The sequence below is a fragment of the Streptomyces sp. NPDC006551 genome (assembly GCF_040611675.1).
Taxonomy (GTDB): Bacteria; Actinomycetota; Actinomycetes; order Streptomycetales; family Streptomycetaceae; genus Streptomyces.
This window is the reverse complement of sequence record NZ_JBEXOT010000023.1, coordinates 1-56623: the sequence shown is the minus strand read 5'-3', so window position 1 is coordinate 56623 and position 56623 is coordinate 1. Positions and strand designations below refer to the sequence as shown.

Genomic DNA, 56623 nt, shown 5'->3' with positions numbered 1-56623 from the left:
GAAACGGACCTTGTCGGTGCCGTAGTTGAGGCCCATCTTCATGCCCTCGACGCGCATGATCTGCGGGACGAGCGTCGGCAGCAGCGACAGCGTCAGATAACCGTGTGCGATGGTCCTCCCGAACGGACCGGCGGCGGCCCGCTCCGGGTCCACGTGGATCCACTGGTGGTCACCGGTCGCCTCGGCGAAGAGGTCGATCCGCTTCTGCTCGATCTCCAGCCAGTCGCTGTGGCCCAGCTGCTCGCCGACGGCGGCGCGCAGCTCCTCGGCGGAGGTGAAGATCCTCGGCTCTGCCATGTTCCCGCTCCCTGCCTCTCACCCGATGTCGCTCTACATCTAAGCGACTGCTTAGTTTGGCCGGGGTGGAGGGCTGTGTCAATGGGCCGGTGAGGCCGCGCAGTAGGGTTCGAGGGGTGCCACAGATTCCGGAGAAGATCCACGAGCTCACTGTCGGACAGCTCTCCGCGCGTAGCGGAGCGGCCGTGTCCGCCCTGCACTTCTACGAGTCCAAGGGGCTGATCACCAGCCGCCGCACCAGCGGGAACCAGCGCCGTTACGGCCGCGACACCCTGCGCCGGGTCGCCTTCATCCGGGCCGCCCAGCGCGTCGGCATCCCGCTGGCGACCGTCCGCGACGCGCTCGCCCAGCTCCCCGAGGAGCGCACGCCCACCAACGAGGACTGGGCGCGGCTCTCGGCGACCTGGCGCACCGAGCTGGACGAGCGGATCAAGCAGCTCGGGCGGCTGCGGGACCACCTGACCGACTGCATCGGCTGTGGGTGCCTGTCCCTGCAGAACTGTGTGCTGTCCAACCCGGACGATGTGATCGGCGAACGGATGACGGGCTCGCGGCTGCTGTCGGAGCGGCGCGCCGCGAAGGAGTAGCCCGGCGCCACGCCGGGACGGCCCGGGCATGGGGCAGGGGCCCGCCACCCCCGTGGGCGGGCCCCTGCGGTTCCCGGTGCGCGGCGGCTCTACTCGTACTCGGTGCCGCCCTTGCGGGTCAGATACGCCGGGCTGACCGCCTTGGCGATGGCACGGCCGCCCACGACGGGGCTGTACCGCTCGGTCGCCGGACGGATCACGACGCCCTCGCGCAGATGCAGCGCCCGCCCGGACACGGTCTCCCGGCCGCTCGCCAGGTCGAGCACCGTGGCGGGGTCGTACGGTCCCGCGTACAGCCGCGGTACGAGGGGCAGTTCGCCCGGCTCCAGGACGGCGGCCGCGTCCAGCCACCGCACTTCGCCGTCGATCTCGGCCGAGACGTCGAAGACGGCGTAACCGAGGCCCTGGGTGCGGGCGTCGGCGCCGTACCCGAGATCCTGCACGCCGGAGCCGTAGACCTCGCCGAACAGGCCGACCCGGCGCGCGCCGAGCCGCTCGGCCAGGCGCGCGGCGACGGCCGGGGCGTCATGGCCCAGGATCGCGCGCCAGTACAGATTCCGCGGATCCTCCTTGAGCGCCAGGCCCTTAGCGCCGAACCCCTTCGAGGAGACCTGGACCCGGCCGTCCTCGGCGAAGTACGTCATCAGACAGGCCGAACCGTGCAGCTTCTCCGTCAGGACCACCGGCTCGCCGGGCTCGAAGATGCCCGGATACCGCTGGAGGTTCTCGATGTCGACCCAGGGCAGGAGATCGGGCGCCGCCTCCACGTCCCCGCTCATCGTCGGCGGGATCGGCGGCGCCCATTTGGTGATCCCCAGCACCTCCGCGAAGTCGGTCCCCTCCGCGGCCGCCTGCACCAGGTCCACGTCCGCGAGCGCCTTGGGCCGGCACACCAGTCCCTGCGACAACTCGCCCCGCAGCCGTACCGCCTTGACCCGGTCCGAGGACTTTCCGGCGAGCCGCCCCGTCAGGCCCAGCTCGTCGACGAGCGCGGCGGGCAGCACGGCCTGCTCCGGGATGTAGAGCGCGGCGTCACCACTGCGATACGCACCCTTGGCGACGACGGCCCGATAGAGGCCCACCTGGGCCAGCTCGAGGGCGTCGGCGTTCGGGTGTGCGTGGACGGTCAGCAGTTCGGCGGTGACGCGCAGCGTCGACATGTCAGTTCTCCGGTCCCTCAGGTGTCGTTCTCATCGCCGGACACTCTGCCCGTGCCGAATTCCCCTGGGCGAACCGTTTTTCGCTCTGTTATAGGGAGCGTGCCGCCCCCGCCACGGCGGCCGTGACCAGCTCGGCGTTGGAGCCCGCCGGGCGCCCGTCCGGCAGGAACAACGTGTCCTCCAGACCGATGCGGGTCGCCAGGCCGAGGCGGCGGGCCAGGCGCAGGACCGGCCAGGCACCGGCGTCCTCGCCGTGAAGGAGGACAGGGGCGCGGCCCGGTGCGGAGCCCTGTTCGGTGCGGTGGCCGGGAGCGGAGGCCCGTTCGGCGAGGCGGCCGGAAGCAGGCCCCAGTTCGGCGAGAAGGGATTGCGCGGTCGCCTCCGCGGTCACCGGGTCCGGGTCCGTGACCTCCGCCAGGATCCGCAGGACCCGGGGAGCGAGGGGCGAACGAAGGAACCGCGCCGGGCCGTCCGTACCCGACCAGAGGCCCGCCTCCACCCCCACACCACGCTCCAGGAGCGTCGCCGCCAGCTCCTCCGCGCCCGGCTCGTGCCAGTTCACCGAGGCGTGGTCGGGGAGCACCGTCCAGGAGCGGACGCGCTCGACCCTCCGTACCGGATCGGGCTCCGCCCACGCACCGGTCGTCACTCCCACCGGGACGTCGACCGCCGCGCGGATCGCCGTCAGGGTCTCCGCCAGCACCCGGGGCGAGAGCGTGTCGCCGCCGCACGGCGTCTTCGGATGGACATGGACGTCCCGCGCCCCGGCGGCGACCGCTCGCGCCGCCTCCTCGGCCATGGCCGCCGGCGACATCGGCACGGCCGCCGAGTCCCCGGGCCCGCGGCCCCCGTTGAGACAGACCTGGATCAGCACGTCATTCGTGCCTCAGGCCGCCGACACCAGCCGGGGCAGGGACCTCTCCCGCGCCCGCGCCAGCGCCCGCGAGGTGAGGACCGCTCGGGGCACGACCACACCGCAGTCCCCGCACACCGGCCCGAACCACGGCTCGTCGGCCAGGTCGGGACGCCACTCGATCCGCTGCCCCGCGCACACCGGGCAGTGCTCGCCCGGGTCCGACTCCAGGGCGGCGATCAGCCGCCGCAGCACCTCGGCCAGCGGCTCCGACGGGTGGACGGCCGGATCGTCGCACCGCGCCACCCCGTTGCCGCCCCAGGTCCGCCGGTGCCAGTCGTCGAGCGCGCCGGGCCGGCGCAGCCCGTCGTGCTTCTCCCGCCGTCGACGCTCGGCGAACTCCCTCTCGTACGCGAGCCACACCGCCCGCGCCTCCTCCAGCTCCTCCAGCGCGGCCACCAGCCGCCCAGGATCGAGTTCGCGGTCCTCGGGCCCGAACCTGTGCCTGCGGCACAGGTGGTCCCAGGTCGCACGGTGCCCGTAAGGGGCGAACCGCTCCAGGCACTTGCGCAGGGAGTACCTGCGCAGCGCCGTGTCGCACCCCGGATCGCGCACCTGTCTCGCAAGACTCCGGAAACCGGCCATCGCTCCGCACCTCCGTCGCTCGTACTTCGGCGTCAAGGACGTTATGGGATGGACGAACGAGTGCCCCGTCCTGTTCCATTCAAAATTCGATGGGCCCCATCAGAAGACCGGAAACGACCGTTGTGGGGATTCGGAAAAAGTGACGGTTGCTCACCTTACCGACCGGTCCTACCGCCAGTAACCTCCGGCGCATCGGCCTCCCCGAGGAGCAACCATGCGACGACGCACCGGACGACTCAGAATCACCCTCGCCGCCGTACTCGCGCTCGGCGCGGGCCTGTCGGCGCCCCTCCCGAACGCCTCGGCCACCGCCGGGACACCCGTGCCCGACCTCTGCGGAAGCCAGTGCGCGGACATCCTGCCGCCCGGGCAGAACGGCAACGCCACCCTCGCCGACATCCTCGCGCACCGGACGCTGGGGACCCGCCCCGCCCACTCCTCCGACCAGCTCGGGCGTTACGACGCGCTCGTCGGCGGATACGGCACGCTCACCGACGCCAAGCTGGCCGAATTCTTCAACGACTCCTCCTTCGGCGTACCGGCCGACCAGGTCGAGTCGGTCACCCGGCCCCGCGAGGACGTGACCATCACCCGGGACAAGAAGACAGGCGTCCCGCACATCAAGGGCACCACCCGCTACGGAACCGAGTTCGGCGCCGGGTTCGCCGCCGCGCAGGACCGGCTCTGGATGATGGACCTCTTCCGGCACATCGGCCGCGGCGAACTCACCTCCTTCGCCGGCGGCGCCCTCGCCAACCAGGGACTTGAGCAGCAGTTCTGGCCCCAGGCCCCGTACACCGAGGCCGACTACGAAGCCCAGATCGCCCACATCAAGGCCAACGAGGGCGAGCGCGGCGCGCTCGCCATGGCCGACGCGCAGGCGTACGTCGACGGCATCAACGCCTACCGGAAGGCGGCGAAGGACGGGCGCTACTTCCCTGGCGAGTACGTCCTCACCGGCAAGGTCGACGCGATCACCAACATCGGCGAGATCCAGCCCTTCAAGGTCACCGATCTGATCTCCATCGCCTCCGTCGTCGGCGGCCAGTTCGGCGGCGGAGGCGGTGGCGAGGTCCAGGCCGCGCTCTCCCTGCTCGCCGCGCAGAAGAAGTACGGCGTGGTGGAGGGCACCCGGGTGTGGGAGTCGTTCCGCCAGCGTAACGACGCCGAGGCCGTCCTCACCGTGCACGACGGCACCTCCTTCCCGTACGCCGAGAAGCCCGCGCGGCCGCGCGGCACCGCCCTGCCCGACCCCGGATCGGTCCGTCCCGAACAGCTCGTGTACGACCGCACCGGGTCGGCCGGCACGGACACCAAGTCCCCGCTGAAGGCACCGAAGCAGCTCAGGCCCGCCCAGGGGATGTACGACGACGGTGTCATCGACCCGCGTTCGCTCGACCCGAAGAAGGGCATGTCCAACGCCCTGCTGGTCTCCGGCGCCCACACCGCTAGCGGCAACCCGGTCGCCGTCTTCGGCCCGCAGACCGGCTACTTCGCCCCGCAGCTGCTGATGCTCCAGGAGCTCCAGGGGCCCGGCATCTCCGCCCGCGGCGCCGCCTTCGCCGGTGTCGGCATGTACGTCCAGATGGGCCGGGGCCAGGACTACGCCTGGTCCGCCACCTCCGCCGCCCAGGACATCACCGACACCTACGCGATCGAGCTCTGCCAGGACGACGTCCACTACCTCCACCACGGCGTCTGCGTCCCCATGGAGAAGCTGGAGAAGCACAACGCCTGGCAGCCGACCGTCGCCGACTCCACCGCCGCCGGCTCCTACCGGATGCGGGTCTGGCGCACCAGGTACGGCATCGTCACCCACCGCGCCACGGTCGGCGGCAAGCCCGTCGCCTACACGACCCTGCGCACCACCTACCGCCACGAGGCCGACTCCATCATCGGCTTCCAAATGCTCAACGACCCGTCGTACGTCAAGGACGCCCGCTCCTTCCAGCAGGCCGTGTCCCACATCGACTACGCCTTCAACTGGTTCTACGCGGACTCCCGGGAGGCCGCCTACTTCAACAGCGGCATGAACCCGGTCCGGGCCGCCGGCGTCGACCCGGCTCTCCCCGTCAGGGCCGAAGCCGCCTACGAATGGCGCAACTTCGACCCCACCGACAACACCGCCGCGTACACCCCCTTCGCCGCGCACCCGCAGTCGATCGGCCAGGACTACTACATCTCCTGGAACAACCGGCAGGCGAAGGACTACAACACCGCGGGCTTCGGCTTCGGCGCCGTCCACCGCGGCGACCTGCTCGACCAGCGGGTCCGGCGCCTCGTCGAACAGGGCGGGGTCACGCGTGCCTCCCTCACCCGGGCCATGGCCGAGGCCGGGGTCACCGATCTGCGCGGTGAGCAGCTGCTGCCCGAACTGCTGAAGGTGGTCCGCACCGCGCCCGTCACCGACCCGGCGCTCGCGACCGCGCTCCAGCAGCTCGACTCCTGGCGCGCCGCCGGAGCACCGCGCAAGGAGACCGCGCCCGGCTCGCGCACGTACGGTCACCCCGACGCCGTACGGATCATGGACGCGTGGTGGCCGCTGCTGATCGAGGCCGAGTTCCGGCCCGGCCTCGGCGACGAGCTGTACACCGCGCTGACGGCGAGCCTGGCGACGGACGAGTCACCGGGCGCGAGCCACGGCCCCACCGGCGCGCACGGCGGCTCCGCCTTCCAGTACGGCTGGTGGGGCTTCGCCGACAAGGACCTGCGCCAGGTCCTCGGCCGGCCGGTCCAGTCCCCGCTGGCGCGGACGTACTGCGGCGGCGGCGACCCGGCCGCCTGCCGTGGCGCCCTGCTCGCCACGCTGAAGCAGGCGGTCGCGAAGTCCCCGGCCCAGGTCTACCCCGGCGACGACAGCTGTGCCGCGGGCGACCAGTGGTGCGCGGACTCCCTCCAGCACCGGGCACTCGGCGGTATCACCCACCCGGGCGTGAACTGGCAGAACCGGCCCACCTACCAGCAGGTGGTCGAGTTCCCGGCCCACCGCTGAGGGGCGAACGCCCGGGCCGGGCCGGATCGGACGGCACTACCGTCCGATCCGGCCCGCCCGGGCCACCACCCGCGCCAGCTCCGGATGGCAGATGTCACTGTGCTCGCCGACCACCTCGGCCGCGTCCACGCTGACGCACCCCGACGCCGGCATCCCGCCGTTCAGCGCGGCGGTCAGCGTGAGTGCGACCGTGCCCCGCACGGCCTGGATGCCGTCGTGGCCGATCGCCCACCAGCGTTTGTCGCTGCCGAGGAGCGAATCGGCGTCCCGGGCCAGCCGGGAGGCCAGCGGATAGATCACCCCGAGCGCGGTGTCGTGACGTGAGTAGCAGGCGATCACGGGCCCGTCGACCCGTCCCTGGAGATCGCGCAACGCCCCGCCCTTGCCCGGCTCGTGCGGCAGACTCGCCGCGAACGCGTAGTGCGAGAAGGCCCCTTGGAGCAGCGTCACCGACTTCACGTTCTCCGCGCCGGCGGGCAGCCCGCGCAGCGCGTACGCGACGAGCCGGGCGCCCATGCTGTGTCCGACGAGATGGATCCGCAGACCGGGGGAGGAGCGGGCGAGAGCGCCGAGAAGGGGGCCGAGCCCGCGCTCGCCGACGGTGCCGGCCCGCCGCTTCATCGTGTAGTACGTGGCCTGGCGCAGCGCCTCACGCGCTCCTTTCCAGTAGCGCCCGAGCCGGCCGCCGAACGCCTCGCGCGGGGTGGGCACGGTGCCCGGTCCCGCCGCCTCCTCCAGGCCCTCGGCGAACATCGCGCAGACCGCGACGGGATCACCGAGGAGGAAGTCGGGCACCTCCGGCGCTCCGGGGTCTCCCGCGAAGCCGGCCGATGCCGAGCCGGTGTCGGTCAACTCCCTCAGGAGGTCGCCGAATTCGGTGAACGCGGCCTCGTCGTCCGGCTGGTCCCGCAGCAGGACGGCGAGCCGCTCCACCACCGGCTCCTTGCCGGGATGCGCCGCCGCTACGGCCTCGAAGTCGGGGATCGGCTCGTCCGAGAACATGATCGAGGGCCACACCACCCCCACGTACCCGACCCGTGTCCCGGGCCGCAGCACCTGAGGGAAGGGGGCGAAGAACGCCGCGTACAGACGGTTGGCCACGGACGGTGTGTTGTTCCACCCGTGGGCGAACATCACCAGATCCGTGACGCCCTGCGCGGCGAGGGCCGAGAGCGCCTCGCGCTGCCCGGCCGCGCCGTCGCCGTCCTTGTCGAAGGTGATCTCCCGGTACGGCTCCACACTCATCCCGGCCATGGTCTGCCCCGTCCCTCCACGTCGAGGTGCGCTGCTCCACGGGCATTGTGCCCGCGCGGAGGTGCGGCCAGACGTTCGGCACGGGCGCGCCGCCGAGACTCATCTGGCCGTCAGGGGGTGCACCCCACCCGTTCAGCGGTAGAGCAGATACTCCTCGCGCACGGCGCGGAAGGCGGCCAGATCCGTCGCCCACGCGCCCACCACCTCGTCCGCGTCCGCGCCCGCGTCGATCAGGGTGCGTACGCGGGTCGAACCCGTCAGCTTGTCGATCCAGTTGTCGGGGCGCCAGGCGAAGCCGCTCCACGACCGCTTGGCGCTGATCAGCAACCCGATTCCGGTGCGTACGGGGTCGAAGGCCGCCCGATCGTGCACTTGGACCTGCACCCCGCCGACCGTCCTGCCCTGGAACTTGGAGAAGGTCGGGGCGAAGTACGCCTCACGGAACCGCACGCCCGGCAGCTCCAGGGCGTTCGCCGCCTCCGCCCACCGCCGGTCGACGCCCTCGGCGCCGAGGAGTTCGAAGGGGCGGGTCGTGCCCCGTCCCTCGGAGAGGTTGGTGCCTTCGAAGAGGCAGGTGCCGGGGTAGACGAGCGCGGTGTCGGGCGTCGGCATGTTGGGGCTTGGCGGCACCCACGGCAGCCCGGTCGCGTCGAAGAACTCCGCGCGCCGCCAGCCCGACATCCGCACGGTCTCCAGCTCCACCGGCCTCGTCAGGAACTCCCCGTTGAACAGCCGGGCCAGCTCCGCCACCGTCATCCCGTGCGCCTGCGCGATCGGCTCCCGCCCCACGAAGGTCGCGAACGCCCGGTCGAGGACGGGGCCGAGCGCCGCCCGCCCGGTCACCGGGTTCGGCCTGTCCAGGACGACGAACCGTTTCCCCGCCAGCGAGGCGGCCACCATGCAGTCGTACAGCGTCCAGATGTACGTGTAGAAACGCGCGCCCACGTCCTGGATGTCGAAGACGACCGTGTCCACGCCGGAGGCGGTGAAGACGTCCGCGAGCGGCTGACCGCTCTTGAGGTACGTGTCGTAGACGGGCAGCCCGGTCGCCGGGTCGTCGTAACGGCCCTCCGAGCCACCCGCCTGAGCGGTGCCCCGGAAACCGTGCTCGGGGCCGAAGACCGCCACCAGGTCGACGCGGTCGTCGGCGTGCATGACGTCGACGATGTGGCGGACGTCGGAGGTGACCCCGGTCGGGTTGGTGACGACGCCGACCCGCTCCCCGGCGAGCGGGGCGTAACCATCGGCGGCCAGCCGTGCGAAACCGGTGCGGATCCGGTGGGGCCGGTCGTGCGCGACGGCGGCGGGGGCCCCGACGGCCGTCGCGCCCAGCCCCAGCGCGCCACCGGCGGCCAGCAGACCGCGTCTCGACAGGTTCGACGGGCTCATACGGAGACCTCCTTGATCGCCTTCCCTGACATGGGCACGCACGCTAGCGCGCGGACCGCCCGCGGGGAACGAGGCGTGCGCGGCGAGCCCCCGGCGAAGAGGGCTTCCCAGGCAACATACCGACTGGTTAGTCTGCTGACACTGTCGCAACGGAGAGGCGGATCCCGATGAGTACGGTGCAGGGCGCTGGAGTGGTCGTCACGGGTGCGGGAGGCGGAATCGGGGCCACGCTGGCCCGGCGCTTCGCCGCCGAGGGGGCCCGGGTCGTCGTCAACGACCTCGACCCCGGCCGTACCAAGGCCGTCGCCGAGGAGATCGGCGGCACCGCCGTTCCCGGCGACGCCTCCGCGATCGTCGAGGAGGCCCGCGAGGCTCTCGGCGGCACCGTCGACGTGTGGTGCGCCAACGCCGGACTCGCCTCGCCGGGCGACGCCTTCGCCGACGAGGCCGTCTGGGCCGCCGCCTGGGACGTGAACGTCATGGCGCATGTCCGCGCGGCCCGCGCCCTGCTGCCCGACTGGCTGGAACGCGGCAGCGGCCGCTTCGTCTCCACCGTCTCCGCCGCCGGCCTGCTCACCATGGTCGGCGCCGCGCCCTACAGCGTCTCCAAGCACGGCGCGTACGCCTTCGCCGAATGGCTCTCCCTCACCTACCGCCACCGCGGCGTCAAGGTCCACGCCATCTGCCCCCAGGGCGTGCGTACGGACATGCTCACCGCCGCCGGATCGGCCGGCGAACTCGTCCTCGCCCCCACCGCGATCGAACCCGAGGACGTCGCCGACTCGCTCTTCGACGCCATCGAGGCCGACCGCTTCCTCGTGCTCCCGCACCCCGAGGTCGCCGACTACTACCGGGCCCGCGCCGCCGACCCGGAGCGCTGGCTGGGCAACATGAACCACATCCAGCGGAAGTGGGAAGGGGCGGGCCGATGACCACGAAGGAGTCGATCTACGCCGCGATGCCCTGGCTGGCGCAGCTCAGCGAGGCCCAGCGGGCGCCCATCTCCCCGCCGCCCACCGTGCTCCACGCCTTCCGGGCCGCCGTGGCCCGCACCCCCGAGCACCCGGCCCTCGCCTACTTCGACGCCCGTCTGAGCTACCGCGAGACCGACGCCCTGTCCGACTCCGTCGCCGGTCACCTCGCCGCCCGCGGGGTGGAGCGGGGCGACCGGGTCGCCCTCATGCTCCAGAACAGCCCGCACTTCGTCCTCGCCCTGCTCGGCGCCTGGAAGGCGGGCGCCACCGTCGTCCCGCTCAACCCGATGTACAAGTCGGGCGAGGTCGGCCACGCCCTGCGGGACTCCGGGGCCACCGCGCTGATCTGCTCCGACCGCGCGTGGGTGAGCCATCTGCGGGAGACCGCCGCCGACTCTTCCGTACGGATCGCGCTCACCGCCTGCGAACGCGACCTGCAGACCCGCGACGACCCCCGGGTCCTCGGCTTCGACCGCGTCGCCACCGACGTCGACGACCTGCTCGCCGTCGCCCGCGCCGGACACCCGGCCCCCGCGAACCGCGAGCTCGACGGCGACGACGTGGCCCTGATCAGCTACACCTCCGGCACCAGCGGCACCCCCAAGGGCGCCCTCAACCTGCACCGAGGGGTGATCCACAACGCCGAACGCCAGCGCACCGGGCACCCCGTCCCGCCGGGCGCCGGCTACTTCGCGCTCGCCCCGCTCTTCCACATCACCGGCCTCGTCTGCGAACTCTCCGCCTGCTTCGCCAACGCCGGTACCCTCGTCCTCGCCTACCGCTTCGACGCCGGCGTGGTCCTGGACGCCTTCCTGGAGCACCGGCCCGCCTACACCGTCGGCCCCTCCACCGCCTTCATGGCGCTCGGCGCCCACCCCGAGGCCACCCGCGACCACTTCTCCTCCTTCGTGGTCGTCTCCTCGGGCGGTGCCCCGCTGCCGCCCGCCCTCGTCGAGAAGTTCCGCGCCGGATTCGGCCCGTACATCCGCAACGGCTACGGCCTCACCGAGTGCACCGCGCCCTGCGCCTCCGTACCGCCCGAGAAGGAGGCGCCCGTCGATCCGGCCTCCGGAACCCTCTCCGTCGGCGTCCCCGGGCCCGACACCGTTGTCCGCGTCCTCGACGAGACCGGCGCCGAGGTCCCCTTCGGCGAACAGGGCGAGATAGCCGTCCGCGGCCCCCAGGTCGTCCCCGGTTACTGGGGGCTGCCCGAGGCCACCGCCGCCACCTTCCCCGACGGCGAGCTGCGCACCGGAGACATCGGCTTCATGGACGCGGACGGCTGGCTCTACGTCGTCGACCGGAAGAAGGACATGATCAACGCCTCCGGATTCAAGGTCTGGCCACGGGAGGTGGAGGATGTCCTCTACACCCACCCGGCGGTCCGCGAGGCAGCCGTCGTCGGCATCCCCGACGCCTACCGCGGGGAGACGGTCAAGGCGTACGTGAGCCTGCGCCCGGGGGCGAGCGCCGAGCCCGCCGACCTCTCCGCCTACTGCGAGCAGCGGCTCGCCGCGTACAAGTATCCGCGCGAGGTCGAGATCCTGGCGGAGCTGCCCAAGACGACAAGTGGGAAGATCCTCCGAAGGGAACTGCGTTCCCCCCGATGACCCCCGAATGATGACGAGCACGACGGAAAGGCGGCGGCGCATGGCCAGGACGACGGACGGGAGCGGCACCCCCGTCCCCCAGAGGCTGCTGGCCGCCGCCACCCGGCTCTTCGCGGAGCGGGGGTACGACCGCACCTCCGTCCAGGAGATCGTGGAGGCGGCGGGCGTCACCAAGGGTGCGCTCTACCACTACTTCGGCTCCAAGGAGGACCTCCTCCAGGAGGTCTACTCCCGGGTGCTGCGGCTCCAGCAGGAGCGGCTCGACGCCTTCGCGGACGCCGACGCCCCCGTGGAGCGGCGGCTGCGCGACGCCGCCGCCGACGTCGTCGTCACCACGATCGACAACCTCGACGACGCGTCGATCTTCTTCCGCTCCATGCACCACCTCAGCCCGGAGAAGAACAAGCAGGTACGGTCCGAGCGCCGCCGCTACCACGAGCGCTTCCGCGCCCTGATCGAGGAGGGGCAGCAGGCCGGGGTGTTCTCCACCGCGACCCCGGCCGACCTGGTCGTGGACTACCACTTCGGCTCGGTGCACCACCTGTCGACCTGGTACCGCCCGGACGGCCCGATGACGCCGCAGCAGGTCGCCGACCACCTCGCCGACCTGCTGCTGCGCGCCCTGCGCCCGTAGATTCGCGCTAGAGGTACTTCTTCAGCTCCCGGCGCGCCAGCGAGCGCTGGTGCACCTCGTCGGGGCCGTCCGCCAGCTTCAGCGTCCGCGCCCCGGCCCAGAGCTCGGCCAGCGGGAAGTCCTGCGAGACACCGCCCGCGCCGTGGACCTGGACCGCCTTGTCGAGGATGTCGACCACCGCGCGCGGGGTCGCGATCTTGATGGCCTGGATCTCCGTGTGCGCGCCGCGGTTGCCGACGGTGTCCATCAGCCAGGCGGTCTTGAGGACGAGGAGCCGCAGCTGCTCGACCGTCACCCGGGCGTCGGCGATCCAGTTCTGCACGACCCCCTGCTGGGCGATCGGCTTGCCGAAGGCCGTACGGGATACGGCCCGGCGGCACATCAACTCGATGGCCCGCTCCGCCATGCCGATCAGCCGCATGCAGTGGTGGATGCGGCCCGGGCCGAGGCGCGCCTGGGCGATCGCGAAGCCGCCGCCCTCCTCGCCGATCAGGTTCGAGGCCGGCACGCGGACGTCGTGGAAGAGGACCTCCGCGTGACCGCCGTGGGAGTGGTCCTCGTAGCCGTACACCTGCATCGCACGGCGCACCTCCACGCCCGGGGTGTCGCGCGGCACCAGGATCATCGACTGCTGGCGGCGGACGTCCGCGCCGTCTGGGTCCGTCTTGCCCATCACGATGAAGATCTTGCAGTCGGGGTTCATCGCACCGGAGATGTACCACTTCCGGCCGTTGACGACGTAGTCCCCCCCGTCGCGCTCGATCCGGGTCTCGATGTTCGTCGCGTCCGACGAGGCCACCTCGGGCTCGGTCATCGCGAACGCCGAGCGGATCTCCCCGGCCAGCAGCGGCTCCAGCCACTGCTTCTTCTGCGCCTCGTCGCCGAACTGGGCGAGCACCTCCATGTTCCCGGTGTCCGGGGCGGCGCAGTTGAGCGCCGTGGGCGCCAACTGCGGGCTGCGGCCGGTGATCTCGGCCAGCGGCGCGTACTGGAGGTTGGTCAGTCCCGCCCCGTGCTCCTCGTCGGGAAGGAAGAGGTTCCACAGGCCCTGCCCGCGGGCCTCGGCCTTGAGCTCCTCGACCACGGCCGGGGTGTCCCACGGCGAGGCGAGCCGCGCCCGCTGCTCGTGGGCGACCTGCTCGGCGGGGTAGACGTACTCGTCCATGAAGGCGAGCAGCTTCGCCCGCAGCTCCTCGGTGCGCGCGTCGAATGCGAAGTCCATGGCTGATCAGCCTTCCTGGAGGGTGGTGAGGCCGTGCTCGATGAAGACGGGGACGAGTTCGCCGATGCGGTCGAAGCCGGCGCCGACGGTCTGGCCGAGGGTGTAGCGGTAGTGGATGCCCTCGAGGATCACGGCGAGCTTGAACCAGGCGAAGGCCGTGTACCAGGAGATGGCCGAGGTGTCGCGGCCCGAGCGGGCGGCGTACCGCTCGATCAGCTCGTCGGGCGCGGGGTGTCCGGCGGCGGCCGCGGTCGTGCTGACGGGGGAGTGGGGGATGTCCAGCTTCGCGCTGTACATCACCAGCAGGCCGAGGTCGGTCAGCGGGTCGCCGAGGGTGGACATCTCCCAGTCCAGGACGGCCTTGATGCGGTCGTCCTCGCCGATCAGGACGTTGTCGAGGCGGTAGTCGCCGTGCACGACGGTCGCGGCGGGGGAGGCGGGCAGGTCACGGCCGAGGGTGGCGTGCAGCTCGTCGATGCCGGGCAGGTCGCGGTTGCGCGAGGCGTCGAGCTGCTTGCCCCAGCGGCGCAGCTGCCGGTCGAGGAACCCTTCCGGGCGCCCGAAGTCGCCGAGGCCGACTTCGGCGGGGTCGACGGCGTGCAGATCGACGAGGGTGTCGACCAGTCCGAGGACGGCGGCCCGGGTCCGCTCGGGCCCGAGCGGGGCGAGCTGGCCGGCCGAGCGGTACGGCGTTCCGTCGACGAACTCCATGACGTAGAACGGCGCTCCGAGGACGCTGTCGTCCTCGCAGAGCAGCACCGTCTCCGGGACCGGCACGGCCGTCGGGTGCAGGGCGCTGATCACCCGGTGCTCGCGCTTCATGTCGTGGGCGGTGGCCAGGACATGGCCGAGCGGGGGCCGGCGCACCACCCACCGGCCGGTGCCGTCGGTGACGACGTAGGTGAGGTTGGACCGGCCGCCCTCGATCAGCCGAGCGGTGAGCGGGCCGGCCACCAGTCCGGGCCGCTCGCGGTCGAGGAACCCGCGCAGCTGCTCGGGGTCGAGACCCGGTGGGGGTACCTCCCGCGTCGCGGACTGCGGGGGAGGGGCTGAGCTCATCGTGCGTACCTCCGGAAGCGGTCGTGGGGTCGGCGCCCATGATGACCGACCAGTCGGTATGTCGTCCAGGGCGGGACCTGAAATGCTCTTCCGGGGGCTGGCCCCTGGATCTGGTCCATGAATAGGGTTCACATATGAATTCAGAGCTGCTCGTCGAGGAAGTCCGGCTGACCCCGATCCTCATCTCCGACCCCCCGCTGCTCAACACCCAGGGAGTGCACCAGCCCTACACGCCCCGGCTCATCGTCGAAGTGGTCACGCGCGGCGGTGTCGTCGGTCTGGGCGAGACCTACGGCGACGGCGGGTATCTGGAGCTCGCCCGGCCCCTCGCCGTGGCGCTGCCCGGCCGCTCGGTCACGGACGTGAACGGTTTGTTCGCGCTCGCCGGGGAGGTGTGCGGGGACTCGACGGCCACGGACGGGCGGGTCGACGCGGGCGGGCTGCGAGGCGTGCAGACGGTGGACAAGCTCCGCCTCTCCGTCGTCTCCGCCTTCGAGGTGGCCTGCCTGGACGCCCTCGGCAAGACGCTCGGCCTCCCGGTCCACGCCCTGCTCGGCGGCAAGGTCCGCGACTCCGTCGAGTACAGCGCCTATCTCTTCTACCGCTGGGCCGCCCACCCCGACGGCGGCGAGGCGGACGACTGGGGCGCGGCGCTCGACCACGCCGGCGTCGTCGCCCAGGCCCGCCGCTTCGACCGTAGGTACGGCTTCCGCTCGTTCAAGCTCAAAGGGGGCGTCTTCCCGCCGGAGCGGGAGATCGCCGCGATCCGGGCCCTGGCGGAGGCGTTCCCCGGCCGCCCGCTCCGTCTCGACCCCAACGGCGCCTGGTCCGTGGAGACGTCCCTGGCCGTCGCGCGGGAGCTGAAGGACGTCCTCGAGTACCTGGAGGACCCGGCGAGCGGCACGGAGCCGATGGCCGAGGTGGCGGCCCGTACGGACGTACCGCTCGCGACCAACATGTGCGTCACCACCTTCGAGGAGGTGCCGACGGCCTTCGCCCGTGACGCGGTACGGATCGTGCTCTGCGACCACCACTACTGGGGCGGCCTGCACCGCACCCGCGAACTCGCCGCGCTCTGCCGCACGTACGGGGTCGGCCTGTCGATGCACTCCAACACCCACCTCGGCATCAGCCTCGCCGCCATGACGCAGGTCGCCGCCACCCTCCCCGACCTCCACCACGCCTGCGACACCCACTACCCGTGGCAGACCGAGGACGTCGTCACCGTCCGGCCCGTCTTCCGCGACGGCCGGCTCGCGGTCTCCGACGCCCCGGGCCTCGGCGTCGAACTGGACCGGGACCGCCTGGCGGCCCTGCACCGCCGCTGGCGCGACGACGACGGCACGATGCGCGACCGCGACGACGCGGCGGCGATGCGGGTGGCGGACCCGGCGTGGACGACGCCGGAAGTCCCGCGCTGGTGATGAGTCGAGGGTGTCGAGGCCGCGGGTGATGAGTCGAGCGATGCGGGGACGGACTCGGCTCGGTGGTCGTCCCCGTGCCCGTCGTGCTTCTACCCCTGGGCCTCGGCGAACGCGTCGCCGTACTCCGCCGACGGGATGACGTCCGACCGGGGGAGTCCCGCTTGCGAGGTGGGGGCACCGCCTCGATGGTTCGGGGTATGAAGGCGATCAGCTACAGCCGTTACGGCGGACCCGAGGTGCTCGAGTACGGCGAGCGGCCCGATCCGAAGGTCGGACCGGACGACGTGCTCGTGAAGGTGCGTGCGGCGGCCGTGAATCCCGTCGACTGGAAGGCGCAGGCCGGACACCTCGACGGGATGATGGACGCCGTCTTCCCCGTCATCCCCGGCTGGGACGTCTCCGGAGTCGTCGTGCAGCCCGGAGTCTCCGTCACGGAGTTCGCCGTCGGTGACGAGGTCATGGGCTATGTCCGCGAGGACTTCCTCTCCCGTGGCACCTTCGCCGAGTACGTCGCCGCCCCCGTCCGCACCCTGGCCCGCAAGCCCCGCACCATGGGCTTCGAGGAGTCCGCGGCCCTGCCGCTGGCCGGACTCACCGCCTATCAGGTGTTGCGCCAGGCGCTGGCCGTGCGCTCGGGCGAGACCGTCCTCGTGCACGCGGCGGCCGGCGGCGTCGGCTCCATGGCCGTCCAGATCGCCCGTCACCTCGGCTGCCGGGTCATCGGCGCGGCCCGCGAATCGGGCCAGGACCGGATCAGGGAGCTCGGCGCCGAGCCGGTCCTCTACGACGAGCACACCTTCGCCAAGCAGGTCCGCGCCCTCGCCCCGGCGGGCGTCGACGCCGTCCTGGACACCATCGGTGGCCCGTTCCTCAAGGTCACCCCCGAGGTGCTCGCACCCGAGGGGCGGCTGGCCTCGGTCGCCGACGGCGAGGTCATCGGCCTCGGCGGCCGCTACTTCTGGGTCCGCCCGGACCCCGACGACCTCGCCGCGCTCGCCGTCCTGGCCGAGGAGGGCGTCCTGACGGTACGGGTCGCGAAGACGTACCCGCTGGAACAGGCGGCCGACGCCCAGCGCGCCAACGCGGAGGGCGGCCTGAACGGAAAGGTCGTGGTCACGGTGGAGTGGCCCGACTGACGTCACCCGGTCCGCTCAGACCACGACGGCGACGGCGAACCCGGCCAGCGCGATCGTGCACACGGCAGCCAGCAGCGCGCCACGGTGCGAGAGCGGCCGTGGCCGAGCCGCGTCCAGGGACTGGATACGGCGGTGGGCGACGGCCAGGAACGCGACCCAGACCAGCGCCGACAGCGCGGCCCCCGCCACTCCCGCCGCGGTGATGTCGTCATGGATCGCCTGTTTCGCGGCCAGCACCGCCACGACCGTGCAGGTCAGCGTCGTACGCCGCCAGGCCAGGCGCGTCCGCTCGGGCTGCAGCCCCGGATCCCGTGCCTCCGTCACCGCCCGGCCCAGCCGAAGACGACGACCACGACCATCGTCAGCGCCACCACGGCCACCGCGAGACTCAGCACCGTCGGGAACCGCGACACCGGCAGATCCTCACCCCGGCGCATCGCCCGCTCGCACCGCACCCAGTGGTTCACCGCCCGCAGCGCGCACAGCGCCCCCGCGCCCAGCAGGGCCAGCGCGAGCCCGACCCGTACCCCCCAGCGCAGATCCGGCAGGAACTGGTCGACGGCGAAACCGCCGCCGACGAGCGCGAGCGCGGTCCGGATCCAGGCGAGGAAGGTGCGCTCGTTGGCCAGTGAGAAGCGATAGTCGGGGGTCTCGCCCTCGTCGCGGATCCGCCGCGGCGCGAACCACGACCGCAGGCTCTGTACGAAGTCGCTCACCGGGGCACCCTATCCGTCGGCACCCTCGTCGCCCGTACCCAGCTCGGCGGCGCCCTTTCCGCCCGCGCGGCCTCCACTCGCGCGGCTTCCGCCCGCGCGGCCTCCACTCGCGCGGCTTCCGCCCGCGCGGCCTCCACTCGCGCGGCTTCCGCCGGCGCCGCTTCCACTCGCGCGCTGCCGGCCGGCCGGGCGGCCCGCCCGGAGCGCCGACATCCGCTCGTACGCCGCCAGACCGTCCGGCACCCACTCCCAGGTGCCGAGCCGGGCGGTCAGCTCCTCCTCCGGCATGAAGGCGTGCCAGGCGACCTCCGTCGCCTGCGGGTTCACCGGCAGCTCGCAACGCACCTCGTACACGGCCGACCACCACTTCCCGGCGACGCCCCCGGAGTCGTGGAGGAAGCGGAACAGGGGGGCGGGGCGGGGCAGTCCGCTCACGCCGAGCTCCTCCTCGGCCTCGCGCAGCGCCGCCGCGTCGTACGACTCGCCCGCGCCGAGGACCCCGCCGACGAACATGTCGTACAGCGAGGGGAAGAGCAGCTTCGTGGGGGTGCGGCGGTGCACGAAGATCCGGTCCTGGGCATCCCGTACCAGGACGAAGGCGCAGCGGTGGATCAGGCCCCGCGCGTACACCTCGCCGCGCGGGGCCTGCCCGATCACCTCGTCGTTCTCGTCGACGACGTCCAGGATCTCTTCAGCGGGGTCGGTCATGCCGCCATGAAATCACCGCCCCGCCGCACCTACCGCCCCCGTGCGCGACGGCTCACCGCCCCATGACGTACTTCACCGTCGGACCGGTCGTCCAGCCGCCGTCCACCGCGAGCTCCGCGCCGGTCACGTACGAGGCCGCGTCCGACAGCAGGAAGACGACGGCACCGGCGATCTCCGGAGCCTCGCCGACCCGGCCCATCGGGGTGTTGGGGTACTTGCCCTCGCCCCGCTCGATGCCGACGGAGGCGGTCATCGGCGTGTACGTCATGCCCGGGTGGACCGAGTTGACCCGGATCCGCGCGGTGCCCAGCTCCACCGCGCCGATCTTCGTCAGACCGCGCACACCCCACTTGGAGGCGCCGTAGCCCGCCGTCAGCGCCAGACCCATCAGCCCGGCCGCCGACGAGATGTTGACGATCGAGCCGCCACCGGCCTCCTTCATCGCCGGGATCGCGGTCTTCATACCGATGAAGACCCCGGTCAGATTGGTGTCGAGAACCCTGCGGAAGTGCTCCACCGACTCCGACTCCAGGAAGGACCCGGCCGCTATGCCGGCGTTGTTCACCAGACCGTGCAGCCCGCCGAACTCGGCGACCGCGTAAGCGACGGCGGCGGCCCACTCCTCCTCGGAGGTCACGTCGTGGTGCAGGAAGCGCGCCCGCTCGCCGAGCTCGGCCGCGACCGCCTCGCCCGCGTCGTCCAGGACGTCGGTGAGCACGACGTGCGCGCCGGCGGCGACGGCCTGCCGGGCCGCCTCCGCACCCAGCCCGCGGGCGCCGCCGGTGATCAGCACGGTCTTGCCGGTGAGGTCGTTCATGCGTGGTCCTTTCGGGGATGGCCGGTGATCCGGCGCTGTGCGGCCTGGAGCAGCGCCGTGGAGTCATGTTCAGCTCGGCATGAGAAACGCGAGGCGTTTTCGTCGGGTCGGAACGGTTGACTCGATACATTCATGTATCCAATAGTCGGTCCATGTCGTACGACGCTGATGTGATCGTGATCGGGGCCGGCCTCGCGGGGCTCGTCGCCACCGCCGAACTCGTGGACGCCGGGCGGAGCGTGATCCTGCTCGACCAGGAGCCCGAGCAGTCCATCGGCGGCCAGGCGCACTGGTCCTTCGGCGGGCTCTTCCTCGTCGACTCACCCGAACAGCGCCGCATGCGGATCAAGGACAGCCACGCGCTCGCCCTCCAGGACTGGCTCGGCACCGCCGGGTTCGACCGCGACGAGGACCGGTGGCCGAGGAAGTGGGCCGAGGCGTACGTCGACTTCGCGGCGGGCGAGAAACGCTCCTGGCTCCACGCGCGCGGGGTGCGCTTCTTCCCCGTGGTGGGCTGGGCCGAGCGCGGCGGGTACGACGCCGGCGGTCATGGCAACTCGGTACCGCGTTTCCACATCACCTGGGGTACGGGACCGGGCCTCGTCGCCCCCTTCGAGCGCCGTGTCCGCGAGGGCGTCGCCGCGGGCCGCGTCCAGTTCCGCTTCCGCCACCGGGTGACCGCCCTCGGCCGTACGGCGGGAGCCGTCGACACCGTCAGCGGCGAGATCCTGGAGCCGTCCGCCGCCGCACGCGGCACCGCCAGCAGCCGCGAGGCGACGGGCGCCTTCGCCTACCGGGCCCAGGCGGTGATCGTCACCTCGGGCGGCATCGGCGGCAACCACGACCTCGTACGCCGGCAGTGGCCGGATCGGCTCGGCACCCCGCCCGCGAAGCTGCTCTCCGGCGTGCCCGCCCATGTCGACGGGCTGATGCTCGGCATCGCGGAGGACGCGGGCGCGCACCACATCAACCGCGACCGGATGTGGCACTACACCGAGGGCATCGAGAACTGGAACCCGATCTGGGCCCGGCACGGCATCCGCATCCTGCCCGGCCCGTCCTCGCTCTGGCTCGACGCGCGCGGCCGACGGCTGCCCGTCCCCCTCTTCCCCGGCTTCGACACCCTCGGCACGCTCGAACACATCATGCGCACCGGGTACGACCACACCTGGTTCGTGCTCGACCGGCGGATCATCGGCAAGGAGTTCGCGCTCTCCGGCTCCGAGCAGAACCCCGATCTGACCGGCAAGTCGATCCGTGACGTCATCGGCCGCGCGCGGGAGGACGTGCCCGGCCCGGTGAAGGCGTTCATGGACAAGGGCGTGGACTTCGTCGTCGAGAACGACCTGTCCGCGCTCGTCCGGGGCATGAACGCGCTCACCGACGAGCCGCTCCTCGACGAGGCGGAACTCCGCCGCGAGATCACCGCCCGCGACCGCGAGATCGCCAACCCCTTCACCAAGGACCTCCAGGTGATGGCGGTCCGGGGGGCCCGCAAGTACCTGGGCGACAAGCTGATCCGCACGGCGGCCCCGCACCGGATCCTCGACCCCAAGGCCGGCCCCCTGATCGCCGTACGCCTGAACATCCTCACCCGCAAGTCGCTCGGCGGTCTGGAGACGGATCTGTCGTCGCGGGTGCTGACGGAGGGCGGAGACGTACTGGAAGGGGTGTACGCGGCAGGCGAGGCGGCCGGCTTCGGCGGCGGCGGTGTCCACGGCTACCGCTCCCTGGAGGGCACCTTCCTCGGCGGCTGCATCTTCTCCGGCCGCGCGGCGGGCCGCGCCGCCGCGAAGGCGGTGGGCTAGGGCCCGACAGCCCCCGGCCGGTGAGCCGCACGGAGCCAGGTCGCGTGCCGCCGCGCATGCCTGCCGCGGTGGCGGGTACGACCACTCCCGTACCGGGCGTCGCGGAAGCGGCCGAAGAGACAGGGGTGTCGGAAGTGATTCGAAAGCTGCAGGCGGTCGCGCTGGACTGCGCTGATCCGCTACGGCTCGCCGAGTTCTACGCGGAACTGCTCGGCGGCCGGGTCGTCGCGGATGCCGACGATGCCGACTGGGTCGAGGTGCACGGGTTCGAGGGGACACCGCTGGCCTGCCAGCGGGTGGACGGCTACCGACCGCCCGAATGGCCCGGCCAGGAGCGCCCGCAGCAGCTCCACCTGGACTTCGACGTGGACGATCTCGAAGGAGAGGAGAAGCGGGCGCTCGCGCTCGGTGCGACCGTGCTGGAGCGGACGGACCAGCACCGCCCGGGGGCCAACTGGCGGGTCTACGCGGACCCGGCCGGCCATCCGTTCTGCCTCTGCCTCCACTGAATCCATCGGGCCCACCGTCCTGGCTCAATGGCCTCCGCCTGCACAGGCGCTACGAGCGCGAGGCAGGGCACTTCCGCTACCGCCGCTATGCCGACCGAGGCGACGGCTTATTGGATTGCCGCAGGCCGGCCCGGTCGGATAGGAAGCTCGCATGCTAAGGGGCGACAAGGTCGGGCTGAGGGCCCGGCACGAGGACGACATCCCGATCCTGCGGGCCGAGCTCTACGACGACGTGGTCAACTCCGCGCGGGCCGAAGGCGGTCCGTGGCGGCCGATCACGCCCGGCTCGAAGGATCCGCGGCTCGTGGTGGACGACAAGGAGCAGGGGCACGTCCCGTTCTCCGTGGTGGAGCTGGACGGCGGCACGCTGGTCGGCACCGCGACGCTGTGGGGTATCGACAACCACAACCGGTCCGCGCACATCGGCCTTGGACTGCTGCCGTCCTCGCGCGGCAAGGGCTACGGCACCGACGTGGTCGCGGTGCTGTGTCACTACGGTTTCGTCGTGCGCGGCCTGCAGCGGCTGCAGATCGAGACGTTGTCGGACAACTTCGCGATGCTGCGCTCCGCCGAGCGCAACGGCTTCGTCCGCGAGGGCGTGCTGCGCTCCTCGGCCTGGGTCATGGGCGAGTTCCTGGACGAGGTGCTGCTCGGTCTTCTCGCCCAGGAGTGGAAGCCGGACACCCCCTAGGGCCGTTCCCCCGAGTCCTCGGAGGTACGGGGCAGCAGCTCCACCACCCGGAAGCGCTCCGCCACCACCATCGTCGAGTCGTCGACCGTGAACGCCGGGTCGCCCATCGCCTCGCGCATCTCGTCGCTGTGCCAGAAACGCTCGTGATCGGCCCGCCACTCGGCCACCGACGTGTGTCCCTCGCCCTCGTCGAGCGCGTGCTGGAGATCGAGGTCGCCCAACGGCAGGACCCGTACCTCCGTCACCTCCACGACCGCCACCTCGCGCCCGTCGGAGTCGATGAGCGCCGAGCGTTCGCCCACCTCGGGCAGCTCCTCCTTCTCCGCCTCCCACTCGGCGAACAGTCCGGTCGTCGAGGTCTTCTCGCCGGAGAGCACCGCGGCGACGAGTTGGTCCCGCAGCGGTCCGGGGAAGGCGAGCAGGAACGGTTTGAGCGCGTGAGGGCCGGTCATGACCGACAGTGTGTCAGCCACGACCGGCCCGCGCCGCCCGGTTTCCGTACGGCTACAACACCAGGGAGAGCAGCAGCACGAAGACGATGCCGACCACCGAGATGATCGTCTCCATCACCGACCAGGTCTTGATCGTCTGGCCGACGTTCATGCCGAAGTACTCCTTCACCAGCCAGAACCCCGCGTCGTTCACATGGCTGAAGAAGAGTGAACCGGCACCGATCGCCAGGACCAGCAGCGCGCTCTCGCTCGCCGACATGCCCTCGGCGAGCGGGGCCACCAGACCGGCGGCCGAGATCGTCGCCACCGTCGCCGAGCCCGTCGCGAGCCGGATCGCCACCGCGATCAGCCAGGCGAGGAGCAGCGCGGGGATCGACCAGTCCTTGGAGAAGTCCAGGATCATCTGGCCCACGCCGACGTCGATCAGGGTCTGCTTGAAGCCGCCGCCCGCGCCCACGATCATCAGCACGCCCGCGATCGGGGCGAGGGACTTCTCCACGGTCGACGAGAGCCGCTGCCGGGTGAAGCCGGCCGCGCGTCCCAGCGTGAACAGGCCCACGATCACGGCCGCGAGCAGCGCGATCAGCGGCGAGCCGATGACGTCGGTGACCTTCTGCAGACCGTTGGCCGGGTCGTCCACGACGATGTCGACCAGCGCCTTGACCAGCATCAGGACGACGGGCAGCAGCACGGTGGCGACGGTGGCGCCGAAACCGGGGCGCTTCTCCAGGTCCTCCGACGGCCGGGCCGGGATCATGTTCTCCGGTGCCGGGATGTCCACCCAGCGCGCGGCGTACCGGGCGAAGAGCGGACCAGCGATGATCACGGTCGGGATGGCGACCAGGACGCCCAGCGCGAGGGTGATGCCGAGGTTGGCGCCGAGCGCGTCGATGGCGACCAGCGGTCCGGGGTGCGGCGGGATCAGTCCGTGCATCACGGACAGACCGGCGAGGGCCGGGACACCGATCCGCATCAGGGAGTAATTGCCGCGCTTGGCGACCAGCAGCACCACCGGGATCAGCAGCACGATGCCGACCTCGAAGAACAGCGGCAGACCGATGACGGAGGCGATCAGCACCATCGCCCACGGCATGGCCCGGCCGCCCGCCTTGGCGAGGATCGTGTCGACGATCTGATCGGCGCCCCCGGAGTCCGCGAGCAGCTTGCCCAGGATCGCGCCGAGCGCGATCAGCACGCCCACACCCGCGACGGTGTTGCCGAGCCCGGTGGTGAAGGAGCTGATGGTCGCCGCGAGCGGGGCCCCGGCGAAGGCGCCCAGGCCCAGCGACCCGATGGTCAGCGCCAGGAAGGCGTGCAGCTTGAACTTGGTGATGAGCAGGACGATGACGGCGATGCCCGCGAGCACGGCTATGCCCAGCTGGGCGTTGCCGGCCGAGGTGATCGGCTCGGCGGCGCCCGCTGCCAGCATCTCGACGCTGAGACTGGTCACGGTGGGTTCCTTAGGGGACGGGTGTGGCAGAGGGGGAACGGGGGCTACGGGAGGTAGGGGGGCGTATTGAGGTGCGGTTGACGGACCTCAGCCGGCGAGCGCGCGCAACGCGGCGACGGCCCGGTCGGTGATCTCCTCGGGGGATCCGGACACATCGACGGCGACACCGGCCTCGTCGTCCTGGAGGGGCTGCAGGGCGGCGAACTGCGAGTCCAGCAGCGCGGTCGGCATGAAGTGGCCCTTGCGGGCCGTCATCCGCCGCTCGATCAGCTCGCGGTCACCTGTCAGATGGAGGAAGACCGCCCCCGGGGCGGCGGCCCGGAGCCGGTCCCGGTAGATCCGCTTGAGCGCGGAGCTGCTCACCACTCCGCCGAGCCCCGCCCTGCCGTGCGCCCACTGTCCGATCGCGTCGAGCCAGGGGCCGCGGTCCTCGTCGTCCAGCGGGACGCCGGCCGACATCTTGGCGACGTTCGCGGCCGGATGGAAGTCGTCGCCCTCGGCGTAGGGGACGCCGAGCGCGTCGGCGACCAGCGGACCGATGGTGGTCTTGCCGGTGCCGGCGACGCCCATCACGACGACGACCGGGGGTGCCGGGGGTGCCGTCTGGGGGGTGGTGCTCATGGGTGGTGCCTCGCTGTCTTCTTCGACATCGATTCCGTCGCGCTCATGAAACCTATTGGGTACGACTTATTCAAGAGCCTGTGACTTAAAAGTCATACTTTTCGTTCGGAGATCGGGTCGCCGCATAGGCTGACCCCATGACGACACCGGCCCAGGGGCTCCACACGCACGTCCTCGCCACCCTGGGCCTCGCGATCACCGCGGGGGAGTACCCGCCCGGCAGCGTGCTGCGCACCGACGAGCTCGCCCAGCGCTTCGATGTGTCCCGGACGGTGGTGCGCGAGGTCGTGCGCGTCCTGGAATCCATGCACCTCGTCGAGTCCCGGCGCCGCGTCGGCGTGACCGTGCGGCCGACGGAGCAGTGGAACGTGTACGACCCGCAGGTCATCCGGTGGCGCCTGGCCGGCGCCGACCGTCCCCGTCAGCTGCGCTCGCTCACCGTGCTGCGCTCGGCGGTCGAACCGGTCGCGGCCGGCCTCGCCGCCGTCCACGCCACCCCCGGGCAGTGCCGTGAGCTGACCGAGCAGGCGCTCGGCATGGTCGCCACCTCGCGCGGCCGGCAGCTGGAGGCGTACCTCGTCCACGACATCGCCTTCCACCGGGTCGTGCTCAACGCCTCCGGCAACGAGATGTTCGCCAGACTCGGCGACGTGGTGGCCGAGGTGCTCACCGGCCGCACGCACCACCAGGTCATGTTCGAGGACCCGGACCCGGCTGCCGTCACCCTTCATGTCCAGGTCGCCGAGGCGGTACGGGAGAAGGACGCGGCCCGCGCCGAGGAGCTGACCCGCCAGATCGCGGTCGGCGCCCTCAAGGAGCTGGACGTCCTCGCGCCGTAGGCCGCGCGTAAACGCCCGTAAACCGCCCGTACCCGCGCCTGCAACCCCAGCGCAAGCTCAGAAGTAGCTCAAATATGGGCGTTCAGTGACATTGGCCACTGCCAGAAACCCGCCGTGCCGTGACGATGTCCGCTGGCCGTGTTCTGGACGACCTCCGCGCGCGGCCGGGTACCGCACAGACCCTCCCCCCTCACGAAGGCGAACAACTCCATGAGTGACCGCATCTCCCCTGCGGCCGACACGCTGTCCGCCACGCCACCGGCACCGGCGGGCTCCCCCCACGTCGACGCCGGTGACGCCGGGTACCGCAAGGACCTGAAGTCCCGGCACATCAACATGATCGCCATCGGTGGCGCCATCGGCACCGGCCTGTTCCTCGGTGCCGGCGGCCGCATGGCCAACGCCGGACCGTCCCTCTTCATCGCCTACGCGGTCTGCGGCGTCTTCGCCTTCTTCGTGGTCCGGGCGCTCGGCGAGCTGGTCCTGTACCGCCCCTCCTCCGGCGCCTTCGTCTCGTACGCCCGTGAGTTCATGGGCGAGAAGGGCGCCTACACCGCCGGCTGGCTCTACTTCCTGAACTGGTCGACGACCGCGATCGCCGACATCACCGCGGCCGCCACCTACGCCCACTTCTGGGCGATGTTCAGCGACGTCCCGCAGTGGATCCTGGCCCTGATCGCCCTCGCGGTCGTCCTCGCCGCCAACCTCATCTCGGTGAAGTACTTCGGCGAGATGGAGTTCTGGTTCGCGATCATCAAGGTCGGCGCGCTCGTCGCCTTCATGCTGATCGGCATCTTCCTGATCGTGACGTCGCACGACGTCGGCGGCCACACCCCGGGCCTGTCCACCATCACGGACAACGGCGGCATCTTCCCCAGCGGTGTCATGCCGATGCTGCTGCTGATCCAGGGTGTCGTCTTCGCGTACGCCTCCGTCGAGCTGTGCGGCGTCGCCGCCGGTGAGACCGAGAACCCCGAGAAGATCATGCCGAAGGCGATCAACTCGATCATGTGGCGGGTGGGCCTCTTCTACGTCGGTTCCGTCGTCCTGCTCGCGCTGCTGCTCCCGTACACCGCGTACTCCGGCGACCAGAGCCCCTTCGTCACGGTCTTCGACAAGCTCGGCATCCCCGGCGCCGCCGGCGTGATGAACCTGGTCGTCCTCACCGCCGCGCTCTCCAGCCTCAACTCGGGTCTCTACTCGACCGGCCGGATCCTGCGCTCCATGTCGCTGTCGGGCTCCGCCCCCAAGTTCACCGGCGTCATGAACAAGGGCGGCGTCCCCTACGGCGGCATCCTGCTGACCGCCGCCTTCGGTGTCGTCGGTGTCGGGCTGAACTACGTCATGCCCGGCGAGGCCTTCGAGCTCGTGCTGAACTTCGCCTCCATCGGCATCATCGGCACCTGGGCCATGATCATGGTCTGCTCGCTGCTGTTCGTGAACCGCTCGAAGGAAGGACTGGTCACCCGGCCCGGCTACCGGCTGCCCTGGGCGCCCTACACCCAGCTCGTCACGCTGGTCTTCCTCGGCTCGGTCCTGGTCCTGATGTGGATGGACGGCGGCATCAGCCGCACCACCGTGAACTGCCTCCCGCTCATCGCCCTGATGCTGGTCGGCGGCTGGTTCCTGGTCCGCAAGCGGGTCCGCGCCACCGCGGCCACGGACTAGGGCCGATCCGGCACCGATCCGCCGGACACGACCTGGGGCCGAATCCGCTTCCGCCCCCACAGGTGACGAGACCCCCGCAGGCGCGCTCTGCGGGGGTCTCGCGTCGCGTCAGGAGATAGTGGTACCCAAGAGCCTTACAGCGAAGGGGTGTCTGCCATGCCGCAGCGAGTCCAGGGGGTCGTCGCCCCCGGCAGGAACGAGCCCGTGCGGGTCGAGACGATCGTGATCCCCGATCCCGGGCCGGGTGAGGCCGTGGTGAGGATCCAGGCCTGCGGTGTCTGCCACACCGACCTCCACTACAAACAGGGCGGCATCAACGACGACTTTCCCTTCCTCCTCGGCCACGAGGCCGCGGGCGTCGTCGAGTCGGTGGGCGCCGGAGTCACCGACGTGGCCCCCGGCGACTTCGTCATCCTCAACTGGCGGGCGGTGTGCGGCGCCTGCCGGGCCTGTCTGCGCGGCCGCCCCCAGTACTGCTTCGACACACACAACGCGCGGCAGAAGATGACGCTGGCCTCCACCGGCCAGGAACTCTCCCCGGCCCTCGGCATCGGGGCCTTCGCCGAGAAGACCCTCGTCGCCGCCGGCCAGTGCACCAAGGTCGACCCCTCCGTCGCCCCCGAGGTCGCCGGTCTCCTCGGCTGCGGCGTCATGGCCGGCATCGGCGCCGCCCTCAACACCGGCGACGTCGGCCGCGGTGACACCGTCGCCGTCATCGGCTGCGGCGGCGTCGGCGACGCGGCCGTCGTCGGCTCCCGGCTCGCCGGAGCGGCGAAGATCATCGCCGTCGACATCGACGACCGCAAACTGGAGACGGCACGGTCGATGGGCGCCACCCACACCGTCAACTCCCGCTCCGCCGACCCCGTCGAGGCCATCCGCGACCTCACCGGCGGTTTCGGCGCCGACGTCGTCATCGAGGCCGTCGGCCGCCCGGAGACGTACAAGCAGGCGTTCTACGCCCGCGACCTCGCCGGCACCGTCGTCCTCGTCGGCGTCCCCACCCCCGAGATGACGCTGGAACTCCCGCTCCTCGACGTCTTCGGCCGCGGCGGCGCGCTCAAGTCGTCCTGGTACGGCGACTGCCTGCCGTCCCGGGACTTCCCCATGCTCATCGACCTGCACCAGCAGGGTCGCATCGACCTCGGCGCCTTCGTCACCGAGACCATCGGCCTCGGCGACGTGGAGAAGGCCTTCGCCCGTATGCACGACGGTGACGTCCTGCGCTCGGTGGTGGTCCTCTGATGGCCGCCCGCATCGACCACCTGGTCACCTCCGGCACCTTCTCGCTCGACGGCGGCACCTGGGACGTCGACAACAACGTCTGGATCGTGGGCGACGACTCGGAGGCGATCGTCATCGACGCCGCCCACGACGCCCCCGCCATCCTCGCGGCGCTCGACGGCCGCATCCTGCGCGCCATCGTCTGCACCCACGCGCACAACGACCACATCGACGCCGCACCGGCCCTCGCCGCCGCCACCGGCGCCCGGATCCTGCTCCACCCCGACGACCAGCCGCTGTGGAAGCAGACCCACCCCGACCACACCCCGGACGGCGACCTCACCGACGGTCAGACCCTGACCATCGCGGGCACGGACCTCAAGGTCCTCCACACCCCCGGTCACGCCCCCGGAGCGGTCTGCCTGTACGCCCCCGACCTGGCCACGGTCTTCACCGGCGACACCCTCTTCCAGGGTGGCCCCGGCGCGACGGGCCGGTCCTTCTCCGACTTCCCGACCATCGTCGGCTCGATCCGGGACCGCCTCCTGACCCTCCCGCCGGAGACGGTCGTACGCACCGGACACGGCGACCCCACGACGATCGGCGCCGAGGCCCCGCACCTGGAGGAGTGGATCAGCCGAGGCCACTGAACGCGTCGAGGGCCAGCCGGCTCTCGAACCGCCTCTCCACGCCCGAGAACGGGTCGGTGAACTCCAGCGCCCGCGCGAGCAGCTGCAGCGGACGCGTGAAGTCCTCCGGCCCGTCCGGGCACACCACGGGATAGACCGGATCGTGCAGGATCGGCAGCCCCAGGGCGTTCATGTGCACCCGCAGCTGGTGGGTCCGCCCGGTGGCCGGCAGCAGCCGGTAACGCCCCAGGGTCCGGCTGCCGGCCCCCGCCCCGCCCCGCCGCTCCACCAGCTCGATCCGGCTCTCGCTGTTCGGCTCGCCCGGCTCCTCCCGGGCGGCCATCACCCCGCGCTCCTTCACGATCCGGCTCCGCACCGTCACCGGCAGCGCGACCGCGGGATCGTACGGTGCCACCGCCTCGTACTCCTTGCGCACCAGCCGGTCCCGGAAGAGGGTCTGGTACGCGCCCCGGTCCTCCGGCCGTACGACGAAGACGACGAGGCCCGCCGTCAGCCGGTCGAGCCGGTGCGCGGGCTGGAGCTCCCTGAGCCCCAGCTCCCGGCGCAGCCGCGCCATCGCCGTCTCGGTCACATGCCGCCCGCGGGGCATCGTCGCCAGGAAGTGCGGCTTGTCGACGACCACGATCCGCTCGTCCCGGTGCACGACCCCGATCTCGAACGGCACCCGCTCCTCGGGCGGGAAGTCCCGGTGGAACCACACGTGCAGTCCCGCCGTGTACGGCTCCGCGCCGCCCACCGGGCCGTCCGTCCCGACGAAGCGCCCGTCGCGGAGCATCTCCTCGACCCGACCGACCCCGATCGCACCCCCGAAGCGCGCCACGAGGTGGTCCCGCACGGTTCCCCAGACACCCTCGGGATCCTCCGGCAGCCGCACGCGCACGGGGTCGACGCCGTCGCGCTGGGGCAGCGGCGCCACGGGAGCCTTCGTTCTGCGTCTCACCGGTCCCACCGCCGTAACGAACCGCTGCGACCGACCGCCGCAACGAGAAAGACCCCACATCGTGTGGGGTCTTTCGCTGGTGTCCGAGGGGGGACTTGAACCCCCACGCCCGATAAAGGGCACTAGCACCTCAAGCTAGCGCGTCTGCCATTCCGCCACCCGGACAAGGTGTCTGTCTTTCCGGCCGCTGGGCCGTTCCGACGTGGAAAACCATAGCAAACAATCGAGGCGGCCGATCACCACCCCGTGCCCACCCGCGCCCCGGCCCAAACACGCGTGACGTGTGACGGCCGTATGTCGGCCGGTGACCGCCCTTGGGCGGGGCGCTCGGGCGGGGGAGGATGAGGGGGACCACCAGCAATCACGTGGGGCACGTAGTGGGAGGAAGCAGCGTGAGCGAGTCGAACACGGCCCGGAGCGTCACCGGCGAGGATGAGGTCGTCGACCTCTGTCGCGACCTCATCCGCATCGACACCAGCAACTACGGCGACCACTCGGGCCCGGGAGAGCGGGCGGCGGCGGAGTACATCGCCGAGAAGCTCGCCGAGGTCGGTCTCGAGCCGAAGATCATCGAGTCGCACAAGGGGCGGGCCTCCACCGTCGCCCGTATCGAGGGTGAGGACCCGTCCCGGCCGGCGCTGCTCATCCACGGTCACACCGACGTCGTGCCGGCCAACGCGGACGACTGGACGCACCACCCGTTCTCCGGTGAGGTCGCCGACGGCTGCGTCTGGGGTCGCGGCGCCGTCGACATGAAGGACATGGACGCGATGACCCTCGCGGTCGTACGGGACCGGCTGCGCAGCGGTCGCAAGCCCCCGCGCGACATCGTCCTCGCCTTCCTCGCCGACGAGGAGGCCGGTGGCACCTACGGCGCCCGCCACCTGGTCGACCACCACCGGGACCTCTTCGACGGGGTGACCGAGGCCATCGGCGAGGTCGGCGGCTTCTCCTTCACCGTCAACGAGAACCTGCGGCTCTACCTGGTCGAGACGGCCCAGAAGGGCATGCACTGGATGCGGCTGACCGTCGAGGGTACGGCCGGTCACGGCTCGATGACCAACAACGACAACGCCATCACCGAGCTCTGCGAGGCCGTGGGGCGCCTGGGCCGCCACCAGTGGCCGGTCAGGGTGACCAAGACCGTACGGTCCTTCCTCGACGAGCTCTCCGACGCGCTGGGCACCCCGCTCGACCCCGAGGACATGGAGGCCACGCTCGCCAAGCTGGGCGGCATCGCCAAGATGGTCGGCGCCACCCTGCGCAACTCCGCCGCCCCGACCATGCTCGGCGCCGGCTACAAGGTCAACGTGATCCCGGGGCAGGCCACGGCGCACGTCGACGGGCGGTTCCTGCCGGGGTACGAGGACGAGTTCCTGGCCGACCTCGACCGGATCCTGGGGCCGCGGGTCAAGCGCGAGGACGTGCACGGGGACAAGGCCCTGGAGACCAGCTTCGACGGCGACCTCGTCGACGCCATGCAGCTGGCCCTCAAGGCCGAGGACCCGATCGCCCGGGCCGTGCCGTACATGCTCTCGGGCGGCACCGACGCCAAGTCGTTCGACGACCTCGGGATCCGCTGCTTCGGTTTCGCGCCGCTCCAGCTGCCGCCGGAGCTGGACTTCGCCGGCATGTTCCACGGCGTGGACGAGCGGGTGCCGGTAGACGGCCTCACGTTCGGTGTCCGAGTCCTTGACCGTTTCATCGACGCGTCCTGATCGACTGATCTTCATATTCGTTCGCGCGTACGTGTGTGACCGGAAAGAGTGAATGCACTCATACAGTCGTAGCTTGGTTACCTCTTCCTCGTTACAGGTGATGCGGCGCCCGGCAACGGGACCGCATTGCCAACAAGGAGGAATAATGATCAAGAAGGTCGTCGCTGCTGCGGCTGCCACCGGCGGTCTCGTTCTCGCGGGTGCGGGCATGGCCGTTGCCCACGCGGATGCCCAGGGTGCCGCTATCGCGTCCCCTGGCGCGCTCTCGGGCAACGTCGTCCAGGTGCCGGTTCACGTCCCCGTGAACGTGTGCGGCAACACGGTCTCCGTGATCGGGCTGCTGAACCCCGCCTTCGGCAACACCTGCGTCAACGCCTGACGTTGAGTCTCGACCCATGAGGGTCTGAGCCCAGGCCGGCCCCGGAGTGCGTGCCATGCACTCCGGGGCCGGTAGGCATTTCCGCCTCGGGCGCGGCGGCGCCGTGTCCGAGGTCCTCTTCTGAAGCCGCGAAGGCAGAAGCCGAAAAGGCAGGGAACAACCTATGCGACAGGTCACGCGCAAGGGCCTGATCACCGTTGCGGCCGCGGGCGGAGTACTCGCCCTCGGCGGTGGTTACGCGCACGCCGATTCCGGTGCGACCGGTACGGCCTCGAATTCCCCGGGCATCGCGTCCGGCAATACCGTCCAGGCGCCGGTGCACATCCCGGTGAACGTGTGCGGAAACTCCGTCAACGTCGTCGGACTGCTCAACCCGGCGTTCGGCAACTCGTGTGCCAACACCTCCAAGCCGAGTCGCCCGGGTGGGCCGGGCGGTGGCTCCTCGGCCGAGGGCGGCACCAGCAACTCGCCCGGTGTCGGCTCCGGCAACACCGTGCAGGTGCCGGTCGACGCCCCCGTGAACGTGTGCGGGAACAGCGTCACGGGCGTCGGCGCCATCAACCCGGCGTTCGGCAACGAGTGCGGCAACGGCGTCGAGCCGACGCATCCGGGCCACCCGGGAGAGCCGGGCAACCCCGGTAACCCCGGTAACCCCGGAAACCCCGGTAACCCCGGTAACCCCGGAAACCCCGGAAACCCCGGTAACCCCGGCAACCCGGGTGGTGAGGGGGAGAACCCCGGCACCCCCGCCAACCCGCAGGGGCCGAACACACCCGGTACGCACACCATCACGCAGCCGGTGGCCTCGGAGGAACTCGCGGAGACAGGTGCCGGCCCGCTCGGGCTGATCCTTCCGGCCGGAGCGGGGCTGCTGCTCGCCGGTTCCGTGCTCTACCGCCGCGCCCGCCAGTCCGCCTAGGACGGCAGGCGTACGCAGGGGCCCCGCGCCGCGGGGCCCCTTGTCGTCTCACCAGGTGGCGCGGACCTGACGGATGATGCGCCGGCGCAGCCGCACTCTGCGACTGCCGTCCCGGTGCAGGCTCAGGCGGTCCAACTCCCAGTGTCCGTACTCGGCATGGTCGGTCAGCAGCCGTGTCGCCTCCTTGCGGGAGACGCCGCGCGGCACGTACACGTCGACAAATTCGTATTCCGGCATCGCATCTATTGTGCGGGCACCGGCCCGGTACGGATAGCGTCTGTCCCATGTCTGATGCTGCGCAGCCCACCGCTGCCGAGGTACGTGCCGCCGCCGAGGCGGTCAAAGCCGCACTGGACCGTCACCTCGAGGCGGTCGAACGTCGCACGGGGGACGACGACCCGGCCGTCTACGAAGCCTTCAACGCCCTCGCCGCGGCGGCCGAGGCCTACGACGAGCGGCTCTACGACCGGTACGACGAGGTCACCCCCTTCGAGATCCCCGGCGCCGACGATTCCCTGCCGCCGTATGCCGGACCCGAGGAGCCCCATGCCCTCAGCGTGCTGATCCGCCGCGACTACGCCGTGGTGGAACCGCAGCGACTGCTCGCCCAGGCCCAGCGCATCGCCGACGTGGACAGCGACGAGGCGGGCCCGACGGCCGCCCCCGTGGTCGCCGCCAGCGCCCACGCGGCGCTCGGGGTGCTCTTCGGTGAGTACGAACCGGATGAGATCGCCTCGCGGCACAAGGAGTTCGGCCTGGAGGAGGGCGACTCCACCCTCTGGGTCTGCGCCGCCGACGAGCTCCCGGACCCGGGGGACTGGCTGGGCGCCCCCTTCGAACACGCCGATCCGGAGCGGATCGTCTGCCGCTTCGACGTCAGCGCCGTCTTCGACGACGAGCCGGACGACGACCTGAAGGGCCGGGGGGCCTGACAGCCCCGGCGAAGGGCGGGGCACCTCACGGGGCGTCCCGCCCTTCGCCGTCCCACGCGCGCACCGGCCGCCGCGGCACCCCCGGCGCCCGCGCCGCGCGCCCCCTCGGCCCCGGTCGCCGCGTGCCACCTCGGCGGGGGCGCTCAGCCCTCGGCGTCGGCCAGCAGGGCTTCGAGGAGCGGGCGCAGTCGGGTGGTGCGGTCCTGGGAGAGCCCCTCGGCGACCGCACGGGGCAGTGCCTGGTCCACACCGTGGACCACCGACAGATGACGCTCGCCGCGACCGAACGCGGTGTACACCCAGGCCCGACTGAGCCCCTGCGCCGCGTCACCCGGCAGGACCACGACCACGGCGGGCCAGCGCATCCCGGCCGCCTGGTGTGCGGTCAGCGCCCAGCCGTGCCGCAGCGCCGTCTCCACCCGCTCCTTCGGCACGAGCAGCTTCTCGCCGCTCTCCGACTCCAGACGCAGCCCCTCGGCGTCCGCCGAGAGGACCGTCGCGCCCACCGTCCGGCCCGGCGCGGGCACATAGGCCACCCGGTCGCCCGGGTCGAAGCCGCCGAAGCGGCCGGGACCTGGGTTGAGCCGCTGCTTCAGGGCGGCGTTCAGCGCGCGGGTCCCCGCGGAGCCGCCGTGGCCGACGGTGATCACCCGCGTCTCCTCGGGCGGCACTCCGATCGCCCGCGGGACCGAGTCGGCGACCAGCTGCACCGTGCGGTGCACGGCCTCGCCCGCGTCCCGGACCGGGACGATCACGACCTCCTTGCCCGGGGCCTCGACCTGGTTCAGCTCGCCGATGCCGATACCCGAGACGAGCTCCCCGATCGGGCCCGGGTCGGGCACGCGGGAGGCGATCTGCGGGCACACCCGGGCAGCCAGCACATCGGCGAACACCCGGCCCGCGCCCGCGGACCCCAGGACGTTCGGGTCACCGCTGAGGACCAGACGGCAGCCGTCCGGCAGGGACTCCACGAGCATCGCGGCGCTCTCCACGTCCAGCTGCGGGGCGTCCAGGACGACGAGCAGGTCCAGCGCGAGCGTGCCCTCCTCGTCACGGCCAGGCCCCGCCTCGCCCGACAGCAGGGCGGCCACGGTCACCGCGTCGCCGCCGAGACGACGGCGGCCGTTCTCGCTGTGCGCGGCGATCGCGACCCGCAGGCCCCGCTCCCGGGCCACCCGGGCGAGCGCGACGGCTTCGGCGCGGGCCGCCTCGCCGCCGGTGTGGAGCACCAGACCGTGCGCCCCGGCGGCGCTCACCAGCTCCGGGCCCTCCCAGCTCTCCCCGGAGGCGGTCCGGACCAGCCGGGCCAGGCCGTCGGCCAGGCTCTCCTCGGCGAGGGCGTAGCGATCGAGCCCCAGAAGTACGGGAACGTCGGTGGCCGGCGCCTCCTCGGATGCGGCCTCTTCCTCCTCGTCCAGCGGCTCTTCCTCGGACGACGGCGCTTCCTCCTCCTGGAAGACGAGCACCGCCCCCTCGGAGATCGCCTCCTGGACGGCCCCGTCCGGGTCCGGCAGGGACAGCTTGGCGAGTCCGGCCCGCACCTCATCGGCCTCCAGGGCCGTGTGTCCCCGCACCGCGGCCCGTTCGAGCAGCCAGACGACGAGGGCGACGGCCCGGCGCGGGTCGCCCGGGCCGCACTCGGCGCCGAGCAGGGCCCGGGCGAAGCCGTCGGCGTGCTCGGGACCCACCCCGGGCACGGCGAGCAGCCGCCAGGGATCGTCGAGCAGCGCCTGCGCGGCACCCTCGCCGAGGGTGGCCGCGGCCTGTCCCGCCAGCGTTTCGGGCGCGCCACCGCGGGCGAGGACCTCCCGCACGGCGGCCAGGGTCTCGGGGGCGGTCGTCGGCTCCTTCGGGGCCGGCCGCACCGTCACGGCCGGCGCCGCCGGGGTGGAGCGCCGGGGCGCGCGCTCCGGCTCTTCGAAGAACGCGGTGCCCGACGTCGTACCGCTCTCCACGGCCCGTACCGCCGCCAGCAGATCGGCGGCCTTGCCGCTGAGCTTCGTACCGGCCTCGATCGGCGCTTCCTTCTCGGACTTCCGCTGCTCGATCCGAGCCCGCAACTCCCGCTGCGCGGCCAGCTCCGCCTGCGCCTCGGAGACCCCGGTGGGCTCCGTCGCGCCTTCGGCGGAGACGGCACCGCCCGCCCCGGCACCGTCCGTCTCGCCACCGTCCGCCCCGGCACCGTCCGTCTCGCCACCGTCCGTCTCGGCGCCGGGCGCCGTGTCCGGGCCGTCGTCACCGTCACCGCCGGCGACGGTACCCGCGTCGGTCGGCGGTGCGTCCTCGCCGGTCGCTTCCTCCGACACCCCGTCGGCCACGGGCTCCGCGGCGGACGCGCTCGCGAGGGCGTCGTCGTTCTCGCCCCGCGCGGGCTCGGCGGCCTCGGGAGTGGTCTCCCGGGAAGGCTCGGTCACAGGGTGCTCCAGTCCTGGTCCGGATAGCGGTGCACGGGCGCCGACACGTCGTCGAGAGCCCGGCGGATCTCGTCAGGAAGACTAAGGGTCTCCACTGACAGCGCGGCCGTGAGCTGTTGTGCGTTGCGCGCGCCGACGATCGGGGCGATCACCCCGGGCCGGTCGCGCACCCATGCGAGGGCCACCTGCAAGGGCGTGGCCGCGAGGCCGTCCGCGGCCGTGGCGACCGCGTCCACGATCCGGCCGGCCGCGTCGTCCAGATAGGGCTCCACGAACGGTGCCATGGTCTCCGAGCCGCCCCGGGAGTCCGTCGGGGTGCCGTGCCGGTACTTGCCCGTCAGGACACCGCGCCCCAGGGGCGAGGACGGCAGCAGACCTATCCCGAGATCCAGGGCCGCCGGGAGCACCTCCCGCTCGACACCTCGCTGCAGCAGGGAGTACTCCATCTGGGTCGCCGCGAGCCGGGTCCTGGACCCGCTCGCGGCGCCGAGCTGCCAGGTGCCCGCCTTCGCCAGCTGCCAGCCGCAGAAGTTCGCCACCCCCACGTAGCGGGCGCGACCGCTGCTCACGGCGATGTCCAGGGCCTGGAGGGACTCTTCCAGGGGAGTGTGCGGATCGAAGGCGTGCAGCTGCCACAGATCGACGTGGTCGGTCCCCAGTCGCTCCAGCGACGCGTCGAGGGCCGCCAGCAGGTGGCCGCGCGAGCCGTCCGTCCGCCGGTGCGGATCCGGCACGCTGCCGGCCTTGGTGGAGATGACCAGGTCCCGCCGGGGCACCAGCCGTTCGATGAGCTGCCCGAGCAGATACTCCGCCTCGCCCCCGCCGTACACGTCCGCGGTGTCGACCAGAGTGCCCCCCGCCTCCCAGAACGCCTTCAACTGGTCGGCGGCGTCATGCTCGTCGGTGTCCCGGCCCCACGTGAGGGTGCCGAGCCCGATCCGGGACACGCGCAGGCCGGTACGTCCGAGATGCCTCTGCTCCATGGGCGCGAGATTACTGGCCACGGCCGTACGCGGAGAGAGCCTGTGGACAACCTCCTCCTGTCGGATCCCCTACCCGCGCGCTAGAGTCCGGCCCAAGGGACGTTACTGATCAGTAAAGAGGGAGCGGTCATGAGGCTCGGCATCAACCTCGGCTACTGGGGCGCCGGTATGGACGGCGACAATCTCGCCGTCGCCCAGGAGGCGGACCGCCTCGGCTACGACGTCTGCTGGGCCGCCGAGGCCTACGGCTCCGACGCGCCGACCGTGCTCGCCTGGGTGGCCGCCAAGACCGAACGGATCGACGTCGGCTCCGCGATCATGCAGATCCCGGCCCGTCAGCCCGCCATGACCGCGATGACCGCCGCCACCCTCGACTCGCTCTCCGGCGGCCGCTTCCGGCTCGGCCTCGGCGTCTCCGGCCCGCAGGTCTCCGAAGGCTGGTACGGCGTCAAGTTCGACAAGCCGCTCGCCCGCACCCGCGAGTACGTCGAGATCGTCCGCAAGGCCATGTCCCGCGAGCGGCTCAGCTACGAGGGCGAACACTGGACGCTGCCGCTGCCGGACGGCCCGGGCAAGCCCATCAAGCTCACCGTCCACCCGCAGCGTGAGCACATCCCGCTCTACATCGCCGCGATCGGCCCCAAGAACCTGGAGCAGACCGGTGAGATCGCCGACGGCGCGCTGCTGATCTTCCCCTCCGCCGAGCACCTGGAGGACACCGCGCTGCGCCACCTGCGCGCGGGCCGTGAGAAGGCCGGACTGACCATGGACGGCTTCGACGTCCACCCCACCCTGCCGATCGCCCTCGGCGACGACATCGACGCCCTGGCCGACCTGTTCCGCCCGTACACCGCGCTGTACGTCGGCGGCATGGGCAGCCGCAAGCAGAACTTCTACAACCAGCTCGCCCAGCGCATGGGCTATGAGAAGCAGGCCGCCGAGATCCAGGACAAGTACCTGTCCGGCGACAAGACCGGCGCCGCGGCCGCCGTACCGCGGCAGCTGATCGACCAGACCGCCCTCCTCGGCTCCGTCGAGCGCATCGCCGACCGGATGAAGGCCTACGCCGCCGCCGGCGTGACCACCCTGACCCTCGCCCCGGCCGGCTTCACCCTGGACGAGCGGGTGGCGGCGCTGCGGGCGGGCACGGAGGCCCTGGAACTCGCGGGCCTCGCCTGACGTCTGCGGCCGTGGTGGGGGCTCGGGGGGTCTTCCCCGCCACGGCCGTCATGCAGCACAACGCTCCACCGGACGCCCGGTTACGCACGGGCGACTCCATCTTTCGGGCGAGTCGCGCGCTTGTGCTGTTGCCCGCGCTCCCACGGCGCACTTGACTCGTGCTCTGCGGACGTGCGACGTGCGGACGCCCGTACGGAGGTGGCGGCAATGCTGACGGCCAAGGGTCTGTTCCAGGAGATCATCGACGACGACGAGGCCTTCCGGCTCTTCTGTTCCATCGCCGCCAGCGGCGAGGCCCAGGGAGGCTGGGAGAACGGCCGGATCGCCGCACTCGTCCCGCCCGGCATGCGCGAGATGGCGCCCAAGATCACCCGGCACGGCGCCGACGAGGACAAGCACGGCCGGATCTTCAACGCGTTGATGAGGAAGCGCGGCCTGGAGCCCGTGCCGGTGCCGCAGGACACCGACTACACGATGCTGCTCGAACAGCGTGGCATCGGACTCGCCCACGATCAGCTGCGCCGCGACGAACCCCTGAGCGAGCGGGACATCATCGTCTACCTCTCGCACAGCCGGGTCACCGAACAGCGGGCCGCCGAGCAGATGGACATGCTGGTCGCCTGTTTCGGGGACCACCCCGAACTGGGCAAGGCCATCCGCATGATCTGCGACGACGAGGCGAACCACCTCGCGTACTGCCACGAGGAGCTGCTGCGCCTCGCGCACGCCGGACACGGCCGCCTCATCCAGCGGACGCTGCGCGAGGCGGCCCTCGCCGAGATCCGGGTCCACCGCGACGTCAGCCTCGCCGTGATGGGCCACATGGGCCGCATCCTGAAGTGGCCCAAGGCCAAGTCAGCGGCCCTCGTCGCCGGGATCCACGCTATGTACGCGTACGAGCGCGTCGCCGGCTGGCGCAAGATGGTCGGCCTCGAGATGCCCGAGCGGCGCAACGCGCTGGGAGGCCCGGCGACCCCCTCGCCGGCTTTCTGAGACCTTTCAAGACCCGAGGCCCGGTGCCCGCGCCGCGGCCGGGAACGGCTACATCCAGCCCCGGCGCTTGAAGAGCCGGTACAGACCGAACACGGCCCCCGCCATCAACACGATCACCGCCGGGTACGACCAGACCAACCGCAGCTCGGGCATGTGGTCGAAGTTCATGCCGTAGATCCCCGCGACCATCGTGGGGACCGCGGCCATGGCCGCCCACGCCGAGATCTTCCGCATGTCGTCGTTCTGCCGCACGCCCATCTGCGCCAGATGCGCGGACAGCACGTCCGAGAGCAGCCGGTCGAGCCCCTCCACCTGCTCGTTGGCGCGGATGAGATGGTCGCTGACGTCCCGGAAGAACGGCTGCGCGTGCTCGTTCACGAACGGCACGGTTCCGGCCGCCAGCCGCTCCATCGGCGCCGCCAGCGGACTGGTGGCCCGGCGGAACTCCAGCACCTGGCGCTTGGCGGTGTAGATCCGCTCCGCCGTGTTCGCCGGATTCCCGCCGGTCGGCGCGAACACATCGGCCTCCAGCTCCTCCAGGTCGATCTGGAGCTCACCGGCCACGTCCAGATAGTGGTCCACGACCGCGTCGCTGATCGCGTACAGCACGGCCGTCGGACCGTGCCGCAGCACCTCGGGCTCGGCCTCCAGGCGGCGCCGTACGGCCGCGAGCGGCGCGCCCTCGCCGTGCCGGACGGTGACCACGAACGAATCGCCTATGAAGACCATCAGTTCGCCGGTGCTCACCCGGTCGCTCTCCGGCTCGTACAGCACCGGCTTGAGGACCACGAAGAGCGAGTCGTCGTACACCTCCAGCTTGGGCCGCTGATGGGCCTTCAAGGCGTCCTCGACGGCCAGCGGATGCAACGCGAACTCGTCCGCGACATGGTCGAACTCGCCCGCGGTCGGCTCGTGCAGACCGACCCACAGGAAGGCGTCGCCGATCGCCCGCGCCTCCTCGAGCGCGTCGGACAGGTCGGCGGGCCCGGTGGCCCGGGCACCGTTCTTGTACAGGGCGGAGTCGACGATCACGCGGCGTATTCTCCCCCGCCGAGGACCGGCCCGCACGCGTGCCGTGGCCCCGCCCCGGCGCCCCGCCGCACGCGCGCGTGCGGCGGCCCTTCCTGCCGACCGCCGCCCACCCGCGCGTGCGTCCGCCTACCCTTGCCGCCATGGCCACGCTGATCCTCGTCCGTCATGGACGTTCCACCGCCAACACCTCCGGAGTCCTCGCCGGGCGGACGCCCGGGGTCGCGCTCGACGAGCGGGGGACCGTCCAGGCCGCCGCGCTGCCCGGCCGGCTGGCGGGCGTGCCGCTCGCCGCCGTCGTCAGCAGTCCGCTGCAACGCTGCCGCGAGACCCTGCGACCGCTCCTCGACGCCCGGCCGGGCCTGCCGCTGCACACCGACGAGCGGATCAGCGAGTGCGACTACGGCGACTGGTCCGGCCGCAAGCTCGCCGAACTCGCCGACGAACCCCTCATGGAGATCGTCCAGGCCCACGCCTCCGCGGCGGCCTTCCCCGGCGGCGAGTCGATGCGCGCCATGCAGGCGCGCGCCGTCGACGCCGTACGCGACTGGAACGCCCGGATCGAGGCCGAGCACGGCGAGGACGCGGTCTACGCCATGTGCTCGCACGGCGACATCATCAAGTCGGTCGTCGCCGACGCGCTCGGCATGCACCTCGACCTCTTCCAGCGAATCCATGTCGACCCGTGTTCCCTGACCGTCATCCGCTACACCCGGCTGCGCCCCTTCCTCGTACGCCTCGGTGACACCGGCGACTTCACCGCCCTCGCCCCCCGCGAGAGCGGCGACGGCGGCGGCGCCGCGGAGGTAGGGGGCGGTGCGGGCGCACCGTGATCCATCCGCGCAGTAGGGTGGACGGGCCGCTGTAGGCCCCCGATTGCCGAGAACCAAGGGAGACAGGGACGTGTCCCGTCAGGTGTTCCTCTACGACCCACCGGAGCGTTTCGTGGCCGGCACGGTCGGGCTGCCTGGCCGCCGTACGTTCTTCCTACAGGCGTCCGCGGCCGGCCGGGTCACGAGCGTGGCCCTGGAGAAGACCCAGGTCGCGGCGCTCGCCGAACGCATCGACGAGCTGCTCGACGAGGTCGTGCGCCGCACCGGCGGCAACGCCCCCGTCCCGGCCATGGCCCCCGCCGACATCGCCGACACCGCCCCGCTGGACGCCCCGGTGGAGGAGGAGTTCCGGGTCGGCACCATGGCGCTGGCCTGGGACGGCGAGGAACAGCGCATGATCGTCGAGGCCCAGGCGCTCGTCGAACTCGACGCGGATTCCGAGGAGGACCTCGCCGAGGCCGAGGAACGGCTGCTGCAGGACGAGGAGAACGGCCCGCCGATGCTGCGGGTCAGGCTGACCGGCGCCCAGGCCAGGGCCTTCGCCAAGCGCGCCCTCGACGTGGTCAACGCCGGCCGGCCGCCGTGCCCGCTGTGCAGCCTGCCGCTGGACCCGGAGGGCCATGTGTGCCCGCGCCAGAACGGATACCGGCGCGGAGCATGACCGACGTGCCGAGCCCGCCGACCGCGCCCGACGCGCCGACCGCCCCGGGCGTGCCCGACGCGCCGGGCCTGCCCCACGCGCCGAGTGTGCTCGACGCGACGAGCACGCCGAGCGTCGCGGTCGTCGAGCTGCTCGCCGAGGGGGAGCTCACCGTTCGCGGACAGGTCCGTGAGGCGTCCAACGCCGTGCTCTTCTGCTCCGTCGCCCTCGGAGGCGAGGAGACCGCCTGCGTCTACAAGCCCGTCGCCGGCGAGCGGCCGCTGTGGGACTTCCCCGACGGCACGCTCGCCCAGCGCGAGGTCGCCGCGTACGAGGTCTCCGAGGCGACCGGCTGGGGACTCGTACCCCCCACCGTGCTGCGCGACGGACCCTACGGCGAGGGCATGGTCCAGCTCTGGATCGAGGCCGATCCCGGGGCGAGCCTGCTCGCGCTCACCGAGGCCGAGGAGGCGGAGGAGGGCTGGAAGGCCGTCGGCCCCGCCCAGGTCGGCGAGGACCGCACCGCGCTCCTGGTACACGCCGACAGCCCCGATCTGCGCCGCCTCGCCGTCCTGGACGCGGTCATCAACAACGGCGACCGCAAGGGCGGCCATCTGCTCCCCGCCCCCGACGGACGTCTGTACGCCATCGACCACGGCGTCACGTTCAACGTGGACGACAAGCTGCGCACCCTGCTGTGGGGCTGGGCGGGCGAGGAGCTGCCCGCCGAGGCCACCGCGGTGCTGGACCGGCTCGACGTCTCGCTCGCCTCCGGGACCCCGCTCGCCACCCGGCTGGCCGAGCTGCTCACGGTGGCTGAGGTGGACGCGCTGCGCGGCCGTGTCGCCGCACTGCGCGCGAGCGGCCGGCACCCCGAGCCCTCCGGGCAGTGGCCGGCGATCCCCTGGCCACCGGTTTGACCGACCGGATCCGGCCACGCCGGAAACGGCCGCTCGGACCCCCGGGGGGTATGCATGAACGCCCCTGAGCCGCAAGACCGCCTATTCGGTCAAGATCCCGGATCCGGTTCGTATCCGGAACAGGTGTCCGGTTACGCTCAGGACATGCATGCCTGGCCCGCTTCTGAGGTCCCCGCCCTGCCCGGCAAGGGCCGCGACCTCCGGATCCACGACACCGCGACCGGTGGACGAGTGACCCTCGCCCCCGGCCCCGTCGCCCGTATCTACGTCTGCGGCATCACGCCGTACGACGCGACCCACATGGGTCACGCGGCGACCTACAACGCGTTCGACCTCGTTCAGCGCGTGTGGCTCGACACCAAGCGGCAGGTGCACTACGTCCAGAATGTGACCGACGTGGACGATCCGCTCCTCGAGCGGGCCGTTCGCGACGGCATCGACTGGGTCGGCCTCGCCGAGCGCGAGACCGCCCTGTTCCGCGAGGACATGACCGCCCTGCGGATGCTGCCCCCGCAGCAGTACATCGGCGCCGTCGAGGCCATACCCGGCATCGTTCCGCTCGTCGAGCGGCTGCGCGACTCCGGCGCCGCCTACGAACTGGACGGCGACATCTACTTCTCCGTAGAGGCGGACCCGCACTTCGGCCAGGTGTCGAACTACGACACCGAGCTGATGCGGCACCTCTCCGCCGAGCGCGGCGGCGACCCGGACCGCCCCGGCAAGAAGAACCCGCTCGACCCGATGCTGTGGATGGCCGCCCGCGAGGGCGAGCCGAGCTGGGACGGCGGCAGCCTCGGCCCGGGCCGACCCGGCTGGCACATCGAGTGCGTCGCCATCGCCCTCGACCACCTCGGCATGGGCTTCGACGTGCAGGGCGGCGGCTCCGACCTGATCTTCCCGCACCATGAGATGGGCGCCTCCCACGCCCAGGCGCTCACGGGCGAGTTCCCCATGGCCAGGGCGTACGTCCACGCCGGCATGGTCGCCCTGCACGGACAGAAGATGTCCAAGTCCAAGGGCAACCTGGTCTTCGTCTCCGCGCTCCGCCGCGACGGCGTCGACCCGGCCGCCATCCGCCTCGCGCTCCTCTCGCACCACTACCGCGCCGACTGGGAGTGGACCGACCAGGTCCTCCAGGACGCCGTGGAGCGCCTCGGCCGCTGGCGCGCCGCCGTCTCCCGCCCCGACGGCCCGTCCGCCGACGCGCTCGTGGAGGAGATCCGCGAGGCGCTCGCCGACGACCTCGACGCCCCGACGGCGCTCGCCGCTGTCGACCGCTGGGCGGCGCGGCAGAGCGCCGAGGGCGGCACGGACGAGTCCGCGCCGGGTCTCGTCTCCCGCGCCGTCGACGCCCTCCTCGGTGTGGCGCTGTAACGGACCGCCTCCGCGCGACCCCTTTCACGCGACCGCCCCCGGACTTCTTGGTGAAGTCCGGGGGCGGTTCCGTTTTGTCCTATCCCCGATGCTCGTTTCTGCGCTAAATACGCTCCATGCAATCAACAATGCGCATGAGGGCTGCACTCAGCGGCGCTTTGCTCGGGCTCCTCGCGGTGTTCGCGGGACCCGGAAGCGCCCAGTCCGCCGAGCCGCCCCCGACCACCGTCGGGGACGTCACCGGCTTCTCCGCCGACGGAGCCGTCTACCACCTGACCGCCGGCCCCGCCCGGGCCCGCGTCAGCTTCGTCTCCGACGACACCTTCCGTATCGAACTCGCCCCCGACGGAACGTTCACCGACCCCACCGGGCAGGACATCGTCCTGCCACAGGGAGCGCCCCCGACCACCCGCTGGTACGACCGCGGGGACCGCTACGAACTCACCTCCGCGAAGGTCACGCTGCGCGCCTACAAGGCGCCCCTGCGCTTCGCCGCCTTCCGCGCCGACGGCACCCCGCTGTGGTCCGAGACCAAGGGCCTGACCTGGAACCAGGACCGCACCACCCAGACCCTGGCCCGCGCCGCCGACGAGCAGTTCTACGGCGCAGGTATGCAGAACGGGCGCGGCAACACCTCGCACCGCGGCAAGACCGTCGAGGTCGGCGTCGACTACAACTGGAACGACGGCGGCCACCCCAACTCCGTACCGTTCTACCTCTCCTCGGCCGGCTACGGCGTCTACCGCAACACCTACGCCCCCAACACCTACGTCTTCGGCGAACCCGTCACCGCCACGGCCCGTGAACAGCGCTTCGACGCCTACTACTTCACGGGCACCGGCCCCGACGCCCTCAAGGACGTCATCGGCCGGTACACCGACCTGACCGGCAAGCCCTTCCTGCCGCCCGTCTACGGCCTGGAGATAGGCGACGCCGACTGCTACCTCCACAACGCCAACCGCGGCGAGCGGCACACCCTCGACGCCCTGAAGGTCGCCGACGGCTACGTCCAGAACGACATGCCCAACGGCTGGATGCTCGTCAACGACGGTTACGGCTGCGGCTACGAGAACCTCGCCGAGACCGCCGCCGGCCTCCAGCAGCGGAAGATGCAGCTCGGCCTGTGGACCGAGGACGGCATCGACAAGCTCGGCGAACAGGTCAAGGCGGGCCAGCGGGTCGCCAAGCTCGACGTCGCCTGGGTCGGCGAGGGCTACAAGTTCGCCCTCGACGGCTGCAAGGACGCCTACGCCGGCATCGAGGCCCACAGCGACGCCCGCGGCTTCACCTGGGCCCCCGAGAGCTGGTCCGGCGCCCAGCGCTGCGGCGTGCAGTGGTCCGGCGACCAGTCCGGCACCTGGGAGTACATCCGCTGGCAGATCCCCACCTACGCCGGCGCCTCCATGTCCGGCCTCGCCTACACCACCGGCGACGTCGACGGCATCTTCGGCGGCAGCGCCAAGACGTACACCCGCGACCTGCAGTGGAAGATGTTCCTGCCCGTCACCATGACCATGGACGGCTGGGCCGCCAACGACAAGCAGCCCTTCCGCTACGGCGAGCCGTACACCTCGATCAACCGCGACTACCTCAAGCTCCACGAAGCCCTGCTGCCCTACATCTACTCCCACGCCCATCGGGCCACCCAGGACGGCGTCGGCCTGGCCCGCCCCCTCGTCCTCGAATACCCGGACGACCCCACGGCCGCCGGCGACGCCGCGAAGTACGAGTTCCTCAGCGGCGAGGACTTCCTGGTCGCGCCCGTCTACCGGGACGCCGTCGAGCGGGACGGGATCTACCTGCCGAAGGGCACCTGGATCGACTACTGGAGCGGCCGCACCTACGAAGGCCCCGTCACCGTCGACGACTACAGCGCCCCGCTCGACACCCTGCCCTTGTTCGTACGGGCCGGGGCCACCGTCCCGATGTGGCCCGGTGGCATCCGTTCGTACGCCGACCGCGCCCCGGACTCCCCGCTCGCCTGGGACATCTACCCGCAGGGCGCCTCGTCGTTCGAGCTGTACGAGGACGACGGCGTCACCCGCGCCCACCGCACCGGTCAGTACGCCACCCAGCGCGCCGACGTCCTCGCCCCGAAGCGCGGGGCGGGCGACGTGACCGTACGGATCGGCGCGAGCAAGGGCACCTACGCGGGCAAGGCCGCCGCACGGCCGTACCAGTTCACCGTGCACACCGGAGACGCACCGAGCGCCGTACGACTCGGCGACCGCGCGCTGCCCAAGGTCACCTCGCGGGCCGCGTTCGAGGCGGCCGCCCAGGGCTGGTGGTACGACCGCGACGACCGCGGGGGAGTGGTGCGGGTCAAGACGGCCGCACAGCGCACCGACCGCGGCTTCGTCCTCGAACTGAAGGACACCAGCGCGGTCGGCGGAGCCGTCCCCGGCGCCGCGGCCACGGTCGCCGCACCGGCCGGCCAGGAACTGGGCGCGGGCACGCCCGGAACCGTCGCCGTCGACGTCACGGCCGGCACCAAGGACGCCACCGGCGTCCAGGTGTCGCTCCAGGCCCCGGCCGGCTGGCAGGTCACCCCCGCCGCCGTCGACCGCGTCCCGGCCGGCACCACCCGGCGGGTCGAGGTCGCCGTGACCCCGGCCGAGGACGCGAAACCCGGGGAGGCCACCCTGACCGCGACCGCCCGCCACCGCTCCGCCGGAGAGGACCGCACCGCGGTCCAGCGGTTCGCGGTCGGCGTGATGCCGGAACCGCCGTCCGCCGACGCCTGGGCGAGCGATCTCGTCTGGCTGAAGTCCACCAACGGCTGGGGCCCGCCCGAACGGGACCGCTCCAACGGCGAGTCGGGCGCGAACGACGGTCGTACGCTCACCTTGGCCGGAAAGACCTACGAGAAGGGGATCGGCGCCCACGCCGACTCCGACATCGAGGTCTACCTCGGCGGCCGCTGCACCGCCCTCACCGCCGACGTCGGCATCGACGACGAGATCAACGGCTACGGGGAGGTGGCCTTCTCGGTCGAGGCCGACGGCAAGGTGCTCTGGACCTCACCCGAGCTCACCGGCGCCTCCGCGACCGTACCCGTGCACGTCGACGTCAGCGGCGCCCGCCACGTCCGGCTGCGGATCACCGACACCAACGGCTCCAAGAGCGGTGACCACGGGGACTGGGCGGCCGCCCGCTTCGACTGCGCCTGAGGGGGTCGATCGGGTGTGAGTACGAGGAAGGGGGCCGCGCCGGTCCCGGCGCGGCCCCCTTCCGTACGGCTCACTCCTCGGCGTCGCCGTCGGAGCCCTCACCCTCACGGGGCGGCTCCTGCTCGGTGGGCTCCGGCGCCGACTCCGGCCCCGGCTGCTCCGGCTTCGGCGGCCTTGTCCGGCCGCTGGAGGTGTCGCGCAGATACGAGGTGTCGCCGCCGTCCGTCGCGAGTCCCGGCCCCTGGCCGGGCTCGCGCCGCCGCAGATACCGCTCGAACTCCCGGGCGATCGCCTCGCCCGAGGCCTCCGGCAGCTCCGCCGTGTCCCGGGCCTCCTCCAGCGTCTGGACGTACTCCGCCACCTCGCTGTCCTCGGAGGCCAGTTGGTCCACGCCGAGCTGCCAGGCCCGCGCGTCCTCCGGCAGCTCGCCCAGTGGGATGCGCAGACCGATCAGGTCCTCCAGACGGTTCAGGAGAGCCAGCGTCGCCTTGGGGTTGGGCGGCTGCGACACATAGTGCGGGACGGCGGCCCACAGGCTCACCGCCGGCACACCGGCGTGCGTGCACGCCTCCTGGAGGATGCCCACGATGCCCGTCGGGCCTTCGTAGCGCGTCTCCTCCAGATCCATCGTCCGCGCCAGGTCCGGGTCGGAGGTGACCCCGCTGACCGGAACGGGCCGGGTGTGCGGGGTGTCGCCGAGCAGCGCGCCCAGGATCACCACCATCTCCACGCCCAACTCGTGGGCGAAGCCCAGGATCTCGTTGCAGAACGAGCGCCAGCGCATCGACGGCTCGATCCCGCGCACCAGGACGAGATCGCGCGGCTTCTCGCCGCCGACCCGGACCACCGAGAGCCGGGTCGTCGGCCAGGTGATCTTCCGGACACCGTTGTCCAGCCAGACCGTCGGCCTGTTGACCTGGAAGTCGTAGTAGTCCTCGGCGTCGAGCGCCGCGAACACCTCGCCCTTCCATTCCCGGTCCAGATGGGCGACCGCGGTGGAGGCGGCGTCGCCGGCGTCGTTCCAGCCCTCGAACGCGGCCACCATGACCGGGTCGATCAGCTCGGGAACCCCCTCGAGCTCGATCACCCAGCGCCTCCTTTTCGAAGTTCCTGTCGTACGGTCCAACCTTACGGCTTTCCGGCGGCCCGTCCGCCGCCCTCGGACACGCCCGGGGGCCCTCGTCGCCGTGATCGACTACCCAGGAAATCCCGTCGGCACACGGGCTCCCGGCACGCGTGAGGGGCGGTCTCCCCTCCGGGAGACCGCCCCTCACCCCGGCTCACTCGCCGAGCATGTCCTCGACCCTGCCGCGGATCTCGTCCGTCGCCAGACCGCGAATGGTCAGCGTCGTACGGCGGCGCAGCACGTCGTCCGCCGTCTCCGCCCACTCGTGGTCGCGGGCGTAGGCGACCTGCGCCCAGATCTCCGGGGCGTCCGGGTGGACGCGCTCACCGAGCTCCGGGTTCTCGTTCGCCATCCGGGCGATGTCGAAGGCGAGCGAACCGTAGTGCGTCGCCAGGTGCTTGGCGGTGTCGGCGGCCATCCGGGGACCGGGCGCCGGGCCGTCCACGAGCAGGCGGTGCGCGACCGCGTTCGGGTTGGCTATGCCGGGCAGCGGCAGCCGCTTGGGCAGCGTGGAGACCGGCTCGTAGTCCTCACCGAGCGGGCCGCCCGGCAGGGACTCCAGCTTCCTCATCACCGTACGGCCGATGTGGCGGAAGGTCGTCCACTTGCCGCCGGCCACCGACAGCATCCCGCCCCGGCCCTCGGTGACGACGGTCTCGCGCTTGGCCTTGGAGGTGTCGCCGGGGCCGCCCGGCAGCACACGCAGCCCGGCGAAGGAGTAGGTGATCAGATCGCGGGACAGCTGCTGGTCGCGGATGGAGAACGCGGCCTCGTCCAGGATCTGCGCGGTGTCCTTCTCGGTGACCTCGACCTGGCCGGGATCGCCCTCGTACTCCTCGTCGGTGGTGCCGAGCAGCAGCATGTCCTCCCAGGGGAGGGCGAAGGTGATGCGGTACTTGTCGATCGGGGTCGCGAGCGCGGCCTTCCAGGGGGAGGTGCGCTTGAGGACCAGGTGCGCGCCCTTCGACAGCCGGATCGACGGAGCCGCGTTCGGGTCCTCCATCTTCCGCAGGTGGTCGACCCAGGGGCCGGTCGCGTTGAGCACCAGACGGGCGGTGACGCCGAACTCGTCGCCGCTGGTGCGGTCCTTGAGCTCCGCGCCCGTGACCCGGCCTCGGGTGAAGCGCAGTCCGGTGACCTCGGCGTGGTTGAGGACGGTGGCGCCGGCGTCGACCGCGGCGCGGACCGTCATCAGCGCCATACGGGCGTCGTTCATCTGGTCGTCGCCGTAGACGGCCACGGCCTTGAGGTTGTCCGTGCGCAGCTCCGGCACGTCCTGCGCGGCCTTCGAGGGGCTGAGCAGGTGCCCGACGCCGTCACCGAAGGCCGACAGGGCGCTGTACGCGAACACGCCCGCGCCCAGCTTGGCCGCGCCGTGCGGGCCGCCCTTGTAGACGGGCAGGTAGAAGGTGAGGGGATTGGCGAGGTGCGGCGCCACCTGACGGGAGACCGCACGCCGCTCGAAGTGGTTCTCCGCCACCAGCTTCACCGCGCCGGTCTGCAGGTAGCGCAGGCCGCCGTGGAGCAGCTTGGAGGAGGCGGAGGAGGTGGCGCCGGCGAAGTCGCCGGCGTCCACCAGGGCCACCCGCAGGCCCGACTGCGCGGCGTGCCAGGCGGTGGAGATGCCCAGGATGCCGCCGCCGATGACCAGGAGGTCGTACGTCGCCTTGGACAGCTGCTCCCGAGTCTCGGCGCGGCTCGGCAGGGAGCCGGCAGCCGGGTGCGTCCCCAGGGCGGGGACGCTCTGCAAGGTGGTCATGTCGCTTTACTCCTCGTCAGTTCTCTTCTTCGAGCCAGCCCATGGAGCGCTCGACGGCCTTCAGCCAGCTCTTGTACTCGCGGTCACGCTTGTCGGCGTCCATGCGAGGGGTCCACTCCGCGGCACGGCGCCAGTTGGCGCGCAGCGCGTCGGTGTCCGGCCAGAAGCCGACGGCCAGGCCGGCGGCGTAGGCGGCGCCGAGGCAGGTCGTCTCGGCGACCATCGGACGCACCACGGGCGCGTCCAGGAAGTCCGAGAGGGTCTGCATCAGCAGGTTGTTGGAGGTCATGCCGCCGTCGACCTTGAGCGCGGTCAGCTCGACGCCGGAGTCCTTCGTCATGGCGTCGGTGATCTCGCGGGTCTGCCAGGCGGTGGCCTCGAGTACGGCACGGGCGATGTGCGCCTTGGTGACGTACCGGGTGAGGCCGGCGATCACACCGCGGGCGTCGGAGCGCCAGTACGGGGCGAACAGTCCGGAGAAGGCCGGCACGAAGTACGCGCCGCCGTTGTCCTCGACGGAGGAGGCGAGCGTCTCGATCTCGGCGGCGGACTTGATCAGGCCCATCTGGTCGCGCATCCACTGCACCAGCGAACCGGTGACGGCGATCGAGCCCTCCAGGGCGTAGACCGGCTTCTGGTCGCCGATCTGGTAGCCGACGGTGGTCAGCAGGCCGCTGTAGGAGTTGATGATCTTGTCACTGGTGTTCATCAGCATGAACGTGCCGGTGCCGTAGGTGGACTTGGCCTCACCTTCGGAGAAGCAGGTCTGGCCGAACAGGGCCGCCTGCTGGTCGCCCAGCGCGGAGGCGACGGGGACGCCGTCCAGGACGCCGCCCTTGACGGTGCCGTACACCTCGGCGGAGGAGCGGATCTCCGGCAGCACGGCGGCCGGGATCTGCATCGAGGACAGGATCCGCTCGTCCCAGGCCATGTCGTGCAGGTTCATCAGCATCGTGCGCGAGGCGTTGGTGACGTCGGTGACGTGGTGGCCGCCGTCGACACCGCCGGTGAGGTTCCAGATGACCCAGGAGTCCATGGTGCCGAAGAGGATGTCGCCGCGCTCGGCGCGCTCGCGCAGCCCCTCGACGTTGTCCAGGAGCCAGCGGACCTTCGGGCCGGAGAAGTACGAGGCGAGCGGCAGGCCGGTCTCGCGGCGGAAGCGGTCCTGGCCGACGTTGCGGCCGAGCTCCTTGCAGAGGGCGTCGGTGCGGGTGTCCTGCCAGACGAGGGCGTTGTGGACGGGCTCGCCGGTGTTCTTGTCCCAGAGCAGCGTGGTCTCGCGCTGGTTGGTGATGCCGATGGCCTTGACGTCGGCGGAGGTGATGCCGGCCTTGTCGATGGCCCCGGCGACCACTTCCTGGACGTTGGCCCAGATCTCGGCGGCGTCGTGCTCGACCCAGCCGGGCTTCGGGAAGATCTGCTCGTGCTCCTTCTGGTCGACCGAGACGATCCGGCCGTCCTTGTCGAAGACGATGCAGCGCGAGGAGGTGGTGCCCTGGTCGATGGCGGCGATGAACGGGCCGCTGCCGTGGGAGGAGGATCCGGCGGTGTGCGCTTCGGTCACGGTGTACTCCAAGGGGGTCTGGAAGAAGGACGGCTCAGGCGAACGCGATGTTGTAGATACCCGCCGCGAGGGCGCCACCGATCAGCGGACCGGCGACCGGGATCCAGGCGTAGCTCCAGTCGGAGCCGCCCTTGTTCGGCAGCGGCAGCAGGGCGTGCACGATGCGCGGGCCGAGGTCGCGGGCCGGGTTGATGGCGTAGCCGGTCGGGCCGCCGAGCGAGAGACCGATGGAGACCACGACGAACGCCGTGATCAGGGCGCCGATGACGCCGAGGCCCTTGCCGCTGTCGTTGAGGCCCTGCGTGAGCACCGCGAGGACCAGCACGACCGTGCCGATGATCTCGGTGGCCAGGTTCTGCCACACGTTCCGGACCTCGGGGCCGGTGGAGAAGATGCCGAGCACCGGGCCGCTGCGGCCGGCGCCCTCGTCGTGCGGGCCCTCGACGGCCTTCTTGGCCGGGTCGCCGACGATCTCGGGGTCCGTGAGGTGGGCCTGGAACTGGCCGTAGTAGGCGATCCAGACCAGGAACGCGCCGATTATGGCGCCGAGCAGCTGGCCGGCGAAGTAGACCGGAACGTTGCTCCAGTCGCCGTCCTTGATCGCGATGCCGACGGTGACGGCCGGGTTCAGGTGAGCGCCGGAGAGGGTACCCGTCATGTAGACGGCCGTCATGACGGCGAAGCCCCACCCGAAGGTGATCGCGAGCCAGCCGGCGTTCCGCGCCTTGGAGCGCTTGAGCACGACGGCGGCGACCACGCCGCCACCGAGCAGGATGAGCACGGCGGTACCAATGATCTCGCCGATGAAGATGTCGGAGCTGGACACCCGCGACTCCTTTGTCCTTCGTCCAGGGGAAGGCGAACCCCGGGTCCCTCCGGTGGTCCGCGCCCTCATGGGAGGGCGTAGCCGGCCCTTGGCACTGCCACACTCTAGCGTGTATTGCCGGTACGTGTTCGACAATGCCGACCGATGAACGGAAGTTTTGCCCTGGGGTTAACAGCACGTCAAGGGTCTGAGCAGCGAAAAACCCGCCGATAACGCGATCGTTACCGACGGGTTCAGCGGTGTCGTAGGAACCTCTCAGAAGCGGCCGGCTCCCAGGTCCCGGGAGACGGCGCGGGCGCAGTCCCGTACCGCCGCGACCAGCTCCGAGCGCAGCTCGCCGTCGCCGCAGACCCGCTCCACCGCCCCCGTGATGGCCACCGCCCCGACCGGCATCCGCCGCCGGTCGTGGATCGGCGCGGCCACGGACGCCACGCCCTCCCAGGTCTCCTCCACGTCGGCGGCCCAGCCCCGCGCCCGGGTCATGTCGAGCAGGAGCTCGAACTCCTCGAGATCCGTGACCGTACGGGGGGTGAACGCCTCCCTCGGCACCTCCATGGCCTCACTGTGCGCCACCGGGTCGTAGGCCGACAGGACCTTGCCCAGGGCCGTGGAGTGCAGCGGCTGCATGGCACCCACCTCCAGGACCTGGCGGCTGTCGTCCGGCCGGAAGACGTGGTGCACGATCAGCACGCCCTGCTGGTGCAGCACGCCCAAATGGACGCTCTCGCCGCTGGAGCGGGCCAGGTCGTCCGTCCACACCAGCGCGCGGGCCCGCAGCTCGTGCACGTCCAGATAGCTGTTGCCCAGGCGCAGCAGCTCCGCGCCCAGCTGATAGCGGCCCGAGGCCGAGTCCTGCTCCACGAAGCCCTCGGCCTGCAGCGTGCGCAGGATGCCGTGCGCCGTCCCCTTCGCGAGTCCCAGGGAGGAGGCGATGTCGGACAGGCCGAGCCGGCGCTCGCCGCCCGCGAGCAGTCGCAGCATCGCCGCCGCCCGTTCAAGCGACTGGATGTTCTTCGCCATCGCCCGGCCCTTCTCCCTCTCCTCGATCCCGCCAGGTCCGCGGGGATCCTACGGACAGGATCCCGTGGATCATGCCGTTCGACAATGCTGAACACTATCGGTCGATGCCGACCCCTTGTTACCCAGCCAGTGTCGGCCCCCCACGGGCGCGACCGGGAGTCCCCGCACACAGGATGCCGTCCGGTCCCTGGGACGCCACGCCCGCCCCGGCACCCGCGCGGTTACGCTGGGCCCCGTGCACCCTCCACCCGAGCGTGCAAAGCCGACAGCCGTCGCATCCCAGGGAGCTCATCCATGGCCTCGTCGCCGACCCCTTCCGCTGACAGCCGGACCCGCGCCGCTGCCCTACGCGAGGCACTCGCCAGCCGAGTCGTCGTCGCCGACGGCGCCATGGGCACCATGCTCCAGGCCCAGGACCCCACGCTCGAGGACTTCGAGAACCTCGAAGGCTGCAACGAGATCCTGAACGTGACCCGGCCCGACATCGTGCGCTCGGTCCACCAGGAGTACTTCGCCGCCGGCGTCGACTGCGTCGAGACCAACACCTTCGGCGCGAACCTCGCCGCGCTGGGGGAGTACGACATCCCCGAGCGCGTGTACGAGCTGTCCGAGGCCGGCGCGCGGATCGCCCGCGAGGTCGCCGACGAGTTCACCGCCTCCACCGGACAGCAGCGCTGGGTCCTCGGCTCCATGGGCCCCGGCACGAAGCTGCCGACCCTCGGCCACGCCCCGTACACCGCCCTGCGCGACGCCTATCAGCAGAACGCCGAGGGCATGCTCGCCGGCGGCGCCGACGCGCTGCTCGTCGAGACCACCCAGGACCTGCTGCAGACCAAGGCCTCCGTCATCGGCGCCCGCCGCGCCCTCGACGCCCTGGGCGCCGACGTACCGCTGATCTGCTCCGTCACCGTCGAGACCACCGGCACCATGCTGCTGGGCTCCGAGATCGGCGCCGCGCTCACCGCCCTGGAGCCGCTCGGCATCGACATGATCGGCCTGAACTGCGCCACCGGCCCGGCCGAGATGAGCGAGCACCTGCGCTACCTCGCCCGCCACTCCCGCATCCCGCTGTCCTGCATGCCCAACGCCGGCCTGCCCGTCCTCGGCAAGAACGGCGCGCACTACCCGTTGTCCCCCGCCGAGCTCGCCGACGCCCAGGAGACCTTCGTCCGCGAGTACGGACTCTCCCTCGTCGGCGGCTGCTGCGGTACGACCCCCGAGCACCTGCGCCAGGTCGTCGAGCGGGTCCGCGACCTCACCCCGACCGCCCGCGAGCCGCGCCCCGAGCCCGGCGCCGCCTCGCTCTACCAGACGGTCCCCTTCCGCCAGGACACCTCCTACATGGCGATCGGTGAGCGGACCAACGCCAACGGCTCCAAGAAGTTCCGCGAGGCCATGCTGGACGGCCGCTGGGACGACTGCGTCGAGATGGCCCGCGACCAGATCCGTGAGGGCGCGCACATGCTCGACCTGTGCGTCGACTACGTCGGCCGCGACGGCGTCGCCGACATGGAGGAACTCGCCGGCCGCTTCGCCACCGCCTCCACGCTGCCCATCGTCCTCGACTCCACCGAGGTCGACGTCATCAAGGCCGGCCTGGAGAAGCTCGGCGGCCGCGCCGTCATCAACTCCGTCAACTACGAGGACGGAGACGGGCCGGAGTCGCGGTTCGCCAAGGTCACCCGCCTCGCCAAGGAGCACGGCGCCGCGCTGATCGCGCTCACCATCGACGAGGAGGGCCAGGCCCGCACCGTCGAGCACAAGGTCGCCATCGCCGAGCGGATCATCGACGACCTCACCGGCACCTGGGGAATCCACGAGTCGGACATCCTCATCGACACCCTGACCTTCACCATCTGCACCGGCCAGGAGGAGTCCCGCAAGGACGGCATCGCCACCATCGAGGCCATCCGCGAGCTCAAGCGGCGCCACCCGGACGTCCAGACCACGCTGGGCCTGTCCAACATCTCCTTCGGCCTCAACCCGGCCGCCCGCATCCTGCTCAACTCCGTCTTCCTCGACGAGTGCGTCAAGGCCGGCCTCGACTCGGCGATCGTGCACGCGAGCAAGATCCTGCCGATCGCCCGCTTCGACGAGGAGCAGGTCACCACCGCCCTCGACCTGATCTACGACCGGCGCTCCGAGGGCTACGACCCCCTGCAGAAGCTGATGGCCCTCTTCGAGGGCGCCACCACCAAGTCGCTGAAGGCCGGCAAGGCGGAGGAGCTCCTCGCCCTGCCCCTGGAGGAGCGCCTCAAGCGCCGCATCATCGACGGCGAGAAGAACGGCCTGGAGGCGGACCTCGACGAGGCCCTGCAGACGACCCCCGCCCTGGACATCGTCAACGAGACGCTGCTCGACGGCATGAAGGTGGTCGGCGAGCTGTTCGGCTCCGGGCAGATGCAGCTGCCGTTCGTGCTCCAGTCCGCCGAGGTCATGAAGACGGCCGTGGCGTACCTCGAACCGCACATGGAGAAGACGGACGACGACGGCAAGGGCACGATCGTCCTCGCGAC

The 56623-nt window shown here is 71.6% G+C and carries 50 protein-coding genes, 1 tRNA gene and 1 pseudogene (1 of these 52 cut by a window edge); 26 read left to right on the top strand and 26 right to left on the bottom strand.

From position 1 onward, the window contains the following. Positions 1-297 carry the 5' portion of a MaoC family dehydratase gene (locus tag ABZY12_RS20995; RefSeq protein WP_356892424.1) on the bottom strand. 165 nt of this gene lie to the left of the window's left edge, so 297 of the gene's 462 nt are visible here — the first part of the coding sequence; its start codon is at positions 295-297; its stop codon lies beyond the left edge, outside the window. A 116-nt stretch (positions 298-413) separates the two neighbouring features. On the opposite strand from ABZY12_RS20995, the gene soxR reads away from it, so the two are divergent. Then, positions 414-884, top strand: a complete 471-nt coding sequence (gene soxR / locus ABZY12_RS20990) for a redox-sensitive transcriptional activator SoxR (protein WP_356892422.1) — start codon at positions 414-416, stop codon at positions 882-884. An 89-nt stretch (positions 885-973) separates the two neighbouring features. Here soxR and ABZY12_RS20985 read toward each other — a convergent pair whose 3' ends face one another. From ABZY12_RS20985 to ABZY12_RS20975, 3 genes are all read right to left on the bottom strand, one after another. Next, positions 974-2044: an RNA ligase (ATP) gene (locus tag ABZY12_RS20985; protein WP_356892420.1), complete on the bottom strand. Its 1071-nt coding sequence runs from the start codon at positions 2042-2044 to the stop codon at positions 974-976. A gap of 88 nt (positions 2045-2132) precedes the next feature. Next, on the bottom strand, positions 2133-2915 hold the full coding sequence (locus ABZY12_RS20980) for a 3-keto-5-aminohexanoate cleavage protein (protein WP_356892508.1): 783 nt from the start codon (positions 2913-2915) through the stop codon (positions 2133-2135). Between the two features lie 15 nt (positions 2916-2930). Beyond that, positions 2931-3542 carry a hypothetical protein gene (locus ABZY12_RS20975; RefSeq protein ID WP_356892418.1) on the bottom strand — a complete coding sequence of 204 codons (612 nt, stop codon included), beginning with the start codon at positions 3540-3542 and terminating at the stop codon, positions 2931-2933. A gap of 214 nt (positions 3543-3756) precedes the next feature. On the opposite strand from ABZY12_RS20975, the gene ABZY12_RS20970 reads away from it, so the two are divergent. Beyond that, positions 3757-6534 (top strand): penicillin acylase family protein, encoded by a 2778-nt coding sequence (locus ABZY12_RS20970; protein WP_356892416.1) that lies wholly within the window; start codon positions 3757-3759, stop codon positions 6532-6534. A 36-nt stretch (positions 6535-6570) separates the two neighbouring features. On the opposite strand, the gene ABZY12_RS20965 is transcribed toward ABZY12_RS20970, so the two are convergent. Together ABZY12_RS20965 and ABZY12_RS20960 are read right to left on the bottom strand one after the other, a co-directional pair. Continuing rightward, positions 6571-7788 (bottom strand): alpha/beta hydrolase, encoded by a 1218-nt coding sequence (locus tag ABZY12_RS20965; protein WP_356892414.1) that lies wholly within the window; start codon positions 7786-7788, stop codon positions 6571-6573. 132 nt (positions 7789-7920) lie between these two features. After that, positions 7921-9177 carry a DUF1343 domain-containing protein gene (locus ABZY12_RS20960; RefSeq protein WP_356892412.1) on the bottom strand — a complete coding sequence of 419 codons (1257 nt, stop codon included), beginning with the start codon at positions 9175-9177 and terminating at the stop codon, positions 7921-7923. Between the two features lie 167 nt (positions 9178-9344). Between ABZY12_RS20960 and ABZY12_RS20955 the strand changes: the two genes are divergently transcribed. From ABZY12_RS20955 to ABZY12_RS20945, 3 genes are read left to right on the top strand one after another with little or no spacing between them, the layout of a single operon-like run. After that, on the top strand, positions 9345-10109 hold the full coding sequence (locus tag ABZY12_RS20955) for an SDR family oxidoreductase (protein WP_356892410.1): 765 nt from the start codon (positions 9345-9347) through the stop codon (positions 10107-10109). Further along, on the top strand, positions 10106-11761 hold the full coding sequence (locus tag ABZY12_RS20950; RefSeq protein WP_356892408.1) for an AMP-binding protein: 1656 nt from the start codon (positions 10106-10108) through the stop codon (positions 11759-11761). The genes ABZY12_RS20955 and ABZY12_RS20950 overlap by 4 nt, the downstream gene beginning before the upstream one ends. A 40-nt stretch (positions 11762-11801) precedes the next feature. After that, entirely contained in the window at positions 11802-12395 is a 594-nt protein-coding gene (locus ABZY12_RS20945; RefSeq protein WP_356892406.1) for a TetR/AcrR family transcriptional regulator, read from the top strand. Between the two features lie 7 nt (positions 12396-12402). Here ABZY12_RS20945 and ABZY12_RS20940 read toward each other — a convergent pair whose 3' ends face one another. Together ABZY12_RS20940 and ABZY12_RS20935 are read right to left on the bottom strand one after the other, a co-directional pair. After that, on the bottom strand, positions 12403-13617 hold the full coding sequence (locus ABZY12_RS20940; protein ID WP_356892404.1) for an acyl-CoA dehydrogenase family protein: 1215 nt from the start codon (positions 13615-13617) through the stop codon (positions 12403-12405). A 6-nt stretch (positions 13618-13623) separates the two neighbouring features. Then, on the bottom strand, positions 13624-14676 hold the full coding sequence (locus ABZY12_RS20935; RefSeq protein WP_356892402.1) for a phosphotransferase family protein: 1053 nt from the start codon (positions 14674-14676) through the stop codon (positions 13624-13626). A gap of 134 nt (positions 14677-14810) precedes the next feature. Here ABZY12_RS20935 and ABZY12_RS20930 point away from each other — a divergent pair, with 134 nt between their 5' ends. Together ABZY12_RS20930 and ABZY12_RS20925 are read left to right on the top strand one after the other, a co-directional pair. Further along, a complete protein-coding gene (locus ABZY12_RS20930) occupies positions 14811-16100 on the top strand; it encodes a glucarate dehydratase family protein (protein ID WP_356892400.1) in 1290 nt (429 codons plus the stop codon). A 197-nt stretch (positions 16101-16297) separates the two neighbouring features. Further along, positions 16298-17236: an NADP-dependent oxidoreductase gene (locus tag ABZY12_RS20925; RefSeq protein ID WP_356892398.1), complete on the top strand. Its 939-nt coding sequence runs from the start codon at positions 16298-16300 to the stop codon at positions 17234-17236. Positions 17237-17251: 15 nt separating this feature from the next. On the opposite strand, the gene ABZY12_RS20920 is transcribed toward ABZY12_RS20925, so the two are convergent. The 4 genes and pseudogenes from ABZY12_RS20920 to ABZY12_RS20905 form a co-directional block, all read right to left on the bottom strand. After that, positions 17252-17560, bottom strand: a complete 309-nt coding sequence (locus tag ABZY12_RS20920; RefSeq protein WP_356892396.1) for a DUF202 domain-containing protein — start codon at positions 17558-17560, stop codon at positions 17252-17254. Then, positions 17557-17952 carry a DUF202 domain-containing protein gene (locus ABZY12_RS20915; RefSeq protein WP_356892394.1) on the bottom strand — a complete coding sequence of 132 codons (396 nt, stop codon included), beginning with the start codon at positions 17950-17952 and terminating at the stop codon, positions 17557-17559. The genes ABZY12_RS20920 and ABZY12_RS20915 overlap by 4 nt, the downstream gene beginning before the upstream one ends. 195 nt (positions 17953-18147) lie before the next feature. Beyond that, positions 18148-18660 (bottom strand): annotated as a pseudogene (locus ABZY12_RS20910) (NUDIX domain-containing protein); the annotation flags it as partial. A gap of 52 nt (positions 18661-18712) precedes the next feature. After that, positions 18713-19477, bottom strand: coding sequence for a glucose 1-dehydrogenase (locus ABZY12_RS20905; protein ID WP_356892392.1), 765 nt, complete (start codon positions 19475-19477; stop codon positions 18713-18715). A 152-nt stretch (positions 19478-19629) separates the two neighbouring features. Between ABZY12_RS20905 and ABZY12_RS20900 the strand changes: the two genes are divergently transcribed. The 3 genes from ABZY12_RS20900 (at position 19630) to ABZY12_RS20890 (ending at position 22485) form a co-directional block, all read left to right on the top strand. Further along, a complete protein-coding gene (locus tag ABZY12_RS20900; protein ID WP_356892390.1) occupies positions 19630-21285 on the top strand; it encodes an FAD-binding dehydrogenase in 1656 nt (551 codons plus the stop codon). A gap of 134 nt (positions 21286-21419) precedes the next feature. Further along, the gene (locus tag ABZY12_RS20895) at positions 21420-21794 is read left to right on the top strand and encodes a VOC family protein (RefSeq protein ID WP_356892388.1); all 375 of its coding nucleotides are present in this window, start codon (positions 21420-21422) and stop codon (positions 21792-21794) included. Positions 21795-21945: 151 nt separating this feature from the next. Continuing rightward, positions 21946-22485, top strand: coding sequence for a GNAT family protein (locus tag ABZY12_RS20890; RefSeq protein ID WP_356892386.1), 540 nt, complete (start codon positions 21946-21948; stop codon positions 22483-22485). Here the strand turns inward: ABZY12_RS20890 and ABZY12_RS20885 are convergent. The 3 genes from ABZY12_RS20885 to ABZY12_RS20875 form a co-directional block, all read right to left on the bottom strand. Further along, on the bottom strand, positions 22482-22937 hold the full coding sequence (locus ABZY12_RS20885) for an ASCH domain-containing protein (RefSeq protein ID WP_356892384.1): 456 nt from the start codon (positions 22935-22937) through the stop codon (positions 22482-22484). The genes ABZY12_RS20890 and ABZY12_RS20885 overlap by 4 nt on opposite strands. A 52-nt stretch (positions 22938-22989) precedes the next feature. Beyond that, a complete protein-coding gene (locus ABZY12_RS20880) occupies positions 22990-24387 on the bottom strand; it encodes a gluconate:H+ symporter (protein WP_356892382.1) in 1398 nt (465 codons plus the stop codon). 87 nt (positions 24388-24474) lie between these two features. Next, the gene (locus tag ABZY12_RS20875) at positions 24475-25008 is read right to left on the bottom strand and encodes a gluconokinase (RefSeq protein ID WP_356892380.1); all 534 of its coding nucleotides are present in this window, start codon (positions 25006-25008) and stop codon (positions 24475-24477) included. Between the two features lie 137 nt (positions 25009-25145). Here ABZY12_RS20875 and ABZY12_RS20870 point away from each other — a divergent pair, with 137 nt between their 5' ends. The 4 genes from ABZY12_RS20870 to ABZY12_RS20855 all read left to right on the top strand — a co-directional run bounded on the left by ABZY12_RS20870 (position 25146) and on the right by ABZY12_RS20855 (position 29389). Beyond that, complete coding sequence (locus ABZY12_RS20870; protein WP_356892378.1) at positions 25146-25847, top strand: FCD domain-containing protein; 702 nt, start codon at positions 25146-25148, stop codon at positions 25845-25847. 210 nt (positions 25848-26057) lie between these two features. After that, a complete protein-coding gene (locus ABZY12_RS20865) occupies positions 26058-27515 on the top strand; it encodes an amino acid permease (RefSeq protein WP_356892376.1) in 1458 nt (485 codons plus the stop codon). A gap of 156 nt (positions 27516-27671) precedes the next feature. Then, entirely contained in the window at positions 27672-28760 is a 1089-nt protein-coding gene (locus tag ABZY12_RS20860) for an S-(hydroxymethyl)mycothiol dehydrogenase (protein ID WP_356892374.1), read from the top strand. Beyond that, positions 28760-29389 (top strand): MBL fold metallo-hydrolase, encoded by a 630-nt coding sequence (locus tag ABZY12_RS20855; protein ID WP_356892372.1) that lies wholly within the window; start codon positions 28760-28762, stop codon positions 29387-29389. Before ABZY12_RS20860 ends, ABZY12_RS20855 begins: the two co-directional genes overlap by 1 nt. Here ABZY12_RS20855 and ABZY12_RS20850 read toward each other — a convergent pair. Further along, on the bottom strand, positions 29373-30329 hold the full coding sequence (locus ABZY12_RS20850; RefSeq protein ID WP_356892370.1) for a pseudouridine synthase: 957 nt from the start codon (positions 30327-30329) through the stop codon (positions 29373-29375). The two genes, ABZY12_RS20855 and ABZY12_RS20850, sit on opposite strands and share 17 nt — an antisense overlap. A gap of 77 nt (positions 30330-30406) precedes the next feature. Beyond that, positions 30407-30494, bottom strand: a tRNA-Leu gene (locus tag ABZY12_RS20845). Positions 30495-30721: 227 nt separating this feature from the next. Between ABZY12_RS20845 and ABZY12_RS20840 the strand changes: the two genes are divergently transcribed. From ABZY12_RS20840 to ABZY12_RS20830, 3 genes are all read left to right on the top strand, one after another. Next, complete coding sequence (locus tag ABZY12_RS20840) at positions 30722-32047, top strand: M20/M25/M40 family metallo-hydrolase (RefSeq protein WP_356892368.1); 1326 nt, start codon at positions 30722-30724, stop codon at positions 32045-32047. A gap of 145 nt (positions 32048-32192) precedes the next feature. Then, the gene (chpH, locus tag ABZY12_RS20835) at positions 32193-32426 is read left to right on the top strand and encodes a chaplin ChpH (RefSeq protein WP_356892366.1); all 234 of its coding nucleotides are present in this window, start codon (positions 32193-32195) and stop codon (positions 32424-32426) included. Positions 32427-32589: 163 nt separating this feature from the next. Next, positions 32590-33345 (top strand): chaplin, encoded by a 756-nt coding sequence (locus ABZY12_RS20830; protein ID WP_356892364.1) that lies wholly within the window; start codon positions 32590-32592, stop codon positions 33343-33345. A 48-nt stretch (positions 33346-33393) separates the two neighbouring features. Here the strand turns inward: ABZY12_RS20830 and ABZY12_RS20825 are convergent, their stop codons facing one another. Then, positions 33394-33582 (bottom strand): DUF5703 family protein, encoded by a 189-nt coding sequence (locus tag ABZY12_RS20825; RefSeq protein ID WP_005319466.1) that lies wholly within the window; start codon positions 33580-33582, stop codon positions 33394-33396. Between the two features lie 47 nt (positions 33583-33629). Between ABZY12_RS20825 and ABZY12_RS20820 the strand changes: the two genes are divergently transcribed. Then, the gene (locus ABZY12_RS20820) at positions 33630-34277 is read left to right on the top strand and encodes a hypothetical protein (RefSeq protein ID WP_356892362.1); all 648 of its coding nucleotides are present in this window, start codon (positions 33630-33632) and stop codon (positions 34275-34277) included. A 143-nt stretch (positions 34278-34420) separates the two neighbouring features. Here ABZY12_RS20820 and ABZY12_RS20815 read toward each other — a convergent pair whose 3' ends face one another. Both ABZY12_RS20815 and ABZY12_RS20810 read right to left on the bottom strand, forming a co-directional pair. Beyond that, positions 34421-36691 carry a helix-hairpin-helix domain-containing protein gene (locus ABZY12_RS20815; protein ID WP_356892360.1) on the bottom strand — a complete coding sequence of 757 codons (2271 nt, stop codon included), beginning with the start codon at positions 36689-36691 and terminating at the stop codon, positions 34421-34423. Then, positions 36688-37674 carry an aldo/keto reductase gene (locus ABZY12_RS20810; RefSeq protein ID WP_356892358.1) on the bottom strand — a complete coding sequence of 329 codons (987 nt, stop codon included), beginning with the start codon at positions 37672-37674 and terminating at the stop codon, positions 36688-36690. Before ABZY12_RS20810 ends, ABZY12_RS20815 begins: the two co-directional genes overlap by 4 nt. Positions 37675-37803: 129 nt before the next feature. On the opposite strand from ABZY12_RS20810, the gene ABZY12_RS20805 reads away from it, so the two are divergent. Both ABZY12_RS20805 and ABZY12_RS20800 read left to right on the top strand, forming a co-directional pair. Then, entirely contained in the window at positions 37804-38853 is a 1050-nt protein-coding gene (locus ABZY12_RS20805) for an LLM class F420-dependent oxidoreductase (RefSeq protein ID WP_356892356.1), read from the top strand. Between the two features lie 207 nt (positions 38854-39060). Continuing rightward, complete coding sequence (locus ABZY12_RS20800; RefSeq protein ID WP_356892354.1) at positions 39061-39846, top strand: ferritin-like domain-containing protein; 786 nt, start codon at positions 39061-39063, stop codon at positions 39844-39846. A 48-nt stretch (positions 39847-39894) separates the two neighbouring features. On the opposite strand, the gene ABZY12_RS20795 is transcribed toward ABZY12_RS20800, so the two are convergent. Further along, entirely contained in the window at positions 39895-40887 is a 993-nt protein-coding gene (locus ABZY12_RS20795) for a magnesium and cobalt transport protein CorA (protein ID WP_356892506.1), read from the bottom strand. Between the two features lie 131 nt (positions 40888-41018). Here ABZY12_RS20795 and ABZY12_RS20790 point away from each other — a divergent pair, with 131 nt between their 5' ends. The 5 genes from ABZY12_RS20790 to ABZY12_RS20770 all read left to right on the top strand — a co-directional run bounded on the left by ABZY12_RS20790 (position 41019) and on the right by ABZY12_RS20770 (position 47812). Beyond that, entirely contained in the window at positions 41019-41708 is a 690-nt protein-coding gene (locus ABZY12_RS20790) for a histidine phosphatase family protein (protein ID WP_356892352.1), read from the top strand. A gap of 70 nt (positions 41709-41778) precedes the next feature. Next, positions 41779-42369 (top strand): DUF3090 domain-containing protein, encoded by a 591-nt coding sequence (locus ABZY12_RS20785; RefSeq protein ID WP_356892350.1) that lies wholly within the window; start codon positions 41779-41781, stop codon positions 42367-42369. Beyond that, on the top strand, positions 42366-43268 hold the full coding sequence (locus ABZY12_RS20780; protein ID WP_356892348.1) for an SCO1664 family protein: 903 nt from the start codon (positions 42366-42368) through the stop codon (positions 43266-43268). Before ABZY12_RS20785 ends, ABZY12_RS20780 begins: the two co-directional genes overlap by 4 nt. 144 nt (positions 43269-43412) lie before the next feature. Then, entirely contained in the window at positions 43413-44642 is a 1230-nt protein-coding gene (gene mshC / locus ABZY12_RS20775) for a cysteine--1-D-myo-inosityl 2-amino-2-deoxy-alpha-D-glucopyranoside ligase (protein ID WP_356892346.1), read from the top strand. A gap of 116 nt (positions 44643-44758) precedes the next feature. Continuing rightward, positions 44759-47812, top strand: a complete 3054-nt coding sequence (locus ABZY12_RS20770) for an NPCBM/NEW2 domain-containing protein (protein WP_356892344.1) — start codon at positions 44759-44761, stop codon at positions 47810-47812. Between the two features lie 70 nt (positions 47813-47882). On the opposite strand, the gene ABZY12_RS20765 is transcribed toward ABZY12_RS20770, so the two are convergent. The 5 genes from ABZY12_RS20765 to ABZY12_RS20745 form a co-directional block, all read right to left on the bottom strand. Beyond that, positions 47883-48899 (bottom strand): PAC2 family protein, encoded by a 1017-nt coding sequence (locus ABZY12_RS20765; protein ID WP_356892342.1) that lies wholly within the window; start codon positions 48897-48899, stop codon positions 47883-47885. A 193-nt stretch (positions 48900-49092) separates the two neighbouring features. Further along, positions 49093-50697, bottom strand: coding sequence for a glycerol-3-phosphate dehydrogenase/oxidase (locus ABZY12_RS20760; protein WP_356892340.1), 1605 nt, complete (start codon positions 50695-50697; stop codon positions 49093-49095). 16 nt (positions 50698-50713) lie between these two features. After that, positions 50714-52261, bottom strand: a complete 1548-nt coding sequence (glpK, locus tag ABZY12_RS20755) for a glycerol kinase GlpK (protein WP_356892338.1) — start codon at positions 52259-52261, stop codon at positions 50714-50716. Between the two features lie 34 nt (positions 52262-52295). Further along, on the bottom strand, positions 52296-53087 hold the full coding sequence (locus tag ABZY12_RS20750) for an MIP/aquaporin family protein (protein ID WP_356892336.1): 792 nt from the start codon (positions 53085-53087) through the stop codon (positions 52296-52298). Between the two features lie 255 nt (positions 53088-53342). Beyond that, on the bottom strand, positions 53343-54107 hold the full coding sequence (locus ABZY12_RS20745; protein ID WP_356892334.1) for an IclR family transcriptional regulator: 765 nt from the start codon (positions 54105-54107) through the stop codon (positions 53343-53345). 294 nt (positions 54108-54401) lie between these two features. Here ABZY12_RS20745 and ABZY12_RS20740 point away from each other — a divergent pair. Then, on the top strand, positions 54402-56623 hold a 2222-nt coding region (locus tag ABZY12_RS20740; protein ID WP_356892332.1), incomplete at its 3' end, for a homocysteine S-methyltransferase family protein.

What these genes read in the sequence shown, in the direction of transcription:
- ABZY12_RS20985 (WP_356892420.1), bottom strand. Translation starts at nt 2,044, where the DNA reads ATGTCGACGCTGCGCGTCACCGCCGAACTGCTGACCGTCCACGCACAC.
- ABZY12_RS20975 (WP_356892418.1), bottom strand. Translation starts at nt 3,542, where the DNA reads ATGGCCGGTTTCCGGAGTCTTGCGAGACAGGTGCGCGATCCGGGGTGC.
- ABZY12_RS20970 (WP_356892416.1), top strand. Translation starts at nt 3,757, where the DNA reads ATGCGACGACGCACCGGACGACTCAGAATCACCCTCGCCGCCGTACTC.
- ABZY12_RS20965 (WP_356892414.1), bottom strand. Translation starts at nt 7,788, where the DNA reads ATGGCCGGGATGAGTGTGGAGCCGTACCGGGAGATCACCTTCGACAAG.
- ABZY12_RS20960 (WP_356892412.1), bottom strand. Translation starts at nt 9,177, where the DNA reads ATGAGCCCGTCGAACCTGTCGAGACGCGGTCTGCTGGCCGCCGGTGGC.
- ABZY12_RS20955 (WP_356892410.1), top strand. Translation starts at nt 9,345, where the DNA reads ATGAGTACGGTGCAGGGCGCTGGAGTGGTCGTCACGGGTGCGGGAGGC.
- ABZY12_RS20950 (WP_356892408.1), top strand. Translation starts at nt 10,106, where the DNA reads ATGACCACGAAGGAGTCGATCTACGCCGCGATGCCCTGGCTGGCGCAG.
- ABZY12_RS20945 (WP_356892406.1), top strand. Translation starts at nt 11,802, where the DNA reads ATGGCCAGGACGACGGACGGGAGCGGCACCCCCGTCCCCCAGAGGCTG.
- ABZY12_RS20940 (WP_356892404.1), bottom strand. Translation starts at nt 13,617, where the DNA reads ATGGACTTCGCATTCGACGCGCGCACCGAGGAGCTGCGGGCGAAGCTG.
- ABZY12_RS20935 (WP_356892402.1), bottom strand. Translation starts at nt 14,676, where the DNA reads ATGAGCTCAGCCCCTCCCCCGCAGTCCGCGACGCGGGAGGTACCCCCA.
- ABZY12_RS20930 (WP_356892400.1), top strand. Translation starts at nt 14,811, where the DNA reads ATGAATTCAGAGCTGCTCGTCGAGGAAGTCCGGCTGACCCCGATCCTC.
- ABZY12_RS20925 (WP_356892398.1), top strand. Translation starts at nt 16,298, where the DNA reads ATGAAGGCGATCAGCTACAGCCGTTACGGCGGACCCGAGGTGCTCGAG.
- ABZY12_RS20905 (WP_356892392.1), bottom strand. Translation starts at nt 19,477, where the DNA reads ATGAACGACCTCACCGGCAAGACCGTGCTGATCACCGGCGGCGCCCGC.
- ABZY12_RS20900 (WP_356892390.1), top strand. Translation starts at nt 19,630, where the DNA reads ATGTCGTACGACGCTGATGTGATCGTGATCGGGGCCGGCCTCGCGGGG.
- ABZY12_RS20890 (WP_356892386.1), top strand. Translation starts at nt 21,946, where the DNA reads ATGCTAAGGGGCGACAAGGTCGGGCTGAGGGCCCGGCACGAGGACGAC.
- ABZY12_RS20885 (WP_356892384.1), bottom strand. Translation starts at nt 22,937, where the DNA reads ATGACCGGCCCTCACGCGCTCAAACCGTTCCTGCTCGCCTTCCCCGGA.
- ABZY12_RS20875 (WP_356892380.1), bottom strand. Translation starts at nt 25,008, where the DNA reads ATGAGCACCACCCCCCAGACGGCACCCCCGGCACCCCCGGTCGTCGTC.
- ABZY12_RS20870 (WP_356892378.1), top strand. Translation starts at nt 25,146, where the DNA reads ATGACGACACCGGCCCAGGGGCTCCACACGCACGTCCTCGCCACCCTG.
- ABZY12_RS20865 (WP_356892376.1), top strand. Translation starts at nt 26,058, where the DNA reads ATGAGTGACCGCATCTCCCCTGCGGCCGACACGCTGTCCGCCACGCCA.
- ABZY12_RS20860 (WP_356892374.1), top strand. Translation starts at nt 27,672, where the DNA reads ATGCCGCAGCGAGTCCAGGGGGTCGTCGCCCCCGGCAGGAACGAGCCC.
- ABZY12_RS20855 (WP_356892372.1), top strand. Translation starts at nt 28,760, where the DNA reads ATGGCCGCCCGCATCGACCACCTGGTCACCTCCGGCACCTTCTCGCTC.
- chpH (WP_356892366.1), top strand. Translation starts at nt 32,193, where the DNA reads ATGATCAAGAAGGTCGTCGCTGCTGCGGCTGCCACCGGCGGTCTCGTT.
- ABZY12_RS20830 (WP_356892364.1), top strand. Translation starts at nt 32,590, where the DNA reads ATGCGACAGGTCACGCGCAAGGGCCTGATCACCGTTGCGGCCGCGGGC.
- ABZY12_RS20825 (WP_005319466.1), bottom strand. Translation starts at nt 33,582, where the DNA reads ATGCCGGAATACGAATTTGTCGACGTGTACGTGCCGCGCGGCGTCTCC.
- ABZY12_RS20820 (WP_356892362.1), top strand. Translation starts at nt 33,630, where the DNA reads ATGTCTGATGCTGCGCAGCCCACCGCTGCCGAGGTACGTGCCGCCGCC.
- ABZY12_RS20810 (WP_356892358.1), bottom strand. Translation starts at nt 37,674, where the DNA reads ATGGAGCAGAGGCATCTCGGACGTACCGGCCTGCGCGTGTCCCGGATC.
- ABZY12_RS20805 (WP_356892356.1), top strand. Translation starts at nt 37,804, where the DNA reads ATGAGGCTCGGCATCAACCTCGGCTACTGGGGCGCCGGTATGGACGGC.
- ABZY12_RS20800 (WP_356892354.1), top strand. Translation starts at nt 39,061, where the DNA reads ATGCTGACGGCCAAGGGTCTGTTCCAGGAGATCATCGACGACGACGAG.
- ABZY12_RS20790 (WP_356892352.1), top strand. Translation starts at nt 41,019, where the DNA reads ATGGCCACGCTGATCCTCGTCCGTCATGGACGTTCCACCGCCAACACC.
- ABZY12_RS20780 (WP_356892348.1), top strand. Translation starts at nt 42,366, where the DNA reads ATGACCGACGTGCCGAGCCCGCCGACCGCGCCCGACGCGCCGACCGCC.
- mshC (WP_356892346.1), top strand. Translation starts at nt 43,413, where the DNA reads ATGCATGCCTGGCCCGCTTCTGAGGTCCCCGCCCTGCCCGGCAAGGGC.
- ABZY12_RS20770 (WP_356892344.1), top strand. Translation starts at nt 44,759, where the DNA reads ATGCAATCAACAATGCGCATGAGGGCTGCACTCAGCGGCGCTTTGCTC.
- ABZY12_RS20760 (WP_356892340.1), bottom strand. Translation starts at nt 50,697, where the DNA reads ATGACCACCTTGCAGAGCGTCCCCGCCCTGGGGACGCACCCGGCTGCC.
- ABZY12_RS20745 (WP_356892334.1), bottom strand. Translation starts at nt 54,107, where the DNA reads ATGGCGAAGAACATCCAGTCGCTTGAACGGGCGGCGGCGATGCTGCGA.